Genomic DNA, 57671 nt, shown 5'->3' with positions numbered 1-57671 from the left:
CCTTCACCGGCTGCCCGGCCCGGCGGGTCTCGAAGACCCGGGTGAGCGAGCCGATCGTCCAGTCCGTCAGGCCCGTCCGCTCCACGGACTCGCCGCCCTGGCGCTCGGCGGTGGCCGCGGCGGCCTGCGAGAGGGCCTTGCGGGCCTTCGGCCTCAACTGCTGCCGCAGTGCTTCCAGGTCCTTGTCCTCGGCGAGCTTCCTGCGCCGCTCGTCGACGATCCGGAAGGTGATCTTCAGGTGGTCGGGGACCCGGGCCCAGTCGAAGTCCTCGGGCGTCACCGGCACGCCCACCATGCGCTTGAGTTCGCGGGCCATCGTCACCGGCAATGGCTCCTGGAGGGGGACCGCCTGATCCAGGAACCGCTGTGCGAAGTTCGGCGCCGGCACGTAGTTCCGGCGGATCGGCTTCGGGAGGGAACGGATCAGCTCCGTCACCACCTCCTGCCGCAGGCCCGGGATCTGCCAGTCGAAGCCCTCGTCGGTGACCTGGTTGAGGACATGGAGGGGGATGTGGACCGTCACGCCGTCCGCGTCGGCGCCCGGCTCGAACTGGTACGTGACGCGGAACTTCAGTTGTCCCTGCCGCCAGGAGTCCGGGTAGTCGGCCTTGGTGACCGCCTCGGCCGACTCCCGGATGAGCATCTCCCGCTCGAAGTCCAGGAAGTCGGGCTGCTCATGGCGCTTGTGCTTCCACCAGGAGTCGAAGTGGGCGCCCGAGACGACATGGTCGGGGACCCGCTGGTCGTAGAAGTCGAAGAGTGTGTCGTCGTCGACCACGATGTCCCGGCGCCGGGCCCGGTGCTCCAGCTCCTCGACCTCGCTGAGGAGCTTGCGGTTGTCGGCGAAGAACTTGTGGTGCGTGCGCCAGTCGCCCTCGACGAGCGCGTTGCGGATGAACAGCTCGCGGCTGGCCTCCGGGTCGATCCGGCCGTAGTTGATCTTCCGCTGGGCGACGATCGGTACGCCGTACAGCGTGACCTTCTCGTACGCCATCACGGCCGCCTGGTCCTTCTCCCAGTGCGGCTCGCTGTACGTCCGCTTGAGGAGGTGCTCGGCGAGCGGCTCGACCCACTCGGGCTCGATCCGCGCGTTGACGCGGGCCCACAGGCGGCTCGTCTCCACCAGCTCGGCGGACATCACGAAGCGCGGGGGCTTCTTGAAGAGGGCCGAGCCCGGGAAGATCGCGAACTTGGCGTTCCGGGCGCCCAGATACTCGTTCTTCCCCGTGCTCCTCCCGCCCTCGCCCCCGGCGTCCTTCACGTCCTTCATGCCGATGTGGGAGAGCAGGCCGGCCAGGAGGGAGACATGGATGTGCTGCTCGGGTGCGTCGTCCTCGTTGAGATGGATGTCCATCTGCTTCGCGACCGTGCGCAGCTGGCTGTAGATGTCCTGCCACTCACGGATGCGCAGGAAGTTCAGGTACTCCTGCTTGCACATCCGGCGGAACGACGACGAGCCGCGCTCCTTCTGCTGCTCGCGGACGTACCGCCAGAGGTTGAGGAAGGCGAGGAAGTCGCTGGTCTCGTCCTTGAAGCGGGCGTGCTGCTGGTCCGCTTGGGCCTGCTTGTCGGCGGGGCGTTCGCGCGGGTCCTGGATGGAGAGCGCGGCGGCGATCACCATGACCTCGCGGGCGCAGCCGTTCTTGTCGGCCTCGACGACCATGCGGGCGAGCCGGGGGTCGACGGGCAGCTGGGAGAGCTTGCGGCCCATCGGGGTGAGGCGCTTGCGTGCGTCCTTCTGCGCCGGGTCGAGCGCGCCGAGCTCCTGGAGGAGCTGGACGCCGTCGCGGATGTTGCGGTGGTCCGGCGGGTCGATGAAGGGGAACTTCTCGATGTCGCCGAGGCCGGCCGCGGTCATCTGGAGGATGACGGAGGCGAGGTTGGTACGGAGGATCTCCGCGTCCGTGAACTCGGGGCGGGCCTCGAAGTCGTCCTCGCTGTAGAGCCGGATGCAGACACCGTCGGAGGTACGGCCGCAGCGGCCCTTGCGCTGGTTGGCGCTGGCCTGCGAGATGGCCTCGATCGGGAGGCGCTGGACCTTGGTGCGGTGGCTGTAGCGGCTGATGCGGGCGAAGCCCGGGTCGATGACGTACTTGATGCCCGGGACGGTCAGGGAGGTCTCGGCGACGTTCGTGGCCAGAACGATCCTGCGACCGGTGTGCGGCTGGAAGACGCGGTGCTGCTCGGCGTGCGAGAGCCGGGCGTAGAGCGGGAGGACCTCGGTGAAGCGGTAGTTCTTCTTGATCAGGGCGTCGGCCGTGTCCCGGATCTCGCGCTCGCCGGAGAGGAAGACGAGGATGTCGCCCTTGCCCTCGCCCTGGAGCTCCTCGACGGCGTCGCAGATGGCGGTGATCTGGTCGCGGTCGGCGTCGTCGGAGTCCTCTTCGAGGAGGGGGCGGTAGCGCACCTCCACGGGGTACGTACGGCCGCTGACCTCGACGATCGGGGCGTCGCCGAAGTGGCGGGAGAAGCGCTCGGGGTCGATGGTCGCGGAGGTGATGACGACCTTGAGATCGGGGCGCTTGGGCAGCAGCTGGGCGAGATAGCCCAGCAGGAAGTCGATGTTGAGCGACCGCTCATGGGCCTCGTCGATGATGATCGTGTCGTAGGCGCGCAGTTCGCGGTCGGTCTGGATCTCGGCGAGCAGGATGCCGTCCGTCATCAGCTTGACGAAGGTGGCGTCCGGGTTGACCTGGTCGGTGAACCGCACCTTCCAGCCGACCGCCTCGCCGAGCGGTGTCCGCAGTTCCTCCGCCACGCGCTCGGCGACGGTGCGGGCGGCGATACGACGGGGCTGGGTGTGCCCGATCATGCCGCGTACGCCACGCCCCAGCTCCATACAGATCTTGGGGATCTGGGTCGTCTTGCCGGAGCCGGTCTCGCCCGCGACGATGACGACCTGGTGGTCGCGGATGGCGGCCGCGATGTCGTCCTTCTTCTGGCTGACGGGCAGCTGTTCGGGGTACGAGACGGCCGGCACGCGTGCGGCGCGCTCGGCCATGCGGGACTCGCCCTTGGCGACCTCCGCCTCGATCTCGGCGAGAACGGCGGCACGGGCCTCGGGCTTACGGATCTTGCGCGCGTCTTCGAGTCTGCGCCCGAGCCGGTGCGCGTCGCGCAGGGACAGCTCGGCCAGACGGGGGGCGAGGGCGCCGAAGGCGGGGGCAGGGTGAGTGGACATACGGGACCCAGGATCTCACCTCCGGGAAACGAGGGGCGAACGCTTTTGCGTGCGGCCGTCGCCGTCCGTTCCTGGCGGCATATGCGAAGACCCCCTCCGGTGATCCGGAGGGGGTCTTCGTTCGATGTGGCTGGGGCCGGGGTCGAACCGGCGACCTATCGCTTTTCAGGCGATCGCTCGTACCAACTGAGCTACCCAGCCGCGATGTTTCACGTGAAACACCAGCGGTCCTGACGGGATTTGAACCCGCGGCCTCCACCTTGACAGGGTGGCGAGCACTCCAAACTGCTCCACAGGACCAAGAGGCGTACGACAGTGTCGCACACGTTCTTGCGTGCCCCCAACGGGATTCGAACCCGTGCTACCGCCTTGAAAGGGCGGCGTCCTAGGCCGCTAGACGATGAGGGCTATCGGCCCGCCTGGGCGCTTCGTCAGCGCGTCGGGGACGTGAGAAGCATATGGGATGGCGGGAGGTATCGCCAAAACGGTTTACGGGCCACCGGAGGGCTCGTCCGTCGACGTGGTGCCGGAGGGGGACGGGGACCGCTCGTCCCCGGGTTCGGCACCCGGCTGGTTCTCCTTCGGCAGATGGCGGCTGACCTCGGCCGTCGTCAGGCCCAGCCCGCCGAGTTTGATCTCGTCCCAGGCCTGGAGGCGCCGGGTGTCGCGGTCGAGGTACAGGACCGAGGCCTGGATGGGATCGGGGTACTTGCCCTCCACGGCGCGCAGACCGCTGCCGCCGGTCGATCCCTCGATACGCAGGCGGGTGCCCTGGTCGAGGATCTCCATCTCCGGGTGGTGCAGGTGCCCGGCGAGCACGAGCGGGACCTCGCCGTCCGTCTCCCGGGCGGCGTCCGGGTTGTGGGCGATCGCGATGTCCACGGGGCTGCCCGCCGTCTTCTGCGTGCGCAGGGCGTCCGCCAGCTTCCGCCCGGCCACCTCTTCCGAGGGCAGGCCCGCCTTCTCGGTCGAGCGGTCCGGGGTGAACTGCGGGTCCCCGATCCCCGCGAAGCGCAGCCCGCCGACGGTCACCGCCTTGCCCTCGTCGAGGACGTGCGTGTTGTCGATGCCCTCCAGATAGCGCTGCGTCGCGCGCGAGTCGTGGTTGCCGCGCACCCAGACGTAGGGCGCACCGAGGTCGGCGATCGGGTCGAGGAACGGGTTCTCGGCGGCGCTGCCGTGGTCCATGGTGTCGCCGGAGTCCACGATGACGTTGATCTCGTACTGCTCCACCAGCGAGGCGATGATCTTCCAGCTCGCGGGGTTCAGATGGATGTCGGAGACGTGCAGGACGCGGATGGTCGTGGGGTCCGGCTGGTATGCGGGGAGCGTGGACGTGACGTCGTACAGCTTGGTCACGTTCGTCACCAGGCGGGCCAACTCCTTCTGGTAGATGTCGAATTCGGTGACGATGCTGCGCGCGTTGCCGACGAGGGAGGGCGCGGAGGAGAGCAGGCCCGAGAACCTGGGTTCCAGGACGGAGTTGGGGTTCCAGGTGGCGGCGGCCGTACCGCCGGCGCCGGCCAGCAGGACGAGGGCGAGGCCGCCCGCGGCGAGGGCGCGGCGGGGACGGCGGAACACGGCGAGACCCAGCGTGGTGGCCCCGACGACGACGGCGACGCCCGACCGTACGGCCAGGTCGACGGTGCCGTGCTGCACGTCCGAGGCGATCTCCTCCTGCAGTCCGGAGATGCGCTCGGGGTGGTCGACCAGGGCCTGTGCCCGCTCCGGGTCGAGCTGGTCGACGTTCACGTCCAGGCGTACGGGGGCGTTGTGGCTGCGCAGTTCCAGGGCGCCGAGCGGGGAGACGTTGATCTTCGTGCCGCCGGTGAGGGACGGGCGCAGGGTCATCGTCGTGTTCATGGGACCGACGGGGGCGCGGACGTTGCCGACGATCAGCAGGCCCAGCCAGGCGCCGAGCAGCACGACCGTGACGAGGCCGAGCGCCCGTCCCCAGGGGTGGGGGTGGTGGACCAGTTCGAGGGTCGGGTGCGTGCGGCGGGAGCGGTAGTGCCGGGCCAGGGCGCGTGGGGCCCGTGGCATGGCCCGGGAGACGCGGCGGAGGGCGGTCCGCAGGGCGGTCCTGATGGCGTTGTCGGTCGTGTCGGCGTCGGTGGTGCGGGGGGCCGGGGCGGCGGGGACGCGTGCCATTGGTGCCGTATGCCCGGGGGTGCGGACGGATATGCGGGGGGCGAGTTGCGGGGGTCGTGCAGGACAATGGCCGTGTGCTGGAGATGACGCGCGAGGAGTTCGAGGAACTGGTCGCCGAGGCGTTGGACCGGATTCCGCCGGAGCTGACGCGGCTGATGGACAACGTGGCGGTGTTCGTGGAGGACGAGCCGCCCGCCGACGATCCCGAGCTGCTCGGGCTGTACGAGGGGACTCCGCTCACGGATCGCGGTGAGTGGTACGCCGGGGTGCTGCCGGACCGGATCACGATCTACCGGGGGCCGACGCTGCGGATGTGCGAGTCGCGGGAGGACGTGGTCGCGGAGACCGAGGTGACCGTGGTGCACGAGATCGCGCATCACTTCGGGATCGACGACGCGCGGCTGCACGCGCTCGGGTACGGATAGGCGTTTCGGGGCGGGCGGGCGGGCCGGGGGCGGTGGGTGCGTGCGGGCCGGAGGGGGCTGGGCGCGTGGTTCCCCGTGGCTCTGGAGGGGCGCGCTGCTGGCCCGGGGCTGTGAAGTGCGGCACTTCTGAGCCGCGTCACCGTGAGGGGCTTCCCGCCGCGCGTGTCCTCTTGTGGGCGGCGGGAGTTGGGCAGGGGGACTCCCCATTTCGCCCCCTCGGAGGTGGCCGCCGTGCGCGCCTTGAACGTATCCGTCCGACTGGCCGCCACGGTCCTGGCCGTCGCGGCAGTCGGCGGCTGTATGAGCGTGGGGGACGACGGGCGGAAGCCCGGGCCGTCGCCCTCCGTCGGGCAGCGGGCCGGGGAGAAGCCGGACGGGGGCTCCGTGGTGACGGGCGGAGGGGGCCCGGGGTACGAGTCGGGGCAGGGCAAGCGCCGTGGCTCCGCCTCGCCCGACCCTTCCGCCGCCGGGTCCGCGTCCGCCTCCGCGTCAGCGTCCGGGGCGGCCGAGCCGCCCGGCCGGGCGACGCCGCCCGAGGGGGGCAAGGACGAGGGGAAGGGGGAGCGGCCGGAGAAGCCCGAGCCTCCGAAGGGCGAGCCGACCCCCACGCCGACGGTCGTGCCGCCCGAGCCGGAGCCGACGAAGCCGGTCGAGCCACCGCCGTCGCCGGAGCCTTCGGCCGAGCCGTCGTCGTCCGCGCACGAGCAGGGGGCACAGCTGGTGGAGCGGGAGCCGGCGCCGCAGGCGGGCAACACGGCGTAGGCCTTTGGCGGTTGGGCCGAGGGGGTGTGGTCTCGGGGTGGGCGTCGAGGCGGGGCAGGGTCGTGCGCCTTGGCCCCTGTTGGATCCACCACATCGCATCTGCCGCGCCTTCGGGGTCACGCCCCGGATCTGTCGGAGGCGCCGCCCCCGCACCTTCCGCTGGAACTCCCCGTCACCTCTGACCTGCGGATATCCGCTCAGTTTGCCTTGAGGGGTGGTGGGTGCGTATGGTGGTAGATCGTTTGATCCCATTTGCCCGGCGCCACCGCAGAGCGCGCCGTGTGGCGCGTACTCTCCTTTGCCGTGGCGGACCGCATAGAGGCGGTCGTGTGCGAATCACGGAGTTGACGGGCGCGTGCCGACGAGACTCCGGAAGGTTTCGCATACGCATGTCCATTTCCAGTACTGATCACGTCGTCGTGCCCGAGAACGGCGAGAACGACTCCGCCGAGACGGCGGCCCCCGAGGTCACCTTCGCGGACCTCGGTCTCCCCGAGGGCGTCGTGCGCAAGCTCGCGCAGAACGGCGTGACCACCCCCTTCCCGATCCAGGCCGCGACCATCCCGGACGCCCTGGCCGGCAAGGACATCCTCGGCCGTGGCCGCACCGGCTCCGGCAAGACCCTCTCCTTCGGTCTGCCGACCCTGGCGACGCTCGCCGGCGGCCGCACCGAGAAGCACAAGCCGCGCGCCGTCATCCTCACCCCGACCCGTGAGCTCGCGATGCAGGTCGCGGACGCGCTCCAGCCCTACGGCGACGTCCTCGGCCTGAAGATGAAGGTCGTCTGCGGCGGTACGTCGATGGGCAACCAGATCTACGCCCTGGAGCGCGGCGTCGACGTCCTCGTCGCCACCCCGGGCCGCCTGCGCGACCTCATCAACCGTGGCGCGTGCTCCCTGGAGAACGTGCAGATCGCCGTCCTCGACGAGGCCGACCAGATGTCCGACCTGGGCTTCCTGCCCGAGGTCACCGAGCTGCTCGACCAGATCCCGGGCGGCGGCCAGCGCATGCTGTTCTCGGCCACGATGGAGAACGAGATCTCCACGCTGGTCAAGCGCTACCTGAGCAACCCGGTCACGCACGAGGTCGACAGCGCCCAGGGCAACGTCACGACCATGTCGCACCACATCCTGATCGTGAAGCCCAAGGACAAGGCGCCGGTCACCGCCGCGATCGCCTCCCGCAAGGGCCGCACCATCATCTTCGTCCGCACCCAGCTCGGTGCCGACCGTATCGCCGAGCAGCTGTGCGACTCCGGCGTGAAGGCCGACGCGCTGCACGGCGGTATGACGCAGGGCGCGCGTACCCGGGTGCTGGAGGACTTCAAGAAGGGCTACGTCAACGCGCTCGTCGCGACCGACGTCGCCGCCCGAGGCATCCACGTCGACGGCATCGACCTGGTGCTCAACGTGGACCCCGCCGGTGACCACAAGGACTACCTGCACCGGGCCGGCCGTACGGCGCGTGCCGGGCGTACGGGCACGGTCGTGTCCCTCTCCCTGCCGCACCAGCGCCGCCAGATCTTCCGGCTGATGGAGGACGCGGGCGTCGACGCCGGGCGTCACATCATCCAGGGCGGTACGTCGTTCGACCCCGAGGTGGCCGAGATCACCGGCGCCCGGTCGATGACCGAGGTCCAGGCCGAGTCCGCCGGCAACGCCGCGCAGCAGGCCGAGCGTGAAGTCGCTCAGCTCAGCAAGGAGTTGGAGCGGGCCACGCGCCGCGCCGCGGAGCTGCGCGAGGAGGCCGACCGGCTGACCGCGCGTGCCGCCCGGGAGCGGGGCGAGGACCCGGAGGCGGCTGTCGCCGCAGCCACCTCGGAGGCCGCCGCCGTCGCCGTCGAGGCGGACGGCGCGACGGCCGAGGCCCCGGCCGCGGTCGTGGAGCAGTCGGCCGAGCGTCCCTCGTACGACCAGCCGCGTCAGCGCCGCGAGGAGCGGGGCAACGGGCACGGCGGCTACGACCGTGGTGACCGCAACGAGCGCAACGACCGTGGCGGGTTCCGCCGGGACGACCGCCGCGACGGTGAGCGCGGTGGCTTCGACCGCCGTGACGATCGCCGGGACGGCGACCGTGGCGGGCGTTCGTTCGAGCGTCGTGACAACGACCGTGGTGGGTTCCGTCGGGACAACGACCGTGGTGGCCGTTCCTTCGAGCGCCGCGACGACCGTGGTGGCTTCCGCCGGGACAACGACCGTCGGGACGGCGACCGTGGTGGGCGTTCCTTCGAGCGCCGCGACGACCGTGGTGGCTTCCGCCGGGACAACGAGCGCGGTGGCTTCGAGCGTCGTGACGGTGAGCGCGGTGGGCGTTCGTTCGAGCGTCGTGACAACGACCGTGGTGGGTTCCGTCGGGACAACGACCGCGGTGGCCGTTCCTTCGAGCGTCGCGACGAGCGGGGCGGGCACCGGGGCAGCGACCGTCCCTTCAACCGCGACCGCCAGGGCGACCGTCCGGGCTTCCGCTCCGGTGGCCACGAGCGTCCGCACGGCCGTCGTGACGACCACCGTGGCACCGGCACCGGCACCGGCACCGGTACCGGCTCCTTCGGCCGCCGGGACGACAAGCCGCGCTGGAAGCGCAACGGCTGACGGTAAGTGAGACAGCGAAGGGCCCGTACGACTCCGGTCGTACGGGCCCTTCGGGCTTGGCCCCGCCGGTTTTCGGCCATGGTGTGGCGCATGTCACGTCCCTGGAGCGGGAATTGCTGGGGGCATGACAGATGACGACATAGCCCGTGGGGCAGCCGGGGCTTCGGTCCCGGACTCTGTGTCGGTCTCGGTGTCCGACGAGGAACGGCTCGCCCAACTGGGCTACACGCAGGTCCTCGCCCGCCGTATGTCCGCGTTCTCCAACTACGCGGTCTCCTTCACGATCATCTCGGTCCTGTCCGGCTGCATGACGCTCTACCTCTTCGGCATGAACACCGGCGGGCCCGCGGTGATCACCTGGGGCTGGGTCGCGGTCGGGCTGATGACGCTCTTCGTGGGTCTGGCCATGGCCGAGATCTGCTCGGCCTATCCGACCTCCGCCGGCCTGTACTTCTGGGCGCACCGGCTGGCACCGCCAAGCAGCGCGGCGGCCTGGGCCTGGTTCACGGGCTGGTTCAACGTGCTCGGCCAGGTGGCCGTGACCGCCGGCATCGACTTCGGCGCCGCGTCGTTCCTGGCGGCGTACCTGAACCTGGAGTTCGGCTTCGAGGTGACCCCGGGCCGGACGATCCTCCTCTTCGCCGCGATCCTGCTGCTGCACGGCCTGCTGAACACCTTCGGCGTCCGGATCGTCGGTCTGCTGAACAGCGTCAGCGTGTGGTGGCACGTGGTGGGTGTGGTCGTCATCGTCGGCGCGCTCGTCATCGTCCCGGACAGCCATCAGTCGGCGTCCTTCGTGTTCACCGAGTTCGTCAACGAGACGGGCTGGGGCAGCGGGCTGTACGTGGTGCTGCTGGGGCTGCTGATGGCGCAGTACACCTTCACCGGGTACGACGCCTCCGCCCATATGACCGAGGAGACGCACGACGCGTCGACGGCCGGCCCCAAGGGCATCGTCCAGTCCATCTGGACGTCCTGGGTCGCGGGCTTCGTCCTCCTCCTCGGCTTCACGTTCGCCATCCAGTCCTACGACGGCGCGCGCGAGTCGGCGACCGGGGTGCCGCCCGCGCAGATCCTGCTGGACGCGCTCGGCGCGACCGGAGGCAAACTGCTCCTCCTCGTCATCATCGGCGCGCAGCTCTTCTGCGGCATGGCCTCCGTCACGGCCAACAGCCGCATGATCTACGCCTTCTCGCGCGACGGCGCCCTGCCGTTCTCGCACGTCTGGCACACGGTCAGCCCGCGTACGCGGACCCCCGTGGCGGCGGTCTGGCTGGCGGCGGGCGGCGCGCTCGTCCTCGGCCTGCCGTATTTGATCAATGGCACGGCGTACGCGGCGGTCACCTCCATCGCGGTGATCGGCCTCTACATCGCGTACGTCATCCCGACCCTGCTGCGGCTGCGCAAGGGCGACGCGTTCGAACGCGGTCCCTGGCATCTGGGGCGCTGGTCGCGGGTGATCGGCGTGATCGCGGTGGTCTGGGTCCTCTTCATCACCGTCCTGTTCATGCTCCCGCAGCTCTCCCCGGTCACCTGGGAGAACTTCAACTACGCCCCGGTCGCCGTGCTCGTGGTGCTGGGCTTCGCTGCGATCTGGTGGGCCGTCTCCGCCCGCCACTGGTTCCTCGACCCCGAGCTCGGGCGCGGTGTGACGCGGGAGGCGGGGCGGAAGGGGGCGCCGGGGCCGATCGACCCGTGATCCCGTGATCCCGTGATCCCGTGGCCGGGCCCGGGTTCTCGTCGTGCGTCGCTCCGGGGCCCGGCCCGGCCAACTCGCCCGACTTCCGCCGATCTTGCGCCCGTTCTGTTCTCCGGCGAACCTTTTTACGGCCCTCCGACGCGGCCGGGACACCGATACCCGATCGGACTCCCGGCCACGTCCGGCTATGCTCGGGGAGGCAACATCGCCTGGGCCCTTAGCTCAATTGGCAGAGCAGTGGACTTTTAATCCATTGGTTGTGGGTTCGAGTCCCACAGGGCCTACTGGTGCAGGAGGAGGGAAACCCCTTCTGACCTGCTACGCGGCGTCCGGGCCGACTTCGGTCGGCTCGGACGCTTCCTCGTTTTCAGGGCCTCGCGTGAGCGCTGCGCGGAGCGCCGCGGCGGCTCCCGGCGGAGCGATCGGAGGCCGTCGAGCACATCGGCCGGGCCGCACTCGGCCTCGGCTGTCTCGTCGAACACGTCCGGCCCGGTCGCGGTTCTCATGCCTGGGGCTGCGGTGCGATCTCCTTGATCAGGCCCTCGACCAGGACCTTGATCTCGTCACGGATGGGCCGTACGGCCTCGACGCCCTGGCCCGCCGGGTCCTCCAACTGCCAGTCCAGGTACCGCTTGCCGGGGAAGACCGGGCAGGTGTCGCCGCAGCCCATGGTGATGCAGACGTCGGATTCCTTGACGGCGTCGACGGTGAGCATCTTCGGGACCTCGGCGGAGATGTCGATGCCGACCTCGGCCATGGCCTCGACGGCGGCCGGGTTGACGCCCGCGCCCGGGTTGGAGCCGGCGGAGCGGACCTCGACCCGGTCCCCGGCCAGGCGGGTCAGCCACGCGGCGGCCATCTGGGAGCGGCCGGCGTTGTGGACACAGACGAACAGCACGGAGGGCTTGTCGGACATCGGAGGCTCTCTCTTGTCTCACGACGACATCAGGTGCGAATGATGTCAGCACCCGGTGGTGTCAGTCACCACTGATGTGACAGTATCAGCGCATGATGACGTCAGTCGACACTGATCTGATCCGGGTGCTGGCCGACCCGCTCAGGCTCCGGATCGTGACCCTGCTCGCCAAAGAGACGCTGTGCACCACCCACCTCGTGGAGGAGACCGGCGCCCGGCAGACCAACCTCTCCAACCACCTGAGAGTGCTGCGCGAGGCCGGCGTCGTGGAGACGGAGCCGTGCGGCCGGTTCACCTACTACCGGCTCAAGCCCGACGTCATCGCCTTGCTCGCCGGTCAGTTCGCCGACCTGGCCGAGTCCGCCCGCACCGCCGCCGACAACAAGCGGTCCTGCCCCTGACCCGTCGCCTCCCCCCGCGACCGCACCAAGGAGTCTTGTTGACCGCCACGCACGAATCCGCCGCGGAGTCGGCCATACCGTCCGCCGAGCCGCAGCCCGCGCCGGGTGCCACCCCGCCGCGCAGGCCCCTGGCGGCCCGCGCCGCCGCCGAACTGGTCGGCACCGCGGCCCTGGTGGCGGTGGTGATCGGCTCCGGCATCCAGGCCACCGAGCTGACCCGGGACGTCGGCGTGCAGTTGCTGGCCAACTCCCTGGCCACCGTCTTCGGCCTCGGCGTCCTGATCCTCCTGCTCGGCCCGGTCTCGGGCGCCCACTTCAACCCCGTGGTCACGCTGGCCGAATGGTGGACCGGCAGGCGCGGCGGCGCGGGGGTGACGATCCGCGAGGCGGCCGTCTACGTCCCGGCGCAGATCGTCGGGGCCATCGCGGGCGCGATCCTGGCGGACGCGATGTTCGGCAAGCAGTTGGTGGAGTGGTCCACGCACGACCGGTCCGCCGGGCACCTGCTGCTCGGCGAGGTCGTGGCCACCGCCGGGCTCGTCCTGCTGATCTTCGGGCTGGCCCGCACCGACCAGCTGCGGTTCGCCCCGGTGGCGGTCGCCTCCTACATCGGCGCCGCGTACTGGTTCACCTCCTCGACGTCCTTCGCGAACCCCGCGGTGACCATCGGCCGGACCTTCAGCGACACGTTCGCCGGTATCGCGCCGGGCTCGGTCGCCGGCTTCATCGGCATGCAGCTGATCGGTGGCGTGGTGGGACTGGCGCTGGTGGCGCTCATCTTCGTGCCCGGGCGGGACGCCGCCGAGTGACGCGGACGTCCCCGGTGGTGGTGATCGGCGGCGGCCAGTCCGGGCTCGCCGCCGGATACCACCTGCGCCGCCTGGGCCTGGACTTCGTCGTCCTCGACGCCCGGACCACAGCGGGCGGCACCTGGCAGCACACCTGGGACTCCCTGCACCTGTTCTCCCCGGCCGCCTACTCCTCGTTGCCCGGCCGCCTGATGCCACCGCAGGCCGGCCGGCCCTACCCCGACGCGCAGCACGTCGTCGAGTACCTCGCCGACTACGAGAAGCGGTACGAGTTTCCCGTCGAGCGACCCGTACGCGTACTCGGCGTCCACCGCGACGGCAACTCCGGAGCCCAGATCACCCAGCGCCCGCCCCGCTACCTGGCCGAGGACATCGACGGCCGCGCGCTGTTCGACGCGGCCACCGCCCTCCCCCACTCTCGACTTCGCTGCTCTCCCTGCCGGTGATGCCGTCCCTGTCCGCCGCCCAGCGCCGCGCCGGACGCGAACTCGGCTCGGCTTCCGCGGTCGCGGACTCCCGCCAGACCCTGCTGTGCACCTACCTGTCCGCCGTGCTCCTGGCGGGCCTGGTCCTCAACGCCACCGTCGGCTGGTCCTGGGCCGACCCCGTCGCGGCCCTGGTCATCGCCGTCATCGCGGCCAAGGAAGGCCGCGACGCCTGGCAGGGCAAGGGCTGCTGCGCCACGCCCGTGGCCGCGCCGAAGCCCGTCGCGACCGCGGAGGGAGACACCTGCGGTTGCCGAGCGGGCTGCGACTGCTGCTGACGCGCGTGCCTACGGCAGCAGCTGCAGCAGTAGCAGCAGTAGCAGCAGTCGCAGCGGCGTTCGGCCAGGCCCGGACAGGCGGCGTCGCGACCTGCGTACGGGCCCTCCCGACCCGGCGGGGTGACTTCGGTCTTGGGCCGGATCAGGCTGCGGCCGGGGCTATGGTCAGCAGCTTGCCCATCGCGGCCAGCACGGACGGCTCGACCCGGTAGTAGACCCAGGTGCCGCGCCGCTCGGAGGTGAGGAGCCCGGCCTCCTTGAGCTTCTTCAGGTGGTGGGAGACGGTCGGCTGGGAGACGCCGACGTCGGAGATGTCGCACACGCATGCCTCGCCGCCCTCGTGCGAGGCCACGGCGGAGAAGAGCCGCAGCCGCACCGGGTCGCCGAGCGCCTTGAACATGCGTGCGGCTGTCTCGGCCTCCTCCGCGGTGAACGGGCGCTCGGTGAGCGGCGGGCAGCACGGCGCCACGCCCTCGTCGGCGGCGGAATCCAGGAGCGGCAGCGCCTTCGTGTTCGACATGCATCTATGTTGACATACGTCGAACCAGTGGGGCCGAGGGTCGTAGGGGCGGGAAGTGTGCCGAGACCGGGAAGTGTGCTGAGGCCGGTGCGGGCCAGCTGAAGCCCCTGCCCGCGAAGGGGCGTGCGCGGTGGCCCGCCCGGACTGGCCACCCCCGATCGCCGCGCCATCGATGTGCTCCACGCCGCCGCTTCCCCATTAATTCGATGAACGTCTATGTTGACGCTCATCGATACAGGTGCCATGCTGGGCCGCGTAAGCCATCGACGAATGTCGAAACAAAGGGGAATCTCGTGGCCGTGTCCGCCCACACCGCGCCCACCACCGACCAGCTGCCCGTCGTGGTGGTCGGAGCCGGCCCGATCGGCCTGGCCGCCGCCGCCCACCTCGTCGAGCGCGGCCTCGAACCGCTCGTCCTGGAGGCAGGGCCGTCCGCCGGTACCGCCGTACGGGCCTGGTCGCACGTCCGGCTGTTCTCCCCCTGGGCCGAGGTCATCGACCCGGCCGCCGAGAAGCTCCTCGCCCCGACCGGCTGGATCCGCCCCGACGGCACCGGCTACCCCACCGGCGGCGACTGGGCCCAGCAGTACCTGCAGCCGGTCGCCGACGTCCTCGGCGACCGGGTCCGCTACGGCGCCACGGTCACCGGCGTCGCTCGCGCCGGGCGGGACCGCATCGTCGACTCCGGCCGCGACGAGCAACCCTTCACGGTCCACCTCCAGCTCGCCGACGGCCGCGAGGAACGGATCACCGCCCGCGCCGTCATCGACGCCTCCGGCACCTGGTCCACCCCCGGCCCGATGGGCGCCGACGGCCTGCCCGCCCTCGGGGAGAAGGCGGCCGCCGACCGCATCGCCCACCGTGTCCCCGACCTGGGCGACCCGGCCGTACGCGCCCGGTACGCGGGCAAGCGCACGGCGGTCATCGGCTCCGGCGCCTCCGCCTTCACCGCCCTCGCGTACCTCGCCGACCTCGCCGACCTCGCCGAGGAGGCGGACGGAACGCACGCGGTGTGGGTCCTGCGCCGGGGCATCGGCGACAACACCTACGGCGGCGGCGAGGCCGACCAGCTCCCCGCCCGCGGCGCCCTGGGCCTGCGCGCCAAGGCCGCCGTCGAGGCCGGCCACGCGAGCACGGTCACCGGATTCCGCACTCGGTCCGTGGAACGCGACGCCGACGGCCGACTGGTCCTCGTGGCCGAGGACGGGCGCCGCCTGGACCCGGTCGACGAGGTCATCGTCCTCACCGGCTTCCGCCCCGACCTGTCCTTCCTCTCCGAACTCCGCCTCCGCCTCGACGAACGCCTCCAGGCCCCCACCGCGCTCGCCCCCCTGATCGATCCCAACGTCCACTCCTGCGGCACGGTCTACCCGCACGGCGTGAACGAGCTCTCCCACCCGGAGAAGGACATCTACCTGGTCGGCATGAAGTCCTACGGCCGCGCCCCCACCTTCCTCGCCATGACCGGCTACGAGCAGGTCCGCTCCATCACCGCCTCCCTCGCCGGAGACCAGGAGGCCGCCGAGCGCGTCGAACTCACGCTGCCCGAGACCGGCGTATGCGGCGGCGCGGGCCTGTTCGACGACCCCGACGCCGACCGGAGCAGCCAGAGCAACGAGGGCGGCGGCTGCTGCGCGGCCCCGGCCACCCTCCAGATCGGAGCCGGCGCCCCGGCGGCCGCCTCCGGAGGCTGCTGAACTCACCACCCACCCAAGGAGGTTCGCCATGCCCCGCGTACAGCTCGCCCTGCGCGTCCCCGACCTCAACGCATCCATCGCCTTCTACAGCAAGCTGTTCGGCACCGAGCCCGCCAAACTCCGGGACGGCTACGCCAACTTCGCCATCGCCGAGCCCCCGCTCAAACTCGTCCTCATCGAAGGCACCGCAGGCGAGGCGACCCGCCTGGACCACCTCGGCGTCGAAGTCGAGACGACCGAGGCGGTCCGTGCCGCCACCGCCCGCCTGGGCGAAGCGGGCCTCACCACGGACGTCGAGAACGACACCACCTGCTGCTACGCCCTCCAGGACAAGGTCTGGGTCCACGGCCCTGGCCAGGAACCCTGGGAGGTCTACGTCGTGAAAGCCGACGCCGACTCCTTGGCCAAGCAGCGGGGCAGCGCCTGCTGCGCCACCGGCCCGGCCGAGGCCGACACCGGTACCGGTGCCGGTACCGAGGAACCGGCCGTCGCGGGCGGCTGCTGCTGATCCGCCGATGACCGAGGCGGATTCTGCCCCGGCCTCGCGCCGCCTGGTGTCATGGGGGCGGGGGCCAGAGCGCGCCGAGGATCGTGCGCACCTGTTCGATCAGGTGCTCCGGGTCGAATCTGCCGGGGTCGGTGAGCGCGACCCGGCCGAAGTGCTCGGCGCAGGCGACGAGTGCGTGGGCGAGGAGTCGCGGGTCGAGTGCCGGGCCGGGGCGGGTGGCCAGGGCGAGGGCGAGCCACTCCTCGACCAGGGTCCGGAACCGTTCCCTGTCGGCCTCGATGCGGTCGCGGACGACGGTCGGCATGTTGCCCGGGGGCAGCAGGATCAGCCGCCAGGTGTCCGGGTCCTCGCGGAGCATCGCGGACATCCGGCGTACGGCCTCGGAGGCGAACGCGGCGGGGTCGCGCGGGCCCTCCTCCGTGCGGGGGACCGTCGCGAGCAGCCGGGTGAAGGCGCGTGCCTGCTGTCGGTCGAGCAGTGCCGTCAGCAGGGCGTCGAGGTTCTCGTAGGCGCCGTAGACCACCGACCGGGCGACCGCGGCCCTCTTGGCGATGGCGTCGATGGAGATCCGGTCGTAGCCGTCGCTCACGATCACGGCGAGGGCCGCGTCGAGCAGCTGCTCGCGGCGTTCCGCGAGCGGGACGCGCGGGGCGTAGGGGCGTCGCTTGCGCGGCCTGTCTTCCGAAGAGGTGGACGCTGACACCTTGGCAGTTTACGACACTCGTGTCTTAATTTAAGACAGCACTGTCGTAATGAGTGGGGCGGTGCGGGGCGGCGGGCGGCGTTCGCCGCGGCGCGCGACGACGTGAGGAGCGGCTCCATGATGAAGCTGAGGCGGAGCGAGGTCGAACCGCACGAGGACCACGGCTTCTTCGGCCCGGGCTCGGTGGTGTGGAAGGTCTGGAGCTATCCGACGGCGCCGACGGTGGGCTTCCAGCGGGCCGTGGTCGTGGAGGAACTCGACCCGCCGCTGGTGGCCGCCGTCCACGCGACCCAGGGCATTTACCGCCGCTCGCGCACCCGCTACGACCGGACTCTGCGGTACTTCGCGATGGTGGCCTTCGCCGGTTCACGCGAGGTGTGCCGGGCCGCCGACGTCCTGGTCAAGGTCCATTCCAAGGCGATCGGCGACCTGCCCTACGGCGGTGGCACCTACGACGCCAACGACCCCGCCTCGCAGCTGTGGATCCAGCTCACCGGCTGGCACTCGATCCTCTACGCGTACGAGAGGTACGGGCCCGGCAAGCTCACCGAGCAGGAGGAGCGCGAGTACTGGGAGGCGTGCGCGGTCGCCGCGGAACTGCAGACGTGCTCCCCCGACGACGTCCCCCGCAGCCGGGACGGTGTCCGGGCGTACTTCGAGCGGATGCGCCCGCGGCTGTCCGCCAGCCCGATCGCCCGCCAGGCCATGAACCACCTCCTGAGGAGCGAACTCGTACTGCCGCCGGTGCCGCGCTGGGCGAAGCCGGCGAGCATGGCGGTCGCGAAGGCGCAGCGGATCGCCACGATCGCCACCATGCCGCGTTGGATGCGCGAGCTGGCCGGGATCCGGCAGTCCCGCCTCCTCGACGTGCTCATCGTGCCCGTCATGAGGACGGCGTTCGCGCTCGCCCACCTCAGCCCCAGGGCCGAACTGCGCCTGCTGGCGCTGCTCTCGCCCTCCACGGTTCCGGTGATCGCGCCGATCAAGCTCGGCATCCCTCCCCGTAACCCCGAGGTGCTGACCCCGGCGGAGGCCCGGGCCCGCCACGGCTACGCCAGGCCCGCCGAAGCTCACCTGGACTTCCGGGCCCGCCAGGCGGCCCGTGTCTTCGACGCCGGCAAGGCCCCCAGCGATCAGGGGCTGATCGAGTCCCAGGAGATCCTGGGTCCGCTCGCCTGACCGGTCGCCTGACCGGTCGTCATGGTGGAGGTTGTGGCTCACCTCGGCCGGGCTCGGGAGGCGGCGTGGAGGACGGGCCCGGAGGCCGCGTGGGCACCGGAAGCGGCGTCAGTCTCGCCGTGGTCACGTACGACACCACCACCGCGACGATCACCAACGGCATGACGGTGATCCCCTGGGCCCCGATCAGCAGGGTGGCCAGCAGGACCGAGACCAGCGGGAGTCGCAGCATCGCGGCGCTCATCGCCCCGATGCCCATCGCGAACCCCGCGACCAGGCTCAGCCCCGGCAGATGGGAGCAGAGGATGCCGCCCGCGGCGCCCACGAACATCGCGGGAAAGATCGGGCCTCCCCGGAAGGCGCTGAGCGACGCGCAGTAGGAGAGGCCCTTGCACACCACCAGGAGCGCCAGTGCCCCGACCGAGTACGCGGCGCTGTGGGTGAGGAACGGGTCCAGCGCCGTCTGCCCCGAATAGAGCACGTCGGTCGCCGGTTTGCCGGTGCCCTCCGCGTAGCCGATCGCCAGTCCCGCCACCACCACGCCGATGACGACCGTGGCCGGAACCCGCCGCCGCTCGACGCGCGCCTTGAGCCGGACGGCGAGCCATCGGACGCCCGCGGCCACCAGCGCGGCCGACAGCCCGATGACCAGGGCCCAGCCGAACTCCGCCGCGGTCGGCCGGGTGGCCTCGGGGACGTCGTGCAGGGTGAGCGAGTAGGTGCCCAGGCCGGTCCAGGAGCCCAGCCCGACGAAGATGAGCGCGCCGACGCCGGAGGCCAGCAGGCCGGGCACCAGCACCATCGCCATCATCGGCCCGCCCAGCCCGGAGGCCTCCATCAGGAGGAACGCCCCCAGCAGCGGCGACCCCAGCAGCGAGCTGACGGCCGCGAAACTCCCGGTCGCCCCCAACACCGCGCTCATCTGCTCCGGGGGGTTGCGTCCGACCAGCCGTACGGCAGCGGCGGCGAGCCCGCCGCCCAGTGCCAGGAGGGGCGCCTCGGGCCCGAGGACGGCGGCGAAACAGAGCGTCGCCAGGGCGGCGAGGAAGATGCCGGGCAGTTCGACGGGTGGGGGCGCGCCGCTGGGCTGGAACCCGGCGGTCGGTTCATGCCCGCCGTGCCCCGGCAGGTACCGGACCGTCAGCCCCACCAGCAGTCCCCCGACAGCGAGCAGCGGCAACGGCCACCAGGCCGGCGTTCCGTCGAACCCCAGAGCCTCGGGCAGATCCGAGTAGATCAAGGGCTGGGCCTCGCCGACCAGCGCGAGGAAGCCGAACGCCGCCGCGGACACGGGTACGCCGATCAGCGCGGCCATCGCCAGAAGTGCCAGGTAGGCACGGCTCCGGAGAAGCGTCGTCGGATCCGGCGGCGACCCGGCCCCGGCCGTCTCGACCTCGACCGGCACGCGCTCCACCTCCTCGCAACGCCCACTGCCACCGGGCGCGAGCGGCCCGCTGCCGAGCGTGGCACGCCGCTCGCCGACCGGCATTCCGCCGACAGCCGTCGTCACGCTCAGGTGTGAACAACGCCGACTGTCTGGTGGCTGAACCCGGCCATCCGGCCATCCGGCCATCCGGCCATCCGGCCATCCGGCCATCCGGCCATCCGGCTGGGGCCCTCAGGGGCCGTCAGGGGCCCGCCCGGAGCGAGCGCCCTTCGGGTGATCGCGCGTCAGGCATGCGCCCGCGCCGTGAGATACGGGTCACTGCGGAGGGCCTCGCGGCTGCCGAGGAGGGTGCCGGTGGCCAGACCGACGGCGGGCAGCAGCAGCGCGGCCGCGGCCCAGGCCGGTCCGGGGAGGGCCCCCGCGGCGGTGATGGGCAGGCCGAGCAGATCGCTGAGCGGACCGGCCGACGCCACGGACGCAGCCGTACCGACCAGCACGCCCACCGCCCCGGCCGCCCCACCCGAGAGCAGGGCTTCACCGAGCAGGATCCGCCTCAGCTCGGGCCGTCCGGATCCGAGGATCCGCAGGACGGCGAACTGCCCGACCCGGGCCCGCGTACTGTCCGCCGCCCGAACCGCCCCGATCACGACCGCCCCCACCGCCAGGACCAGCACCCCGGCCCGCATCGCCAAGTCGGCCACTCCGAAGAGCCCCGGCAGGTTGCGGACACGATCGGACACCGGCGACGCGGAGAACCCGTCCCGTTGGAGCGCCTCGGTCGCGGCGGCCACCTGCCGCTGATGCCCGACCAGCACGACGGCGGACTGCGCGCCCTCCCGGGCCCGGAACGTCTCCGGCGTCAGCCCGGCGCGCGCCGAGGCCAGCAGCGCGGCGGTGTCCTCCGACAGATAGGCGACGTCGGGGCCGTCGGCCTGCCACACGGGGTCGTAGAGGGCCGCGACCTTCAGCCTGATGACGGCGGTGGTGCCGGACGCGGCGCCCGTCGCCTTCGTGTACCCGAAGGCGACGGTACGCCCGAGGAGCGGGGCGAAGTCGGTCCCCTGCGCGGCGGCCGGCAGCACCACCTCCTCCCGGCCGAGCCCGGCGGAGACCGCCGGGATCCTCCCCTTCACCAGCGGCAGATCGTCGCCCGGCGTCAGGGTGTGGCCGGCCAGGTCGTACGTCCCGTCCTCCTCCGCGTACAGCACGGAGGGGTAGTCGGCGACAACCCGCCGGACGCCCGGTGCGTGCGCGGCGTCCCGCAGCGCCGAGGTGGTGAGCGGCCGGACCGACGTGTCGCCCTCGAACGACGAGAGCTCGATCTGGGTGAGCCCACCCGACCCCAGGACGTCCCGTTCGACGGCCCCGGCGGCCCCGGCCGCCACTCCTGCGGACGTGGTCAGCAACGCGGCCAGGACCGTGAGCGTCGGCAACGCCCTGCGCAGCGAACGGCCGTCGCGCGTCCACGTGTACAGACTCCACCGGCTCATCCGAGGCCCCCCTCGGGGGCGTTGCGCGACTCGACGGCCGACAACACTCCCTCGTCGAGGACATGGCGCCGGTCGCAGGTCGCGGCGACCGCCGCGTCGTGCGTGACGAGCAGTACGGCCGCACCCCGCTCCGCGCACGAACGCAACGCGTCCATCACCGACTTCGCCGTCCTGGGGTCGAGACCCGAGGTCGGCTCGTCGGCCAGGATGAGCACCGGCTGCTTCACGGCCGCCCGGGCGACGGCGATCCGTTGCCGCTGCCCACCGGAGAGTTCGGTGACCCGCGACTCGGCCAGGTCCCCCATGCCCAGGTCCCCGAGGAGCGCCCGGGCCTGCGTACGGTGCCGGGCGAGCCGGGGGCCGAAGGCGGCGGCCACGTTCTCCCATGCGTTGAGGAACGGCAGCAGCCCGAGATCCTGCAGCACGATGCCGATCGACCTCAGCCGCATGAGGTCCCGGTCGGCAGCGGCCAACGCCCCCGTGTCCGTCCCGGTGATGTGCAGAGAGCCCGCCGTCGGGGACAGGATCAGTCCGAGCAGGGCGAGCAGGGTGCTCTTGCCGGAACCGGACGGCCCCTCGACGGCGGCCGTGGTTCCCGCGCCGAGGGTGAGATCGGCACGGACCAGACCACCGCCGGACGCGTAGCCGAAGGCCAGGCCTTCGGCGACGACGGCGGGTGGGGAGGCGGTGTTCATGGGGCGGAGTCGTCCTTCTGGTGTGGGGGCCGATACGTGGGGTGGGTCAGGCGAGGAGGTAGTACGCGGCCCTGGTGGCCTCCGCCGAGGCGCTGCCGCCCGGAGAGGCGGCGTACAGGTCGGGGAACTCCTTGTCGCGGTGGCGCCGGAGCAGCCCCGGCAGGTCGTCCCACAGGTCCTGCGGAATGCTCTGGTCCGAGGCGAGCGCCGCCTGCACGGCGTCCGAGGCCGTCACCAGGTCGCCCTCCCGCAACGACTTCCGGGTCTGGGCGACGAGATCGGCCCCTTCGGTGAGCCGTGCCGCCGACGCCGTACACCCGGCGTGCGCGAGCACGGCCACGATGCGCAGCGAGCGGGCGGACAGCCGCGCGTCGCCGCCCTCGGCCTCGGCCTCGCCGTCCGGCAACTCGACGGCCGTACGCCCGCATGCGAGCCCGAACTCCGCGCGGGCCGACATGACGCCGTACCAACGGCGCTCGTTCTCCGTGGTCAGCCGGGCGGGCAGCTTCAACCGGGCCGCCTCCGCCGCCCCCTTCTCGGCCTGCGGCCCACAGCTCAGAGCCAGCCGGTGACACGTCATGGCGAGCAACAGCCGATCGGAGGGGTCGAGACTCGCACCGGTGCCCGAACCCATCCGCGTCAACCGCCGTTCGAGCCAGTACGGCGTGTGTTCCTGCTGCGCGGCGGCGGTCAGCGCCCGCGCCGCGTTGTACGTGGCGGTCAGGGTCCCCAACTGGGCCGGTGACTTCGCGACGAGGCCGTCGGGCCGCACGCGCCCGACCGGCTCGGGGAGCGAACCGGCGGGGCTGCCCGCCCCGTCGTCGCCGAGAGTGAGGGCTCGGCGCACCAGCCACCGCGTCTGAGTGTCGGAGTCCGCCAAGTACGGGAGCAGACAGTCGTACGTCTGCCGCGTCAGCCGGTGCCTCAGCAGCGTCAGGGCGGCCCGCTGGATGGGGTCGAGGCCGGTGCAACCGGCCGCCAGTCGCGTGTCAGCGCCTCGAAGGGCGCGCGCCGCCCGCGCCCGTACGCCGACTCCGCGCAACGCCTCCACCGCGTACAGCGCCGGTACGGCCCGCTCGGCGCCAGCGGCGTCCGCCGCTAGGGCGTTCGTCGTGGCCCGGGACACGTCGGCGTCCTGCCCCAGGCACGTCAGGGTCTGCAGGAAGGCGGCCCGTGTGGCGAGGGAGGTGAGGGCGTCGTCCTCCTCGTCCGGCGCACGCAGGTACCCGCGCGCCTCCTGTACGGCCCGCTTCCGGAGCCCGGCCCGCTCCAGAACGGTTGCCGCGCCCCGGCTCTCGCCCGGTTCCGCCCCCGACAGGGAGAGGCACACGTAGTGGGCGCGCCAGGCCGGGGTGTCGAGGGAGTCGGTACGAGCGAGTTCGGCGAGCGGGGCGGCCCGCAATTCCGGCACCCCGCCCTGACCCTGCTGCTGCTCCTGCCCCTTGGCTCCTCGGTGGCGCACGGCGAGGCCGGCCTCCAGCCGTCCGTACGCGGTCGGGTACAGGGCGGGGTCGTGCCCTACATCGGCACGCGTGGCCCGTACGAGGTCGTTGGCACCGCGCAGGGCGTCGAGTTGCCCGGCCAGCTCACCACCGGGCGGCGCGGGCCGCTCCACGGGTCCGCCGCCGAGCACCGAGGCGCCGAGAGCGGCGGCGGCGACCACCGTCCCCAGAGTCAGGAGGCCCCGCCGGCGAGGATCCACACGTTCCACCGCTCGGTTCCGCCGGTTCAGTCGTTGGCGCAGGCCGAGGCGAAGGCCTTGACGCCGGAGTTGAAGGCACCGCCGTCGGAGCAGGTGGTGATGCTCGTGTTGAGCGATCCTCCCGGGTCGGCGATACCGCTGACGTCGGCGATCCAGGTGTTCTTGTTCGTCCAGCTGACCTGCCGGGTGTTCTCACTCACCGGCGTGCCGCTGGGGCTCAGCGCCAGGGTCGCCTGCCAGCCGTTGGCCTTCACCGTCGCCGTGTTGCTGATCTTGCTGACCCGGTACCTGCTCCCGCCCCTCATGGTCTTCGTCGACGTCTTGAAGGAGCACTTGTCGGCGTAGGCGTTGCACTGCCACGCACTGACCTCGACCCTGGCCCCCGTGCCGGGCAGCGGTGTCGACCCCGCGTCCGAGATGGCCACGGTCGGCACAGCCGGCCCCACCACCAGAACCCCGACGAGCCCCGCCGTCAGCAGCACCCTCTTCATCCGCCGCCCCTCCCCGCGTTCATGGCGCACACATGCAGACATGTCGCCCCAACCAGGCGACGAACTGTATATGTTGCGCAAATCCCAAGGAGTGACCGAAAAGCGACGCATCAATGTCCGGCTCGTCCCAGAAGAAACCATCAAGCGGAAGAGTTCTCGCTCCGGACGGGCCCCTGGCGGCCTCATTCGGACGTATGAATGGCCAAATTTAGCCACCAGGCAGTCGGTGTTGTTCACACCTGAGCGTGACGACGGCCGCCAGCGGAAGCGGGAACCTTCGTGTGTCCGTGGTGCGTCCGTGCGCTCAGTGAGGTGCGGATTTCGTATGTGCCGGACATCATGGACGGCGAGGCGTCCGGGGGTGGATCGCCCTCAGAAGGGGGCAGGGGGCCATGGCGCAGGCGTTGGAGAGCGGTGACCCTCGGCAGGTGGGGCCGTACCGGATCGTGGGCCGCCTCGGTGCGGGGGGAATGGGGCGGGTCTACCTCGGGCTCTCACCGGGCGGGCGTGCCGTCGCCGTCAAGACCATCCGGCCCGAACTGACCTACGACCCCCAGTTCCGCCAGCGGTTCGCCCGGGAGGCGGAGGCCGCTCGGGCCGTCAGCGGCGCGTTCACCGCCGCGGTCGTGGACGCGGATCCGTACGGCGATCCGCCGTGGCTCGCCACCGTCCATGTCGCCGGCATCTCGCTCGACGACACCATCGCGCGCCACGGGCCGCTCCCCGAGGCCTCGGTGTTCGCGTTGGGCGCCGGCCTGAGCGAGGCGCTCCAGGCCATCCACACCGCGGGGCTCGTCCACCGGGATCTGAAGCCCTCCAACGTGCTGCTGGCCCCCGACGGCCCCAAGGTGATCGACTTCGGGATCGCGATCAGCGCCGGATCGAGTTCACTGACCCGCAGTGGCGCCGTCATCGGCACCCCCGCGTTCATGTCGCCCGAGCAGTTGACGGGCGACCGGGCCGGTCCGGCCGCCGATGTGTTCGCCCTCGGCGGCGTCCTCGTCTTCGCCGCCACCGGCGAGGGTGCCTTCGGGTCCGGTCCGTCGATCGGCGTCGGCTATCGGGTCGTGCATGACGAGCCGAACCTGTCCGCCCTCCCCGCAGGGCTGCGCACGCTTCTCGGCCGCTGTCTCGACAAGGCCCCGGCCCGTCGGCCCACCGTCGCCGAACTGCTCGCCGAGTTCGCCGGGCACATCCTCCCGGAGCCCGAGACGGCGTACGGCACGGACACCGTGACCCTCGCTCTGCACGACGGCGCCTGGCTGCCCGCGTCCGTGGCCTCGTCGGTGCGACGGGCCGGGGAGAGGGAGGACGAGGGCGCGCGTGGGGAGGGTGAGGGCGCGCGTGGGACGGGCATGACACCGGTGCCGGGCCCGACGAAGGTGCAGGAGGCGGCCGGCCGGCCGGGGGCGGCGGACACTCCGGCAACGCCGGTGGAGCTGGGGGCGCCGGGGGCGGCAGAAGCGAGCCCTCGCCTTCCCATAGACCCTCGCCTTCCTGCGGGCCCTCGCCTTCCTGCGGACCCCCGCCTTCCGGTGGACGCCCGCCCCGCTGACCTCCACCTCCCCGTCGACCCCCGCCACCCCGCTGCCGACGCCCCCAACCCCGTAGCGCCGGACGGCCCGCCCACCCCGCCGGACGAGCAGTCCCCACCGCGATCGGCGTCATCGGAAGCCCCCCGGTCGGCGGCCGGCTCGGCGGACCGTGGTGCCGGGGCCCCGACCCGCCGCCGGGTGCTGGCCGTGCTCGCGGGAGCGAGTGGCGTCGCCGCCGTGGGCGTAGGCACGTATCTGCTGGGGCGTGGTGACCAGGACCCCGACGACGGGTCCGGCAACAGCACCCTCAAGGACCCGGAGGGTGTACCGACTCCGGGGCGGTCGAGGTGGAAGCGCGGCACCGGAGGCCCGGTGGCGCCCGCGCTCCTCGCCACGGGCGGGCTGGTGTACGCCGGTAGCAGGGACGGGAGCATGTACGCCCTGGACGCCGAGACCGGCAAGCCGCGTTGGCAGTTCGGCACGGGCAACGGCGTCTACACCTGCCCCGCCGTGGCCGGTGGACTGGCCTACTTCGGCAGCGCGGACTACCACCTCTACGCGGTCGAGGTGAAGACCGGTGAGCAGCGCTGGCAGTTCAGCGCCGGCGGGGAGGTCAACTCCTCGCCCGTGGTCGCCGGGGGAGTGGTCTACGCGGGCAGTGACGACGCGCGGCTGTACGCCGTGGACGCCCGTTCCGGCGAGAGGCAGTGGGCGTACGCCGCCGAGGGCCGGATCCGTTCCTCCCCGGTCGTCGCCTGGAACAAGGTCTACGTGGGCAGCGAGGACTCCCGGCTCCACGCCGTCGACGCGGCGACCGGCGAACGCCGTTGGGCCTTCGAGACCGACGGCGACGTCAAATCCTCACCAGCCGTCGCCGACCGCGTCGTCTACGTGGGCAGCTATGACGGCAACCTGTACGCCGTGAACTGCGACACCGGTGAACTCCTCTGGACCTTCGCCACCCGGGGCGGGATCGGCTCCTCGCCGGCCGTGTCCGGAGGCGTGGTCTACGTCGGCAGCGACGACGGCAACCTGTACGCCGTCGACGCCCGCACCGGGAAGCAGAGGTGGAAGTTCACGATCGGCGCCATCGTCTATTCCTCCCCGGCCGTCCTCGGCGACGCCGTGTACGTCGGCAGCAAGAACGGCAACCTCTACGCCGTACGGACGGACACCGGCAAACCCCTGTGGACGTACCGCACCGGCGCGGACATCCGCTCCTCGCCCACGGCGACCGACGGCACGGTCTACGTCGGCAACGACAGCGGCACGGTCTTCGCGGTCGCGCGCTGAACGGGGGAGTGGAGGGCGGAGGAGTGAAGCCGGGGAGTGGAGGACGGGCGTGATCGAGGCGGAGTTGAAGGCCCGGGTTCGGGCGCCGGAGGCGGTCGCGCGGGCGCTCGACGAGCGGGGTGAGGGCAGGTCCGAGACGTATCAGGACACGTACTACGACCTGCCGGACGGCAGTCTGCGGGCGCGGGACGAGGAGCTGCGGCTGCGGTTCCTGGTCGACCACGGCACGGGCGACCGGCGCACGCTGCTGACCTTCAAGGCTGCCGCGGTGGACGAGGCGTCCGGGTCGAAGCCGGAGTACGAGACGCGGGTCGGCGACTCGCAGGTCGCGCACGCCATCCTGGAGCACCTCGGCTACGTACCGGCGATCGTGTTCGAGAAGCGCTGCCGCAGCCACGCGTTCGAGGCGTACGGCCGGCGGATGCTCGCGACGCTCGTACGGGTGCCCGAGTTGGACGGCACGTTCCTGGAGATCGAGACCCTGGTCCAGGAGGAGGCCGAGGTCGCCGCGGCCCTCGACGACATCCGCGCGGTGCTGGACGAGCTGGGCGTCGGCCCCGGGGATCTCACCCGCGAGCTCTACACCGAAGCGGTGGCGGCGGCCCGCCGTGTCCAGGGCCCCGGCGGATGAGCACGCACACCGGGCGCGCGGGAGCGGGGCGGACAAAAACCAGGGGCCGGAATCCTTGTCGGATTCCGGCCCCTGGCCTTCAGTAGCGGGGACAGGATTTGAACCTGCGACCTCTGGGTTATGAGCCCAGCGAGCTACCGAGCTGCTCCACCCCGCGTCGTTGAAACCAGTGTACGCCATCCGCAGGACACCAAGCACACGATTAACCGGCGACCACCATTCACCGACCACCACGGCGACGGCACGGGCGCAGCCAGGAGCGCGACGGCCCCTCGTTCACCCCACCCGCGCGGGAGCCTTCCCGGCTCACTCCAACCGTCGCGGCAACCCCCGCCTCACCCCACCAAATGGCTGTTCGGGGCCTTCGCGCGGTCCTCGTACTCCGGGAGCACCACCACCTCGGCGCCCTCCGCCGACAGCAGCGCGTTGCCCGCGGCCGCGTTCTCGACGAACGTGTCCGGTTCGCGCCAGGCCGTGACGATGCGGCGGACGCCCGCGTCGAGGACGAGCCGGGCGCAGGGCGCGGGCCGGGAGGCGCGGCGGGCGCACGGTTCGAGGCTGCTGTAGACCGTGGCGGAGGCGAGGCGCGGATCGGCGGGGTCGAGCTTGGCGAGGGCGGCCTCCTCGGCGTGGACCACGGGGTCGTCACCCTCGCGGGAGTGGCCGCGGGCCAGTTCCGTACCGTCCGCCGCGACCACGACCGCCCCCACGCTGAACGCGGTCCGCGAGGGCGGGCACGCGGCGGCCAGGGTGCAGGCGAGGTCGAGCCAGTGCCGGTCGGCGGGTGAGGCGGCCGGGCCGGTGCCGGGGACGGTGGGGGCGTAGCGGATGAGGACGACGTCGCCGACCGGCCGGGTCTCCAGCAGCCGCAGCCGGCTCTTCGGCCCTCCGGGATAGGAGCCCGTCCCGAACAGGCGCGGCGCGTCCGCCTCGCCCACGAAGAGCGGTGCGACGGCCAGCTGCACCTCGTCCGCGAGGTCCTGCTGGAGGAGCTGGGTGTGGACCCGGCCGCCGCCCTCCACCATGAGGCGGCGGACACCGCGTACGTCCCCGAGGTGGTCGAGGACGGCCCGCCACTCCAGCTCGGGGCCGACGGAGACCACGGCCACGCCGTTCGCTCCCGTCGGCAGGCCAAGCCCCCGCAGCCGCTCCGCGCCCTTGTCGGTCGTGTACACGACCTTCTCGCCGCCGGTGTGCCAGAACTGGGCCGCGGGGTCGAGTTCGCCGGACGCGCTGACCGTGACCTTCAGCGGGTACTCCGGGAGCCCGGCGGCGACCCGGGCCGCGCGCCGCTCGGGGGAGTTGACCAGCAGCCGGGGGTTGTCGGTGCGCAGGGTGCCGGCGCCGATCAGGATGGCGTCGCTGGCCGCGCGCACCTCGTCGACCCGGTCGAAGTCGGCCGGGCCGGAGAGCAGCAGCCGCTCGGGCCCCGTGTCGTCCAGGAAGCCGTCGAGGGAGACGGCGGCGGACAGCAGGACGTAGGGCTGGGGCATGGACGCGCTCCCTTGGTTCAAGTTTTAAACACTAACTACACTGTACGTATGACGACCCGCTGGCTCACCCCCGACGAACAGCGTGCCTGGCGTGCCTACGTGGCCGCGAGTTCCCTCCTGGAGGACGCGCTCGATCGGCAGCTCCAGCAGGAGGCCGGTCTGCCGCACCTCTACTACTCCGTGCTCTCCGCCCTCTCCGAGGCGCCCGAGCGCCGGATGAGGATGACCGAGCTCGCCGAGCGTCTGAAGATCACACGCAGCCGGCTGACGTACGTCGTGACCAGGCTGGAGAAGGACGGCGTGGTTCGGCGCGAGGAGTGCCAGTGGGACAAGCGCGGCAGTGTCGCCGTGCTGACCGACGAGGGCATGGCCCTGCTGGAGCGCACGGCGCCCGGGCATGTCGAGACGGTTCGCCGGGCCGTCTTCGACCATCTCAGTCCCGAGCAGATCGGCCAGTTCGAGGAGATCTGCGCGGCCATCGCGACGGCGATCCAGGGCGGGGGCCCCCGGACGCCCCCCGGCTCGGACGACCTCCCGTGGCGCCGCCGCGCGTGTTCGTCGACCCAGCAGGACGAGCGGGACCGCGCGTGACGGGAATGTGACGTATCCCCAATCCGGTTGCTTGAAATTTGAAGCACGGGTTAGAGTCGCTGCGAGCGCTGTGCTTCAAAACTGAAGCACAGCGACACCTCGCACCAGGACCGGAGAACCCGCATGCCCGACTTTCCCGCTGCCACCCCGCGTGCCCGCGTCCGGGTACCGCTGCGTTTCCAGGACGGCTACGGCGTCGACGCCGAGATGGTCACCTTCCACGACCTCGTCGACGGCCGGGAGCACCTGGCGGTCGTCCTCGGCGACCCCGCCCCCGGCACGGCCCCGCTGGTGCGACTGCACTCCGAGTGCCTGACCGGCGACGTGTTCGGCTCGGCCCGCTGCGACTGCGGCCCGCAGCTGCGCGAGGCGGTGGAGCGGATCGCCGACCGGGGTGGCGTCCTCCTCTACCTCCGCCAGGAGGGCCGGGGCATCGGCCTCTACAACAAGCTCGACGCGTACGCCCTCCAGGACCAGGGCCTCGACACCTACGAGGCGAACGCGGCGCTCGGCCTGCCGGAGGACGCCCGGGACTACACGGCGGCGGCCCAGATGCTGGGCGCCCTCGGCATCGACGAGCTCGACCTGCTCTCCAACAACCCCGACAAGGCCCAGCAGCTGCGCGACCTCGGTGTGCGCGTCCGCGACCGCGTCCCCACGGGCGTCTTCACCACCGCCCACAACGTCCGCTACCTCCGCGCCAAGGTCCTCCAGACCCAGCACACCCTCCCCCTGCACGAGCTGACGGGGGCGACGGGACTGACGGGTCTCTCGGCGGGCTGAACCCCCACCTGAACCCCGCCTGAACCCCCAGCCGCACCTCCTCCGTCATTCGGTTCCCTAGCCCACTCGGCCCCGCCGACTAGCCCCGCCGCCCACCCCCGGAAACCCTGTATCCGTGGGGCAGCGAGAGGGCGCGGAGGTCATGCGGGAGCCGGGTGGGCGGCGGTTCTCGTACGCCCGTACGCTCGCCCGCCTCCTTCCCGTGCTGCTGATCGCCGTCGGCCTCTTCTACGACCACTTCACCCCGCGCGAGTTCACCGCGGTCCCCTTCTTCACCGCCGCGCCCTTGGTGACGGCCCCGCTCTTCACCCTGTTCGGCACGGTGGTCGTCGGCGTCGGGTCGGTGGCCGGCATCACCGCCGTACGCCTCCACTACGACGACGCGGGCCAGGTGGACGCGCTCACCGAGATCGCCACGGTGGCCACCGTCGCCGTGCTGGCCGTCCTCATCAACCGCCTCGTCCGCCGCAGCGACGCCCGGCTCGCCACCGCGCGGGAGATCGCCGAGGCGGCGCAGCGGGCCGTGCTGCCCGTGCCGCAGGAGCGGATCGGCGGGCTGGAGATCGCCGCGCGGTACGAGGCCGCGCAGGCCGGGGCGTCGATCGGCGGCGATCTGTACGCGGTGCAGGACTCGCCCCACGGCGTACGGCTGATCGTGGGCGACGTGCGCGGCAAGGGGCTCGGGGCGGTGTCGGCGGTGGCGGTGCTGATCGGGGCGTTCCGGGAGGCGGCCGAACAGGAGGCGACACTCGAAGCGGTGGCGCAGCGGCTGGAACGGGCGCTGGCCAGGGAGGGAACGCGGCGGGAGGCCGCGCGCCGGGACGCGGCGGTGGAGTACGAGGGGTTCGTGACGGCCGTGCTCGCGGAGTTCCCGCACGGCGCGGGCCGCGCCCGGATCGTCAACCGGGGCCACCCCTCGCCCCTGCTGCTGCACGCCGACGGCACGCTGTGCACCCTGGACGCCCAGCGGCCCGCGCTGCCGCTCGGCATGGACGACCTGGGCACCTGGCCCGACCGCGCGGAGGAGACCGGGTTCCCGGCCGGAGCCACGCTGCTCTTCTACACCGACGGCCTCTCCGAGGCGCGGGACGCGCACGGCGTCTTCTACGACCCGGCCGCGCGCCTCTCCGGCCGTACCTTCACCGCCCCGCGCGCCCTGCTGACGACCCTCGCGGAGGAGGTGCGCCGGCACACGGGCGACCGCACCACGGACGACATGGCACTCCTGGCCGTCCGCCGCCCCTGAGACGCCGGTGTCATCGCGGGCAGACGGCCGATGTCACCGAGCGTGTTCGTCCCACCGTCCTCTGTATAGGAACTGACGTCGCATCAGCCCGACTGTTACTCACCAGTCAAGGTCAACTCGCCCGTTTTCACCCCCTCATGACCCGTAAAGTCCAGCGCGAAAGCCGGAACGATCATTCGGAACAGCTTGGAATGGAGTACTCGCGTCTATTAACGTTCGATAACGCAGCGCGGTCGTCCCAGCCGTCACAAGAGACGGCTCCGTGCTCACGCGTCGAATCCCGCAAGGGAACCGGGGAACCACCACCCTGGGGTGAATCGCACGGAAACCGCCGTGGCAGTACGCACGACCGGTTTACGCGCGTAGGAGACCTTCCTGCTCCGAACCCGTCAGCTAACCCGGTAGGCGAGAAGGAAGGAAGGAGTACGCCTACGTGGCGTCGAACCGGTCCGCGACCGAAGCCCCGTTCGTGCCGACCCAACGCGACGGCGAGAGCCAGACGTTCGGCTACGGCAGCTACAACAGCGACGACGAGGGCCCCTGGCAGGAGTGGAACCCCAGCGAGGACACCCTGCGCCCCGTTCGCGGTCGGCACCGCGTCGCCAAGAAGAGCGGCGTACTCGCCCGTAACGGACTTGCCCGTAGCTCCACGGTGCTCGGCGTCGGTGTCATAGCCGCCGTCAGCGGTGCCGGGATGGCCAGCGCGCAGTCCGGCAAGGCCCCGGTCTCCATATCCATGCCCGACATGCCGAACGTCGGCTCGGTCTTCGAGGACGAGGCCGACGAGCCGGAGCCCGAGGCCTCCAGGACCCCGCTCAGCAGCGCCGGTCTGACCGCCGCCGAGACCGAACAGGGCACCGCGGACGCCGGCGAGGCGCTGCGCGCCCGCATCATGGCGCAGGCCGAGTCCCAGCAGGACGCCTTCGACAAGGCCGCCGCCGAGGCCGCGCAGACCGCCGCCGCGGACAAGGCCGCCGAGCAGGCCGCCCAGGAGAAGAAGGAAGCCGAGGCCAAGGAGGCCGCCGCCAAGAAGAAGGCGGAGGAGGAGGCCGCGGAGAAGAAGGAAGCCGAACGCCTCGCCGCCCTGGCCAAGCAGTTCGCCCTCCCCACCTCCTCGTACACCCTCACCTCCACCTTCGGTCAGGCCGGCCCGTACTGGTCCTCCGGCTACCACACCGGCCTCGACTTCGCGGCCCCCACCGGCACCCTCATCAAGGCCGTCCACAGCGGCACCATCACGCAGGCCGGCTACGAGGGCTCCTACGGCTACAAGACCGTCCTCACCCTCGATGACGGCACCGAGATCTGGTACGCCCACCAGTCCTCCATCGGCGTCAGCGTCGGCCAGAAGGTCGCCACCGGCGATGTCATCGGCCGCGTCGGCGCCACCGGCAACGTCACGGGCGCCCACCTCCACATGGAGGTCCACCCCGGCGGCTCCAGCAGCGGCATCGACCCGGCGGCCTGGCTCCGCAGCAAGGGCCTGACCCCGTAGCCCGCCGCCACCCGCACTGCACCGCGACGCCGCGTGAGCCCCCGGGCCCACGCGGCGTTCGTCCTGCCTCGGTGTCGATGGGGAATGCGGGCCTCCGGTCCGCTGGTTGACGTCGGACATGACTTCTCTTCGCAGGCTCGGCACGTCCGACATCGAGGTCTTCCCGCTCGCCCTCGGCGGCAACGTCTTCGGCTGGACGGCGGACGAGGCACAGTCCTACGCCGTCCTCGACGCCTACACGGCGGCCGGCGGCAACTTCATCGACACGGCGGACTCGTACTCGTCCTGGGTCGAGGGCAACGAGGGCGGCGAGTCCGAGCGGATCATCGGCAAGTGGGTCAGGTCCCGGGGCAACCGCGACGACGTGGTCATCGCGACCAAGGTGAGCCAGCACCCCGAGTACCAGGGCCTGACGGCGGCCAACATCAAGGCCGCCGCCGACGCGTCCCTGGCCCGCCTCGGTACGGACCACATCGACCTCTACTACACCCACTTCGACAAGCCCGAGGTCCCCGTCGAGGAGATCGTCACCGCCCTCGACGACCTGGTGAAGGCCGGCAAGGTCCGCGCGACAGCCGCCTCCAACATCACCCCGGAACGCCTGCGGGCCTCCCTGGACTTCGCGGCCGCCGAGGGCCTGGCGCGCTACGTGGCGCTCCAGCCCCACTACAACCTGGTCTCCCGGGACACCTACGAGGGCCCGCTCCAGGCCGTCGCCGCCGACTCCGGCCTCTCCGCCGTCCCGTACTTCGCCCTCGCCAAGGGCTTCCTCACGGGCAAGTACCGCCCCGGCACGACGGTCGACAGCCCCCGGGCCGAGGGAGCCGGCGCCTACCTCGACACCCCGGCCGGCCCCCGTGTCCTCGCCGCCCTCGACGACATCGCCGAGTCCCGCGGCGCCGCCCACGCCACCGTCGCCCTCGCCTGGCTGGCAGCCCAGCCGACCGTCGCGGCCCCGATCGCCTCAGCCCGCTCCCTGGACCAACTCCCCGCGCTCCTTGCCGTAGCCGACCTCACCCTCACCCCCGAGGAACTGACCCACCTGACCGAGGCCTCGTCGTAGGCCGTACGAACCCGCACCGGGCGCGGAGCGAGTGAATGCGAAGGGGCCCCACGGACGCTCGCTCGCCCGCCCGCCCCCGCCGACACGCGAAGCGCTAGTACCGATAGGGGTTGTACGCGGGATACGACGCCACCCCATAGCTCACGGGCTGCAAGTAGGCCGCCCCGAACGCCCCAGACCCGTACCCGGACCCGCCCCCGTAGCCGTACTTCGCCCCGACCTCCCGCCCCGCATACGCCATGGCCGGCCGAGCCAACTCCCGCCTACGCCACAGCTCGAACAGCAACTCCCGCTCCCGCAGCGCGAAGTCACTCCCCGCCCGCCCCCGCAACCCCCGATACCGATGGAAGGCCAGCTTCGTCGCGTACACCTCGTACTCCGCGATCGAACGGGCCCCCGCCTTCCCGAAGTGGTGCGCCGCGTACTCCCGCGCCACCCGCCGACCCCGCATCGACCCCAGGACATACGGCTCGACCGGCGTGAGCCACCCCGCCGCCGCGTACGCCGGCAACCCCTCCCGCACGGTCCGCAACTCCCGCTGCCGAGCCCAGATCACCCACCACGTCAGCAATCCGAACGCCGGCACCATGAACGCCGCGTACACCGCGAAGAACCCGTACTCCCCGAACGTCGCCGACCCGTTCCAGACCGAGTGCATCCCCATGGCGAGCAGTAACCCACCCACGGGCACCAGCACCCGCCGCCCGCGCTGCCACTCCGCGGAGAACGCCGCCACCCCGAACCCGATCCCCGTCAACACGGTGAACAGGGGATGCGCGAACGGCGACATGATCACCCGGACGAAGAACGTGGCCGCGGTGACCGACGCGAGGCCGCTCCCCCCGCTGAGCTGGTCCGTCCCGAAGGCGGTCCCCAGGTACAGGATGTTCTCGGTGAAGGCGAAGCCCGTCGCGGTGAAGCCCGCGATCACCACCCCGTCCACGACCCCGGTGAAGTCCCGTCTCCTGAACAGGAACACGAGTAGGACGGCGGCGGCCTTGGCGGTCTCCTCGACCACGGGAGCTATGACGGTGGCACCCAGGGTGTCGGCGTGCGAGGGATCGGCCGTGGCCGTCGCTATCCACCGCGTCGCGAAGCTGTTCGCCACGATGGCTATCAGCGCCGCCGCACACGCCCCCCAGGCGAACGCGAACACCTGGTTCCGCCAGGGCCCGGGCTCCACCCGGTCCAGCCACCGGAACGCCGCCATGAGCAGCGGCACGGGCAGCACCGCGAGCCCCAGCCCGACGAGAAAGCCCTCCGTGCCGGTCTGTTCCCGGACGAGCGCGAGGATGACGAGCCCGGAGACCGCGAGCAGCCCTATCAGCGCCCCGTATCTGACGCCCTTCCGCTGCCACCAGCGCGTGGGCCTGAACACATACCCACCGGTGGGGCCGCTGGGGTGCGTCGGGTAGGGGGAACTGGTGGCCATTGCATTGACCCTAACGAGGGACGGGCGCCGCCCGCGACGGCGCGTGGTACGCCCCGCCGGGCGGTGAAGGCAAGTCGTCAGGCGCCTGTGGGGGGCAGTTCGGACTGCGGCTTCTGCTTCTGCTCCTGCTTCCGCTTCGGGTTCCGCTCCTGCTCACGCTGCTGTACGCGGCGGAAGAGCAGATCGTTCACCACATGACCCTTGTCCAGTCCCTGCCCCTCGAAACGGGTCAGCGGCCGGAAGACGGGACGTGGCGAGAACCCGCCGTCGGCCCGGGTGTTCTCGAAGTCGGGGTGCGCGGTGAGCACGTCCAGCATCTGCTCTGCGTACGGCTCCCAGTCCGTCGCGCAGTGCACGATGGCCCCCGGCCTGAGCCGGGACGCGACGAGGCTGAGGAATTCCGGTTGGATGAGCCGCCGCTTGTGGTGCCGCTTCTTGGGCCAGGGGTCGGGGAAGTAGACGCGCAGCCCGTCCAGGGAGTCGGGCGGGAGCATCTCCCGCAGCAGGATGATCGCGTCGCCGTTGGCGACCCGGACGTTGGACAGACCGCTCTGGTCCGCGAGGTTCAGCAGGTTGCCCTGGCCCGGGGTGTGCACATCCACGGCGAGGACATTGGTCTCGGGGTCGGCGGCGGCCATCTGCGCGGTCGCCTCGCCCATCCCGAAGCCGATCTCCAGCACGACGGGCCGGTCGTTCCCGAACAGCTCGACGAGGTCCAGCGCCCGCCCGTCGATGTCGAGCCCCCACTTGGGCCACAGCCGCTGCAGCGCGTCCGCCTGCCCGGCCGTCACCCGGCTCCGCCGCGGCTGGAAACTCCGGATCCGCCGCTCGAAGTGCGACCCGGCGGGATCCGCCTTGGGCCCATCGGGAAACCGAGGCTCCCCCTTGGGCCGGGTAGGCCGCAGGGAGGCACCGGGGGTGCGGGGTTCGGGAGATTCGACGGAGTCAGCCACAGTGCCCCAATTTTACGACCCTCGACCGAAGCGCCTCCCACGCCCGTGCACCCCGAACGCACTCACGTCCCGGCCAACGCCGTCAGCGCTCGCCTCCCCACCTCACGCCCGATCGGCAGCGAAGCCGTAGCCGCAGGTGAAGGCGCGTTCAGTACGTGAACCGCCCGCGCTCCCTCCCTGATCAGGAAGTCGTCCACCAGCGTCCCGTCCCGGAGTACGGCCTGGGCCCGCACCCCGGCCGCGGCCGGTACGAGATCCCCCTCCGAGACTCCGGGCAACAGCCGCCGCACCGCCCCGGTGAACGCCTTCTTGGACACGGACCGCCGAAGCTCTCCGGCCCCGTACCGCCAGTGCCGCCGCGCTATCCGCCAGGACCCGGGCCACGCCAGCGTCGCCCCCAGCTCCCGGGGTCGTACCGTCCCCCACCCGTACCCCTCGCGGGCCAGCGCGGGTACGGCGTTGGGCCCGATGTGGACGCCCCCGTCGATCCCCCGGGTCAGATGCACCCCGAGAAACGGGAACGCCGGGTCGGGCACCGGATACACGAGTCCACGGACCAGCTCGGGCCGCGCCAGCTCGTAGTACTCCCCCCGGAACGGCACGATCCGCATCCCGGGCTCGTCCCCGGTCATCCGGGCCACCTCGTCGCAGTGCAGCCCGGCGCAGTTCACCAGCACCCGCCCCCGTACGACGTCACCGCCCCGCACCCGCACGGCGACCCCCAGCGACGCCCGCCGGTCGATCCGCTCGACCTCGGCGCCGTACCGGATCTCGGCGCCGGACGCGCGGGCGAGCTGCCGGGCGACGCCCACGAAGTCGCAGATCCCGGTGGTGCCGACATGTATGGCCGCGAGCCCGCGCACCTCCGGCTCGTACTCGGCGATCTGGGTGGCGCCCAGCTCCCGCACCGGAATCCCGTTCTCCCGGCCGCGCTGCACCAGCGCGTGCAGCCGGGGCAGCTCCGACCGCTCCGTGGCGACGATCAGTTTCCCGGTGACGGCGTGGTCGATGCCGTACTCGGCGCAGAACTTCACCATCTCGGCGGCGCCCTTGACCGCGTACCGCGCCTTCAGTGATCCCGGCCGGTAGTAGATCCCGCTGTGGATGACGCCGCTGTTCCGCCCGGTCTGGTGCCGGGCCGGTCCCGGCTCCTTCTCCAGCACGGTGACGCGTGTGCCCGGCGCCGCCCGCGTGATCGCGTACGCCGTCGACAGCCCGACGATCCCGCCGCCGATCACGAGCACATCACAGTCGTAAGCGCCCTGCCTCCGCACGCGCCCCACCTCCCGACTCCGATAGTGCACTGCACCACTGACAATGCCCTCAAACCCGGAAGCCGCCCACATGGCGCTGGTCACGTTCTCTGACACCGGCCGCCCAAAGCCGCGCCCTGTCAGGGGCGCGGGGAACTGCGCGCTCAACCCCCACGCACCCGCACCCGCCGAAGACACACAAACCCGGCAGATGATCAGGCGCCCAAAACCCTACGCCGGTGTCATCAACAACGGCCGCGCCCTCTCCCGCAGCTCGATGACCCGCGGCTCGTCCCCGTACGGCTCCAGCCGATGCAGCAGATCCTTCACATACTCGGTGGTGCGCGCCGACGAGATGCGCCCCGCGACCTCCACCGCCCGCACCCCCTGCTCGCACGCCGCGTCGAGATTGCCGGACTCCAGCTCGGCGACCGCCGACACGACGAGCCGCAGCCCGTGCGACCGCACGAACTCCTCCGTCGGCCGCGACAGCGCCTGCTCGGTGAAGCGGCGCACCTGACGCGGCGCCTTGAGGTCGCGGTAGCACTCGGCCGCGTCGGCGGCGAACCGGTCGTAGCCGTAGAACCCGAGCCAGCTCGGGTCGTGGTCGCCGTCCCGGGCCCGCTCCAGCCACCCCTCGGCGGCCTTGAGGGCCGACGCGGCGGCCGCCGCGTCGCCCGCGCGGGCGTGCGCCCGCGCCTCGACGAGCCGGAAGAAGCTCATCGTGCGCGCGGTGGCGAGCCCCCGGTTGCGCTCCAGCGCGGCCTGCGCGAGGTCGACGCCCTCGTCCCCGAAGCCCCGGTAGGTCGCCTGCAGCGACATCGTCGCCAGGACGTACCCGCCCAGCGGCACGTCGGCCGCGGCCCGCGCCAGGCGCAGCGCCTGGATGTAGTACCGCTGCGCCGCCTCCTGTTGACCCGTGTCAAAGGCCATCCAGCCTGCGAGGCGGGTGAGTTCGGCGGAGGCTCCGAAGAGGGCGCGGCCGACCTCGTCGGAGTACGAGCCGAGCAGCAGCGGCGCCGCCTCGACCCGCAGGCACTCCGGCACCATCGACGAACGCCAGTCGCCGCCTCCGTACTTGGAGTCCCAGCGCCTGGCGTCCTCGGCGGCCTCCCGCAGCTTCTGCACATCGCTGTGGCCGACCTTCAGCGGCGACCCGGAGCCCTCGACGGAGCCCGCTTCGCGCGCCACCGAACTGTCGGCCGGGGTTATGAGCCAGCGTGACGCGGGTGTCGCGTACGCGCTCACCGCGAACGACCCGGCGAGGGACTGCCAGATGCCACCGGTGCCCGCGCGCCGGCCGGCGAGGTCGAGGCGGTAGAGCTCCGTCGCCGAGCGCACCGCCTGTCCGACGTCACGGGGGAAGGCGAGGCCCACTTCGGGGGCGGGATCCGCGTCCGCCAGGCCGATCTCGTGGAGCGGCACCGGGCGGCCGAGCTTCTGCCCGATCGCGGCCGCGATGAGATGCGGCGCGGCACCCTGGGGGACCATGCCCTTGGAGACCCACCGCGCCACCGAGGTCTTGTCGTAGCGAAGTGTCAGCCCGCGTTGGGCGCCAAGATCGTTGACGCGACGCGCGAGTCCTGCGTTGCTGATTCCCGCGAGGGCGAGAACGGCGCCGAGTTTTTCGTTCGGCCCGCGTTGCTCCCTGGACATTGCGCCACCCCTCGAACAGACGGCTGCCGCGGCGGCATAGGCACGCGGCATTCGTAAACCCAGCGTAGTTCGCCGCATCCCAAGCGTTAAGGGGCACAAATCCGGATGGCGGGATTGTGGTCCGTACGAAAGTGCGGACGAAGTACGGAGTGTTGTCACGTGCTCCCGCTGTGTGGCCGTGCGCCCGTCCGTGCGCTCTTCTCCGGCCACCGGGGGAGCGGTTCCATGGTCGTGCGTGGGTCGGCCCGCTGTACTGGATCCAGTGGGCTGGGGGACACCGCCGCCTACATCCCCGCGGGCGGCGGACCGGTCCGGGGGGCGAACTCCGCCTCCCGGACTGTGCGTTGACGCTGCGTCGCCATCGGGGGCGGAGGCGAGAGCGGGTGAACTCCGCCCTTCGGGGCCGATTTGGCCGAAAATCGACGGTGGGCGTCGAGGGTGAATACCGCCCCGACCACGTCTCTTGAGGGCGCGTTAGGTGTTTTGGGGGAGCGTACCGGGGGCGCATTCACGTCGTAGACCCGGGGTCCCCCTTTGTCGACCGCCCCTTCTCCGGGGCGACTTGAGGGTGTGACGGGGGAGCGCTCAAGGCTCCCCAGGGGCGCACTTACCGGTGCACAAGCCGAGCCGCACGCCCTCCGGCAGGCCTCCTTCGTGGCAGCATGGGTGCCGTTCGTACGGTGCACCGGTTGTCCACAGCCTGTGGAGGCGTCGATGCGGTGGTTGGTGGGATGGAGCAGTACCGCCGCTGGCGCGCCCGTCTACGGCTCCGCCGGCGCCACCGGACCCGACGGCGAGACGGTGCACCCGGTCGGTTCGCACCTGCTCTGGGGCGACCCCGATCCGCTGTGGGCCGTCGGCGACTGGCGCCCCGACGAGGTGCGGGTCGTGCAGGCCGACGCCCAGACGCGGATCGCCGTCCTCGGTATCTGCGGCGCCTCCGACGAGCAGTTGCGCGTCGGCCTGTTCGCCGCCCGCGGCGGCGCGCTGCGCCATCTCACCGCCTGGCCGGGCAGCTACACCGCCGTCGTCCAGGTCGGCCGCCGGGTGACCGTCTGCGGCGACCTCGCGGGCGCGCGCCCGGTCTTCCACACCCCCTGGGCGGGCGGCACGGCGTACGCGACCGCCGCCCTGCCCCTGGCCGACCTCGTCGAGGCCAACCTCGACTTCGGGCATCTGGCCGCCCTGCTGGCCGCCCCCGATGTGCCGGACGCCCTCCAGGACTCCACTCCGTACGACGGCGTGCGCCGCATTCCTCCGGGGCACGCACTGATCCTGCGCGCCGGGGCGCGGGAGATCGCCGGCTACGAGCCGGTCGCCTCCCTCGCCGTCGCCGCCCCCTCCGCCGACCCGGCCAGCGCGGTGGACGCCGTCCGCGACGCCCTCGTGGAGTCCGTACGGGTCCGCCTCTCGGCCCCCCGGCACGTGCCCGACGTCGATCCAGGCCCGGTGCCCGGCATGGGCCCCGCCGAGCGCCGCGCCGCCCGCGGCATGCCCGTGCCCGGCATAGGAGCCGATGTCTCCGGCGGCCCCGCCTCCGGCACCCTGGCCCTGCTCGCCGCCGGACTGCCCGGCGCCCCCGGCACGGTCCTCGGCCACGGCACGGGCGCCGGCGAGCGCCTCCTCGCCGTCACCTTCAACGACCTGGCCACCTCCGGCCGCGAGACCGAACTGGAACGGGCGGGCACCCTCGCCGCCAACCCCCGCCTCCACCACGTCGTCGTGACCGGCGGCGAGGAGGTCCTCCCGTACGCCGACCTCGACGTCCCCCTCACCGACGAGCCGGGCCCCTCCCTGGTGACGGCCGCGCGCCACCGCGCCCGCCTGGCCTCCGGCAGCGCCGACCACTTCACGGGCTACGGCGCCCGCCAGGTCCTGGACGCCCACCCCGCCCGGCTCGCGGACCTCCTCATGGACCGCAAACGCCGCCACCTGGTCCGCCCGGTCGCCGCCCTCGCCAAGGCCGACGGCTCGGTGCTGGTCCCCGCGCGGGTCTACGGCGCCGCGCGGAAGCTGGCCCGCACCCCGTACCGCTCCGGCGTCGACGTCCTCGCCACCCGTCTGATGCAGCGCCGCTTCGAGGAGCCCGGAGGCGCGGTGGGCGCCTCCCTGGCGGCACTCACCTGGGCCAGACCGGGCCCAGCCGCCCGCTGGCTGACCGGCGAGGCCCTGGCAGAAGTATCGATTCGCCTGGGGGCGACGACCGGCCGTTCCACCGTCGGCCCCGGCCAGCGCCCCGGCGACTTCCGCGCCCGCGCGGCCCTGGCCCGCCACGCGGCCGACCTCAGGGTCCTCGAACAGGCGGCGGAGATCCGCTCCCAACGCCTGCACATGCCCTTCCTCGACAACCAGGTCGTCCGCGCCTGCCGCGCCCTCCCCGAGGCCCTGCGTGTCCGGCCGGGCGCCCGCGCCGCCATACTCCGTACGGTCCTGGAGGGCGCCGGCGTCACCGACCTCCCGCCCGGCTGGGGCGCCCCGTCCCACGCGACGTCCACCGCGGCCGCCCGCACCGGCCTCCGCGCGGCCGCCGACACCCTGATCACCCTCTTCGACACCCCCCTGCTCGCCCAGGCGGGCCTGGTGGAGGCCCGAGTGGTCCGCAAGGCCCTGCGTGCGGCGGCCGAGGGCGAACCCCTCCCGCTCGACGGCCTCGCCGACCTCGTCGCCCTCGAACTCTGGCTCCGCCGCCTCCTCTCCCGCCGAGGCACCTGCTGGACCGGCACCCCGGCCAGACAGCGCGCGGTCCCGGCCGGCATCACCCCCCAGCGGGGCGCCCTGGGCACGGGGGCGACGGCTCGCCGGGCCTGACAGTCGAGGTAGCAGGGGGAGCGGAATCTCGGCATCCGGATGCGTACAACCAACGGGATCCGTCAATGGTCTCCCTCTGGATCGGACAGACGTCCGACCCCCCAGCACCTCACGTGCACGCACGCGCCCCCCGACGCCCGGCGCACCCGAGGTGCCGTAGCTCTCGTGCCTGGAGAACCATGCGTACACGTACGGCCGCCGCCGCCACCCTCGCCACCTCGGCGCTGCTCTCGCTGCTCGTCCCCGCAGCCGCCCACGCGGACACCGCGAAGGGCGACACGGTCTTCACCTCGGTGAACTTCAACCAGAAGACCTTCAACGTGGGCGTCAGCACGGCCCAGACGGTCAGCGTCGCCGCCACGGCCAAGGACGGGTCGGGCATCAACGGCATCAACGGGGCCAAGCTCGTCAGCTCCGACGACCGGATCATCCACGCCCGCAGCGCCGACTGCACCAGACCCTCGTCCACCACCATGAGATGCGTGTTCAAGTTCACCCTGGACGCCGACCGCACCGACTACTACGACCTCAGGAACAGCTCGGCGGGCACCTGGCGCTTCACCGCCGAGGCAGCCGCCAAGGACCAGGACTTCTACGACCTGGAGACGAGCGTCAAGATCCAGGTGAAGCGCCTGGCCAAGCTCGCCACCACCCAGGCCGGCCCCGAGCCCGTCGCCAAGGGCGGCAGACTCACCGTCACCGGCGCCCTGACCCGGGCCGACTGGAACACCAACGCGTACGTCCCGCACGCCGGCCGCTCCGTGGCCCTGCAGTTCAAGCGGTCCGGCACCTCCACGTACTCCACCGTCAAGACGGTCACCACCGACGCGGGCGGCAAGCTCCGCACGACCGTCACCGCCAACGCCTCGGGCACCTGGCGCTGGAAGGCCACCGCGACCTCCACGACGAGCGGAGCGACGGCGTACGGCGACACGGTGACGGCGAAGTAGGCAGGGGAACAGCCCCCGGCGGGTGCGGGAGCCCTCACTCACACTTGAACGACGACTCCGCCCAGTCCGCCAGCACCGCCAGGTCGTGGGGACCCTGCGGCTCGACGACCAGGCGTACCGTCCGCCGCCCGCTGAGGTTCACCTGGACCGGCACCGCCGGATCCCCACCCCGCACCAGCCCGGACTTCCACAGCCGGACCCCGTCGCCGTAGACGGAGAAGTAGACCCGGCCCAGGCCGTGCGTCAGGTCGTCGACGCCGACGAGCGCGTTGTACGAGGCGCACCGGCGGTTGAGGTCGATGGTCACGGAGGAGCGGCCGTGCACGGTCACCCCGTTCGCGTACCGCTTCCCGGCGACCGACATCCCGTACCGCTGCCAGACCCAGCTGCTCTCGCCGAGCCGCATCTCGGGCTCGGTGCCGTCGCCGAGGAGGCCGTACCGCAGCTCGTTCCACTGGTAGACGGCCGGGGGAGGCGGCGGGGGCGGGGGAGTGGGCGCCGGGGGCGGTGTGGGGGACGGCGGCTTCGGCGGGGCGGGAGTCGGCGTGGGGGTGGGCGTGGGCGTGGGGGTCGGCTCCGCGGACGGAGCCGGAGTCGCGGCCCGCGACGGGGCAGGCGACGAGGTCGGGGTCGGTGTCGGCAGGGGCCCGGACGCCGGCACCACCCTCGCGGGCGCGCCCGGCGCGGGCTTCTCCTCCGGCGGCGTCGGGGGATCCGGCTCCGGCGCGGCCTCGGCGGGCTGCGAGGCGGGCGGCTTGGCGGGCGGCTGTGTGGGTTTCACGTCGTCGTTCGCCAGCGCGAGCGCCACGGCCGCGGCGACCATCCCGGCCACACTCACCGCGATCCCGGCCTTCGCCGGCCCGCCGAGCCCCTCCGCGGCGGCCCCGCCGCCCGCTGCTCCGCCACCGGAACCCCCGCTCGCCGCGGCCGCGGCGCCCGCGACCCCGGCCGCACCCGCTCCCGTGCCACCGGCGACGAGCGCGGCCACCTTCGCGTACCCGGCCGCACCGAACCACCCGATGACCGCGACGGGGACGACGGCGGGGATCCCGCTCGCGACTTCCTTGATCTGCCCGGCGGCCAGCCGGCACGCCGCGCACTCCTCCAGATGGGCGCGCAGCCCCCGCTCGGCCCGGGTCCGCAGGCTGCCGCGCGCGTACGCGCCGAGCCGGTCGGCGTAGCGCCCGCACTCCGCCGAGTTCCCGGGGAGCGCGGCGCTCACATGGGCCTGCAGATACGCCTGTTTGAGCCCCTCCCGCGCCCGGCTGGCCAGCACCCGGGTTCCGTTGGCGTCCAGCCCGAAGAGGCCGGCGACCTCGCTCGGCGACTCGTCCTCGACCTCCGTGTGCCAGAGCACGGCCTGCCACCGCTCCGGCAGCGAACGGAACGCCCGCATCGCCATCGACTGCTCGGCCTCGTGCATCGCCCGCACGTCGGCCCCCAGGTCCAGCGTGTCGCTGTCCGACACCTCGGCCCCGCGCGAGGCCTGGGCCGCGAACACCGCGAAGTCGTCGACCAGTTGCTCCCGCTTGGCGGAGCTCGTCCAGGTCGCGGCGACCCGCCGGACCGAGGTCAGCAGATAGGCCCGTACGGCGTGCTCCGGGCCGGAACCCCCGCGGACCGCCTGCAACATCCGGGCGAAGACCTCGGCCATCAGGTCGTCGGCGGTGTGGGCGTCCCGGCAGCAGGTCCGGGCGTACCGGCGCACGGCCTGCGCGTGCCGCCGGTACAGCTCCTCGTACGCCGAGTCGTCCCCCGACCGCATCCACGCGATCAGATCGGCGTCGGAGGGTGCCCGCGGCGGCAGCACACCGGAGTCGGAACGGTCCCGCTGCGCCGGAACGCCGCGCCCCCCTTGCCTCGGCACCTGAGGCTCCGCCTCCGCCCCCTCCGCCGACTTCGACTCGTCCCGCCCGTCAACACCCATCGCGGAAGCCCCCGCCGCCAGCCGACCCAGTCCCGATTACCAGGGCAGCGTGCCATATTGGCTTTTGTTCAGTCCTTAGCACTACGGGCATACCACTCGTCCGAGGGCACCTCCCAGACCTCGGTACGCGGCTTCACTCATATGAGGAACGCGAATATGCCCGTGCCCCGTCAGGGGCGCGGGGAACTGCGCGAGAACCCCCACCGAACCCGCACCCGACAACGCACCCGACAACGCACCCCCGGGGCCGAAGGGGCAGCGCCCCTGGGGACGGGAACGGGTAAGGGCGGCGGGGGCGAAAGAATCCACCCCGCGCCGCCCCTGAGGCGAAACCCCACCTACCCTCAGGCAGGCCGAGACCGCAGCCCCTCCAACAAAATGTCCAGCAACCGCGCCGACGCGGCAGCCTGCTGCGCCGCGTCCGGCAACGAAGGCGCACCCGTGGCGATCACGAGCAACACATCCGCCACGGTCACGTCCTCGCGCAGCTCACCCGCGGCCCGAGCCCGCTCCACCAACTGCCCCACGACCTCGAGCAGGGCCGAGGCCCCGGCATCGTCCGCCGGCCCACCGAGGTCACCGGCGGAGCCACCCGCACCCGAGTCGGCCGACACCAGCCGAAGCTCGGCCGTCGGCTGCATCCGCTGCTGCGGCACCCGCGTCTCGTCGACGACGATCCCGTCGACTCCGTCGGGCCCGTCCTCGGCGACGCCGACCCGCAGCACCTGCGGCGGCAGCAGCCGCCCGGCACCGGAGGCCACCGACGTCCGCAGGAACCGCGACAGCGCCTGCCACGGGTCCTCCTCCTGCCCGAGCGCCACCCTGGCCTGTTCGGTGAGCCGAGACGTCTCCTCCTCGGCTATCCGGCGGACCAGGACATCCTTGCTCGGGAAGCGCCGGTACACCGTGCCGACACCGACCCGCGCGCGGCGGGCCACGTCCTCCATCGGCGCGCCGTACCCCAGCTCGCCGAAGACCTCGCGCGCCGCACGCAGCACGTGCTCGAGGTTGCGCTGTGCGTCCACGCGGAGCGGAGTCGACCGCACTCCGTCACCGCGTCCGTTGCCGCCCGCCGAGCCGATCGCACCGCCGGGTGCGATGGTGGACGCGGACGACCAATGGGACTCCTGAATATGCATACGTGTTCCCCCGGTAATGACGTCTCCCCCCGGAGACTCTCCCCGTCATCGGAAGCCGGAGCGGCGGAACAAGCGTCCAAGGTCCTCGGCGGTCACCGATCACCTTCGTCGGAGACCCGACCCGGCCCCGAGCCGACCGAACCTCTTGAACGCATCCCCCTACACCCCGTCGACACACGAACATAGTTGAGAGGGAGTCAATTCAGAAGGGGCACGTTCCGCACGGAGCGCCCCTCGATCGGAGTACGGGCGGTTTACGTCCGGTTTGCGCCCCCTCCCGCCACCGGTCTCACACCTTCTGACCTGCGCACCTGCCGCACGCGCCGGTAAATCGGCCAACCCCGCGCCCCCACGGCGACCGGTCACACAAATTGCCGGGCCTGTGGACAAACCAACGAGCAAGGTGCGTCATGGGAGGGTGAAGGAACCGATGCGCATCCTTATCGTCGGCGGCGGATACGTCGGGCTGTACACAGCGCTGCGCCTGCAGCGACAGCTGAAACCGGAACTCGGACGTGGCGACGTCGAGATCGTCGTCGTGTCCCCCGACCCCTATATGACGTATCAACCCTTCCTTCCGGAGGCGGCCGCGGGCTCCATCTCGCCCCGCCATGTCGTCGTACCGCTGCGCCGGGTCCTCGACAAGTGCAAGGTCGTCATCGGCGAGGCCACCGCGATCAACCACGCCAAACGCGTCGCGACCCTCACCACCCTCGCCACCGAGGAGGAGGGCTCGGCCGCGGAGCAGCTGACGTACGACGAACTGGTCCTGGCCCCCGGATCGATCTCGCGCACCCTGCCCGTCCCCGGACTCGCGGACCACGGCATCGGCTTCAAGACCGTCGAAGAGGCCATCGGCCTGCGCAACCACGTCATCGAACAGATGGACATCGCCTCCTCCACCCGCGACCCCGCGATCCGCGACGCCGCCCTGACCTTCGTCTTCGTGGGCGGCGGCTACGCCGGCGTGGAGGCGCTCGGCGAGCTGGAGGACATGGCCCGCTACACCGCGCGGTACTACCACAACGTGAAGCCCGAGGACATGAAGTGGATCCTCGTGGAGGCCTCCGACCGCATCCTGCCCGAGGTCGGCGAGGAGATGGGCCGCTACACGGTCACCGAGCTGCGCCGCCGCAACATCGACGTACGCCTCCACACCCGCCTCGAATCGTGCGCCGACCGCGTCGCCGTCCTCAGCGACGGGGCCCGCTTCCCGACCCGTACGGTCGTCTGGACGGCCGGGGTGAAACCGCACCCCGTCCTCGCCGCCACCGACCTGCCCCTGAACGAGCGCGGGCGGCTGAAGTGCACCGCCGAGCTGTCCGTGGAGGGCGTCGCGCACGCCTGGGCCGCCGGTGACGCGGCCGCCGTCCCCGACGTCACCGCCGAAGCCGGCAAGGAGACCGCGCCCAACGCCCAGCACGCCGTCCGCCAGGCCCGCGCCCTCGGCGACAACATCGCCCACTCCCTGCGCGGCGAGCCCCTGGAGACGTACTCCCACAAGTACGTCGGCTCGGTCGCCTCCCTGGGCCTGCACAAGGGCGTCGCCCACGTGTACGGGCGGAAGCTGAAGGGCTACCCGGCCTGGTTCATGCACCGCGTCTACCACCTGAGCAGGGTGCCCACCTTCAACCGCAAGGCCCGCGTCCTCGCCGAATGGACCCTCTCCGGGCTCTTCAAGCGGGAGATCGTCTCGCTCGGTTCACTCGAACATCCCCGTGCGGAGTTCGAACTCGCGGCCGGTGGAAAGCCTCCTGAGAACCCGAAGGGGTCGTCCTGACCGGATCCAGGAACTCCACCGTTCAGGCCGACGTCTGACGGATGTCGGTCCGGTCGGCCAGACTGGTCCGTGACGTGATCCATCATCCCGGGCGGGGCCACCCCCTCGCCCACACGCACCCACGACCAGGCGTCCCCCATCGCCGCACCCGGGGCAACCCCCCGGGCCACCGGCCGGATCCGGAGCCGGCCACAGACGACCACACGAGGCACGAGGCAAGGATTCGGTGAACTTCACGCGCTGGAGCGCCCGGCTCCCCGGTACGCAGCGCCGCGCCGCAGCGCGGACCGAACACACGGTCACCCCGGACCGGCGGGGGGACGGCTCCGTGCCCGCGGCCCGTGCCGAACGGCAGACCGACGACCCCCCTGACGACACCCCGACCGTACCCGCCGTCGACGACCTCCCGACCCGCGAGATCCTCGACCGCATCCCGGCCCTCGTCGCCCTCGTCCACGGCCCCGACCACCGCACGGCCTACGTCAACGACGCCTATGTCGCGGCCTTCGGCGTACGCCCCCTCGGCGAACCCGCCCGCGCGTCCCTGCCCGAGCTGGACGCCCTCGGCCTCCTCCCGCTCCTCGACCAGGTCCTGCGCAGCTCCAGACCCCGCACGGTCAAGTCCCGCAAGGCCCCCAGCGGCCGCAGCTACACGATCACCTGCACCCCCGTCGACGTACCGGGCGGCGCCGGGCGGAGCGAGGGCGGCGTACTGATCTTCGCCGCCGACGTCACCGACCACGCCGAGGCCGGCGAGCGCCTGCGCGCCAGCGAACGCCGCCAGCGCGAGACCGCCGTCACCCTGCAGCGCTCCCTCCTCCCGCAGGAACTGGAACAGCCCGACGACCTGCGCATCGCCGCCGTCTACCACCCGGGCGGCACCGAGACCGCCGTCGGCGGCGACTGGTACGACGTCATCACCCTCGGCGGCGGCCGCACCGCCCTCGTCATCGGCGACGTCATGGGCCGGGGCGTCCGCGCCGCCGCCGTCATGGGCCAGCTCCGTACGGCCGTCCGCGCCTACGCTCGCCTCGACCTGCCTCCGCACGAGGTGCTCCAACTCCTCGACGGCCTCGCGACGGAGATCGACCCCAACCAGATCGCGACCTGCGCCTACGCCGTCCACGACCCCAACGAGGGCCGCCTGGTCTACGCCTCCGCCGGCCACCTCCCCATCCTCGTCCGCGACGAGAGCGGCACGGTCCTGCGTGCCGACGAACCGACCGGCCCGCCGCTAGGCACCGGCGGCTGGACCCACGCCTCCGGCTCCATCCCCCTCGGCCCCGGTTCCACGGCCGTCTTCTACACGGACGGCCTCGTGGAGCGCCGCAACGAGGACCTGGACGAGGGCATCGCCGCCCTGGAGCGCGCCCTGTCCGGCGCCACCGGCACCCCGCAGGTCGTCTGCGACCGGTTGGTCCGCTCCACCGGCGTCACCGCCGACCACGACGACGACGTCGCCGTCCTCGTCCTCCAGCACCCCGCCCGCACCGGCCCCGACAGCGAACTCTTCCGCAACGCGGCCCTCGAACTCCTCGGCGGCGTCGAAGCGGCTCCTCGCGCCCGCGCGTTCGCCTCCGGCGTCCTGACCAGCTGGCGCTTCCCACCGGAACTCCACGACCTGGGCGTCCTGGCCGCCAGCGAACTCGTCGCCAACTCCCTGCAGCACGGCACCCCGCCCATGCGGCTGCGCCTGCGCCGCACCGACCGCCGCCTCATCGTCGAGGTCACCGACGGCGACGACCACCTCCCCCGGCGCCGCCGCGCCGACCCCGTCGACGAGTCCGGCCGAGGCATCGCCATCGTCGCCACCATCGCCTCCAACTGGGGCAGCCGCCGCGCACCGGGCGGCGGCAAGGCGGTGTGGTGCGAGTTCGCCCTGCCGGGGACCGGCTGATTCGCCCTGCCGGGGACCGGCTCAGCGGCCTGGGGCACATTCCGGCCGCCGGCCCTCACACCGACTCCGGCACCGGGAGGTCCGCCCGGCGGGCGGTGTCGACCCCCGCGTGCCAGGCGACACGGGCCGCGTGGAGGCGGGTCTCGACGCCCAGCTTGGTGTAGATGCGACGGAGGTGGTCCTTGACCGTGTCGGGGCTCAGGCTGAGACGGTCGGCGATCTCCCGGTTGGGGAGCCCGTCGCCGACGAGCGCGAGGATCTCCCGTTCGCGCGGCGTGAGGGCGGACACCAGCGCCTCGGCCGAGGCGTCCTCCCGGCCGGGCGGGACAGGTCCGGCGTAGGCGCTCTTCAGGGGCTCCGTCAGGCAGGGGTCCAGCGCGAGACCGCCGTGGGCGACGGCGGTGACCGCCCAGGGCAGGTGCAGGGCGGCGGTGGCACGGCGCAGGATGCCCGTCGCGCCGTGCCGGAGCAGTTGGCGCGTGCCGTGGCCGGTGAGCCGCTCGCAGAGGACGACACCGGCGGGTCCGCCGAGCCGGAGAAGCGTGTGCAAAGCCTCGCTCTCCGCCGCGTGACTGATCACCACGACGTCGGGCCGGGACCAGCGAACGATGTCGGCCAGATGCCCGGAGCGCCCTCGGCGACAAGAGTGAACTGCTGTACTTCCTCCAATACCGTACGAACCGCGATGCGTGCGGAGAGCATGGGAGCCACCAACGCGACACGAACCATCTGTTCCCCCGTCAGGTCAGCTGGTTGGAAACAAAAGACGCGCTGTGGTCAAGAGCGCGTTCTTAAAACCTCAACAACCGTGTGCAGCTTCACACTTGGGGTGGGGCCGGTCAAGCGCTCAGTCCTCGTACGAGGAGGCCGCCCCGGTGTCAACTCCCCGGCCGGGTGGGAGGCGATCAGGACTCCCCCGACCGTGGGGTACAGCGGTGACGGATGGTGCCCCCAGGGTTGTGCAGCGAACGGACCGCACACGATGGGGGAACGACAACGATGAGAATCAAGACAGCGATAGCGGCGACGATGTTCGTGGGGGCGACCCTGTTCACCACCGGGGGCGTGGCCCACGCGTCGCTGAGCGAGTGCAACACGAACAACATGTGCATGTGGGGCAACAACGACTTCCACTGGCTGATCGGCGAACGCGCCCACGGCTCCACCACGTGGACGAACCTGGGCGGGGACCGCAACGACGAGATGGACTCGTGGGCCAACCGCTCGGCCACCCACACCGGCTGTATGACCGAGCACTCCAACGGCTCGGGCGACAAGCAGGACATGCACAGGAACGACACCGACAACAACGTCGCCCCCTGGAACAGCGACGAGATCACGTCATGGCGTACGAGGAACGGGTGCTGAGTTGACGACAGCCGCTGGCGCACCGCTCGTCCGGACGAGCGGAGTGTACAAGGCCTACCACTCCACGGCCGAGACAGTCTGGGCCGCGAGAGACGTGGACTTCACCGCCCGGGCGGGGGAGTTCGTGTGCATCTACGGCGCCAGCGGCTCCGGCAAGTCGACGCTGCTCAACCTGCTCGCCGGCCTGGACCTCGCCGACTCCGGCGAGATCCGGGTCGGCGGTGTGGACGTGAGCACGGCCGACGAGGCCCGGCGCGCGGAGCTCCGGCTGCGCACCGTCGGGGTGGTCTTCCAGGAGCACAACCTGATCGAGGAGTTCAGCGCGGTGGAGAACGTCGCGCTGCCGCTGGAGGCATGCGGCCTCCCGGTCGCCGAAGCCCGTGAGCAGGCGTTGGTCCAGCTGGCCCGCGTCGGTCTGGCGGGTCTGGAGGACCGCCTGCCGTGGCAGATGTCCGGCGGACAGCGCCAGCGGGTCGGCGTCGCGCGGGCCCTCACCGGACAGCGTTCCGTGCTGCTCGCGGACGAGCCGACCGGTGCCCTGGACTCGACGACCACACGCGAACTGTTCGAGCTCTTCCGGGAACTGTGCGACGACGGCGTACTCGCCGTGATCTGCTCGCACGACCCACGCTGCCGCGACTTCGCCGACACGGTCTACGAGGTCGTCGACGGCCGCCTGGAAACGCGCTCGTGACCAGTACGGAGACGACACGGGGGCCCGGCGCCGCATGACCCACGACAGCACGGCCGACGACAGCACGACGGTCGACGCCACGACCGTCGACGCCACGACCGTCGACGCCACGACCGTCGGCGACCCGGCCGACGACAGCCCGGACGGCGCCCGCGAGACCGGCGGCCGGTCGGCTCAGGACCGTACGACGCCCGCCCGTACCGTGCCGCCCGGCACCACGGCGTACGGGCGCATGGCGTTCGCCGACCAGGCCCGGCTGACCGCGCGGCTCGCCCGGCGGCTGGCCCGCTCCCGCGCGCTGGCCCGGTCCGTGGCGATCGTGTTCGTCGCCGGACTGCTGGTGATGGGCATGTTCGTCACCCTGCGGACCCTGTCCCTGTCCGGCGAACAGGTCGCGCAGAACGAACTGGGCCACTTCGGCGCCAAGGTGGGCTACGGCAGCGGGGTCTCCCTCCCGCCGGGCGACGACACCTTCCTCGCCGACCTCCGCTCCCGCATACGTGACGCCGACGCCACGGACGCCGAGATCGTGCTCAGCGCGACCGACGTCCAGCTGAACACCACACCGGCCCGCAACGTGACGGCACTGGAGAGCGACTGGGTCGCACGGCCCTACCCCGAGCGGTACGAGCTGCTGTCCGGCGCGTGGCCGAGCCGCCCCGGCGAGGTGGCCGTCACCGAGCCGGACGACGTACGCACCCCGGTGGGCACGACCCTCACCGTGCTCGGCGATGTACGGCTCAAGGTCGTCGCCACCGTCGACGACCGGGCCGCCGACACCACCAACCTGCTGCTGGGACCGGGCACCTGGGCCGGACTGGACCCCGCCCTCAGCGAGGGATTCCCCGTACTGACCGCCCAGATGGACGTGATGTGGGCGGGGGACAGACAGCAGGAGGTCGTCGACGCCTTCACGGCCGCGGCCCGCACCTGGGCCGAGGGCGGCGACAGCCCCGAGGCCGCCGCGCTCCGCGAGGACGGGCAGAACGCCGTGGCCGCCACCCTGGTCACCAGGGACCAACTGGTGGCCCGCCCGCAGAAGACGTGGATCGAGAAGACCCCCGCCGGCTACACCGTCCCGTCGATCCTGGTGCCCGCGGCCGCCGCCCTGCTGGTGTTCGGCCTCAACGGCCGCCGCTTCCGCCGCACCACCGCCTCCCTGACCTCCGTGGGCGTCTCCCGTACGACGGCGGCGCTGGCCCCCGCGCTGGCCGCACTGGCCTGGTCACTGGCCGCGGCCGCCTGCGGAGCCCTCGCCGGGGTCGCCGTGGGCGTCGGTGCCCGGCTGCTCATCTCCCAGCTGCGCGACAGCCCGGCGGGCCCGCTCGACGACCTCGCCTCACCCGCGCTGCGCCTCCTCGCCGTGGTCCTCGTGACCGGACTGATCGCCGGCGCCGTACTCGCCCGCACCCGGCGCGCCGAACCCGCCCGCCCACACACCGACGACGACGCCGACCCGGCCGCCGACCGTCCGGGCGCCCGGCGCGCCCGTGACGCTCGGCACCTGCTGGCCGTCGCCGCCTGGTGCGCCACGGTCGTCTACGCCACCTGGGTCGACTCGCCCCCGCAGGCCATGATCCTGACCGGCATCCTGATCGCCGCCGTGCTCCTCGTCATCCCCGAGGTGTTCTCCGGGGTGCTCAGACTTCTGCCGGAAGGCGGGCCCCGACGCCGGTTGGTCCGACGGCAGCTCGCCGCCGACCGGTCCCGGGCCTGCGCCGCCCTGGCCGTCCTCACCGTGCTGTTCGGCGCGTCCCTGGGCTACGTCACCCTCCTGGACACCCTGATCCGCACCGCCGAGAAGCAGTCCTACCCCGCGGTGCTGCCCGGCCAGGTCCTGCTGGCCGGGCACGAGAGCGACACCTTCCCGCCCGGCGAGGCCCTGCTCCGCACCGTCGACGCCTCCGGCACCCTCGACGGGCTGCGCCGCACGGAGCCGCGCTATCTGATGGACGACGACCCCGACAATCCCCGTATGGCGAGCCGGGAAGGCGACGACGGCAGCCTGCTCGCCGCCGACACCCCCGCCGACGTCGAACGCCTGATCGGCCGCCGGCTCGACTCGTCCCAGACCACCGTCCTGCGGGACGGCGGCCTGCTCGTCTGGGCACACAACCCCGACGCCCCCACCGGCCCGAACGCACACACCTCTCTCGTCGTCCGCCAGGGCGACAAGGTCCTCGGCAGCACCGCCGAGCTGCCCGAGGCCTCCGTCGAAGTCAGCCCGGCCGAGTGGCGCACCGGCTCCGACGGCATCATGCTCCGCTCCACCGCGAACGCCCTCGACCTGCCGATCCAGGCCCATGGACCGATCATGGTCACCGGCGTCCCCGACACCGAGGCCCGGGCCCTGCAACAGGCCGTCGTCGACGCGGGCATGGACGCCGGAGCCGTCCTGATCCACGTGGAACCCGACGACCCGGTGCCCCCGGCCGCGCTCCTGGCCACCGCCGTGGGGCTGGTGTTCCTGGCCCTCGCCGCCGTCCTGGCCGCGACCCGCAGCCAGACCCGCATCCTGCGCCGCTATCTCGCCCGACTGATCGCGGTGGGCATCCCCCCGCGCTGGGCCCGCCAGGTGCTGCTCTGCCAGCACGGCATCCTCATCGCGGTGAGCACCCTGCTCGGCCTGCTCATCGCCGTGATCCCCACCGTGGTCCTCGCCTCCCAGATCTCCGGATTCGTCCTCAGCGTCCCCTGGTGGCAACTGGGCGTACTCGCCGCGGCGACCTATGCCGCCGCACTGCTCGCCGCCGTCCTCTCCGCCCACAAACTCCGCGTGACCGAAGCCAGAGCCACCTGAGGGGGCGCGCTCCGGCCTCTTCGGGGGCCGGGCGCTCCGACCCCTTGGGGGGCAGGAGCGTCAGGCCCGGGCCGCCACCGGATCCGCGACGGCGGCCCCGCTCCCGGCGACCACACGGCTGCTCGCCAGCGCGGGCTGATCCTGCACGGCCGTGAGCTGCCGCCCGAGCCGCAGCGCCAGCACGCTGATGCCCAACGAGCACAGCAGGAACGCCACGATGTACGGCGCGTGCAGCGAGGCGCCCATCGGTCCACCCACCGCGGGCCCGACCGCGAGGGCGAGCTGCTTCACCAGCGCGAAGGCCGAGTTGTACTGGCCCGCCAGCCCGGTCGGAGCGAGATCCGCGACCAACGGGGCGACGGTCGGCGACAGCATCGCCTCCCCCAGCCCGAACAGCGCGTACGTCGAGACGAACGCGGCCGCGGCCATCTCCCGGCTTCCGTGCCCGAGCCCCGCGAAGCCCGCGACAGCCCAGGCCACGGCCCAGATCAGACCCACGGCCGCGATCACGCGCGACCGCCTGCGCCGCGTCACGAACCGCAGCACGACGAACTGCGCGACCACGATCACCGCGGTGTTGGCCGCCAGCGCCGTCCCCAGCGCCGAGGTCGATATCCCGGCCGCCTCCACCCCGTACGCACTGAGCCCCGACTCGAACTGCCCGTAGCAGGCGAAGAACAGCACGAAGCCCAGCACACACAACTGCACCATGGCCCGGTTGCCGAGCAGCTGCTTCCAGCTCCCCTTGGCCGACGCTCCGGAGGGCCCGCCCTCGACCTTCGGCGCGCGCGGCATCCGTACGGTCGCCATCACACCCACGAGCAGCAGGAACATCGCCGCCTGTATGGAGAACAGCAGGACGAAGGAGCCCGCACGCGTGGCATCGACGAGATGCCCGCCTATCAGCCCGCCGACCCCGAGGCCGAGGTTCTGCAGGAAGAACTGCGTGGCGAAGGCCCGCGACCTGTTCTCCGCACCGGAACAGTCGACGATCATCGTCGCGAGCGCCGGCTGCATCACGGCCTGTCCCGCCCCGAGCACCGCCGCCGACACCAGCACGGCCGTCGCACTGGCGGCCAGCCCGAGGCTCAGCGACCCGACGGCGGCGGTGACCAGGGCGGTGAGCAGCACCGGAAGCGGCCCGCGCCGGACTATGGCCCGCCCCGCGAACGGCAGCACCACGAGCGCGGCCACGGCGAAGACCGCCAGCACGAGCCCCGCCGTCATCGCACCGAGATCCCGCACCTGCGCCACATAGACGTACAGATACGGGACGGTGAAGCCGAGTCCGAACGCGCCGAGCGCGTTGCCCACGTGAATCCGGCGCATCGCTGCGCCCATCCCCCTGGTCACGTTCACCTGCCTAGGTAAGGGAAGTCCCCTGCCAGCCCCGACAAGGCGTTAACAGTGAAGACTTCGAAGCTAAAACTTAGAACCTAAACAGTACACCCCGAAGGACTTCGATGCCAAGCGACGGCGTGCCATACTGCGGCCCATGGGCGACACCCCAGGCACCAACGGCACCGCCGAGCCGACACTCGAAGAGCAGATCGCCGCCTACCAGCGCGAGTTCCAGGACCTCGACCCCCAGGTCGAGAAGATCGTCTCCGCCCTCTCCCGCCTCCACCGCCGTATGAACGTCGCCTATGGCCGCCAGACCTCGGAGCTCGGCATCAGCAACGCCGAGTGGGAGGTCCTGAAGGCTCTCGTCCTCTCCGGCGCCCCGTACCGGATGGGCCCGAGCGAGCTGGCCAAGCGGCTCGGTCTGACGCCGGCCGCCATGACCCACCGCATCGACCGCATGGTCGCGGAGGGCCTGGTGACGAGGGAGCGCGACGAGAACAACCGGGTACGGGTCATCGTCGAGCTCACCCCCGACGGTCGCGAGAAGTGGCTGGCGGCCATGCGCCTCGCCTCGGTCTTCGAGGAGGACCTCCTCCAGGACCTCTCTCCACTGGAGCGCACCGTCCTGGGCGAGGTGCTGACCCGACTCCTGCGCCGCGTCGAGCACGCCCAGCCGGACGCCGGCGGCCGTCTCACCGACCTCGACTGAGGCCGTACGCTTGGGGGGCGGCCGAGGTTTGGTCGCGGGTCACCTGGGGGAGGCTTGACAGTCCACCCCGCGATCCGTAGAGTTCTTCGGGTTGCCACGGAGCCGTAACGGTTCTGCGACAGCACCTCCGCCGCTCATGCGGCACTCAAACCAATCAGCACGATCTCCCAACCGGGGTGAATTCGGTGTGCCCGAATTCAATTCGATTTGGGTTCGGTATGAGTTCGACAGGCCCGATTGGGAACTGCCGGACAGATCCGCTAAGGTTTGGGACGTCGGAACGGCCCAACAGCCGCGAAGACAACTCCCACTGACTGGGAATCAGGCCCGAAAGGATCTGATAGAGTCGGAACCGCCGGAAAGGGAAACGCGGAAGCGGAAACCTGGAAAGCACCGAGGAAATCGGAACCGGAAACGGTCTGATAGAGTCGGAAACGCAAGATAGCAAGACCGAAGGGAAACTGCCCGGAGGAAAGCCCGAGAGGGTGAGTACAAAGGAAGCGTCCGTTCCTTGAGAACTCAACAGCGTGCCAAAAATCAACGCCAGATATGTTGATACCCCGTTTCCGGCCGGTCCTTCGGTTGGGGCGAGGTTCCTTTGAAATAAACACAGCGAGGACGCTGTGAACCATCGGCTTATTCCGCCGGTGGTTCCGCTCTCGTGATGTGTGCACCCGATTACGGGTAAACATTCACGGAGAGTTTGATCCTGGCTCAGGACGAACGCTGGCGGCGTGCTTAACACATGCAAGTCGAACGAT

General features: G+C 71.9%; 43 protein-coding genes, 5 tRNA genes, 1 rRNA gene, 2 pseudogenes and 1 riboswitch (1 of these 52 running past the window's edge). Of the genes and pseudogenes, 28 read left to right on the top strand and 23 right to left on the bottom strand.

Features of this window, described 5'->3' with window-relative positions; translation table 11 throughout:
• The 5 genes from hrpA to PUR53_RS28370 all read right to left on the bottom strand — a co-directional run.
• On the bottom strand, positions 1-3181 hold the 5' portion of the coding sequence (hrpA, locus tag PUR53_RS28390; RefSeq protein WP_329910091.1) for an ATP-dependent RNA helicase HrpA. The gene continues 797 nt to the left of window position 1, outside the view; only the first 3181 of its 3978 coding nucleotides appear in the window; the start codon lies at positions 3179-3181; its stop codon lies beyond the left edge, outside the window.
• 127 nt (positions 3182-3308) lie between these two features.
• A tRNA-Phe gene (locus PUR53_RS28385) sits at positions 3309-3382 on the bottom strand.
• A 24-nt stretch (positions 3383-3406) separates the two neighbouring features.
• Positions 3407-3481 (bottom strand) — tRNA-Asp (locus tag PUR53_RS28380).
• A gap of 35 nt (positions 3482-3516) precedes the next feature.
• A tRNA-Glu gene (locus PUR53_RS28375) sits at positions 3517-3589 on the bottom strand.
• An 81-nt stretch (positions 3590-3670) separates the two neighbouring features.
• A complete protein-coding gene (locus PUR53_RS28370) occupies positions 3671-5332 on the bottom strand; it encodes a metallophosphoesterase family protein (protein WP_443080369.1) in 1662 nt (553 codons plus the stop codon).
• Positions 5333-5406: 74 nt separating this feature from the next.
• On the opposite strand from PUR53_RS28370, the gene PUR53_RS28365 reads away from it, so the two are divergent.
• The 5 genes from PUR53_RS28365 to PUR53_RS28345 all read left to right on the top strand — a co-directional run bounded on the left by PUR53_RS28365 (position 5407) and on the right by PUR53_RS28345 (position 11093).
• Complete coding sequence (locus PUR53_RS28365) at positions 5407-5757, top strand: metallopeptidase family protein (RefSeq protein ID WP_009327618.1); 351 nt, start codon at positions 5407-5409, stop codon at positions 5755-5757.
• Positions 5758-5988: 231 nt separating this feature from the next.
• Positions 5989-6519 carry a hypothetical protein gene (locus tag PUR53_RS28360; protein WP_329901978.1) on the top strand — a complete coding sequence of 177 codons (531 nt, stop codon included), beginning with the start codon at positions 5989-5991 and terminating at the stop codon, positions 6517-6519.
• A gap of 389 nt (positions 6520-6908) precedes the next feature.
• Positions 6909-9110: a DEAD/DEAH box helicase gene (locus tag PUR53_RS28355; protein ID WP_329910090.1), complete on the top strand. Its 2202-nt coding sequence runs from the start codon at positions 6909-6911 to the stop codon at positions 9108-9110.
• A 124-nt stretch (positions 9111-9234) separates the two neighbouring features.
• The gene (locus PUR53_RS28350) at positions 9235-10809 is read left to right on the top strand and encodes an amino acid permease (protein WP_329901980.1); all 1575 of its coding nucleotides are present in this window, start codon (positions 9235-9237) and stop codon (positions 10807-10809) included.
• A 211-nt stretch (positions 10810-11020) separates the two neighbouring features.
• A tRNA-Lys gene (locus tag PUR53_RS28345) sits at positions 11021-11093 on the top strand.
• A 218-nt stretch (positions 11094-11311) separates the two neighbouring features.
• Here PUR53_RS28345 and PUR53_RS28340 read toward each other — a convergent pair.
• Complete coding sequence (locus PUR53_RS28340; RefSeq protein ID WP_329901981.1) at positions 11312-11725, bottom strand: arsenate reductase ArsC; 414 nt, start codon at positions 11723-11725, stop codon at positions 11312-11314.
• 92 nt (positions 11726-11817) lie between these two features.
• Here PUR53_RS28340 and PUR53_RS28335 point away from each other — a divergent pair, with 92 nt between their 5' ends.
• From PUR53_RS28335 to PUR53_RS28320, 4 genes and pseudogenes are all read left to right on the top strand, one after another.
• Entirely contained in the window at positions 11818-12126 is a 309-nt protein-coding gene (locus PUR53_RS28335) for an ArsR/SmtB family transcription factor (RefSeq protein ID WP_329901982.1), read from the top strand.
• Between the two features lie 38 nt (positions 12127-12164).
• A complete protein-coding gene (locus tag PUR53_RS28330) occupies positions 12165-12935 on the top strand; it encodes an aquaporin (protein WP_329901983.1) in 771 nt (256 codons plus the stop codon).
• A pseudogene (locus PUR53_RS28325) lies at positions 12932-13342 on the top strand (FAD-dependent oxidoreductase); the annotation flags it as partial. The gene PUR53_RS28330 and the pseudogene PUR53_RS28325, both read left to right, overlap by 4 nt.
• A gap of 20 nt (positions 13343-13362) precedes the next feature.
• A pseudogene (locus tag PUR53_RS28320) lies at positions 13363-13698 on the top strand (cation transporter); the annotation flags it as partial.
• 142 nt (positions 13699-13840) lie between these two features.
• Here the strand turns inward: PUR53_RS28320 and PUR53_RS28315 are convergent.
• Positions 13841-14218 carry an ArsR/SmtB family transcription factor gene (locus PUR53_RS28315; protein WP_329901984.1) on the bottom strand — a complete coding sequence of 126 codons (378 nt, stop codon included), beginning with the start codon at positions 14216-14218 and terminating at the stop codon, positions 13841-13843.
• A 293-nt stretch (positions 14219-14511) separates the two neighbouring features.
• Here PUR53_RS28315 and PUR53_RS28310 point away from each other — a divergent pair, with 293 nt between their 5' ends.
• On the top strand, positions 14512-15915 hold the full coding sequence (locus PUR53_RS28310) for an FAD-dependent oxidoreductase (protein ID WP_329910089.1): 1404 nt from the start codon (positions 14512-14514) through the stop codon (positions 15913-15915).
• Between the two features lie 28 nt (positions 15916-15943).
• On the top strand, positions 15944-16423 hold the full coding sequence (locus tag PUR53_RS28305) for an ArsI/CadI family heavy metal resistance metalloenzyme (protein WP_329901987.1): 480 nt from the start codon (positions 15944-15946) through the stop codon (positions 16421-16423).
• A gap of 49 nt (positions 16424-16472) precedes the next feature.
• Here the strand turns inward: PUR53_RS28305 and PUR53_RS28300 are convergent, their stop codons facing one another.
• Positions 16473-17126: a TetR/AcrR family transcriptional regulator gene (locus PUR53_RS28300; protein ID WP_329901988.1), complete on the bottom strand. Its 654-nt coding sequence runs from the start codon at positions 17124-17126 to the stop codon at positions 16473-16475.
• A 117-nt stretch (positions 17127-17243) separates the two neighbouring features.
• On the opposite strand from PUR53_RS28300, the gene PUR53_RS28295 reads away from it, so the two are divergent.
• Positions 17244-18305, top strand: coding sequence for an oxygenase MpaB family protein (locus PUR53_RS28295; protein WP_329910088.1), 1062 nt, complete (start codon positions 17244-17246; stop codon positions 18303-18305).
• Positions 18306-18324: 19 nt separating this feature from the next.
• Here the strand turns inward: PUR53_RS28295 and PUR53_RS28290 are convergent, their stop codons facing one another.
• From PUR53_RS28290 to PUR53_RS28270, 5 genes are all read right to left on the bottom strand, one after another.
• Entirely contained in the window at positions 18325-19815 is a 1491-nt protein-coding gene (locus PUR53_RS28290; RefSeq protein ID WP_329910087.1) for a chloride channel protein, read from the bottom strand.
• Positions 19816-19976: 161 nt separating this feature from the next.
• Positions 19977-21182, bottom strand: coding sequence for an FtsX-like permease family protein (locus PUR53_RS28285; RefSeq protein ID WP_329901991.1), 1206 nt, complete (start codon positions 21180-21182; stop codon positions 19977-19979).
• Entirely contained in the window at positions 21179-21877 is a 699-nt protein-coding gene (locus tag PUR53_RS28280; protein ID WP_329910086.1) for an ABC transporter ATP-binding protein, read from the bottom strand. Before PUR53_RS28280 ends, PUR53_RS28285 begins: the two co-directional genes overlap by 4 nt.
• 46 nt (positions 21878-21923) lie before the next feature.
• Positions 21924-23579 (bottom strand): hypothetical protein, encoded by a 1656-nt coding sequence (locus tag PUR53_RS28275; RefSeq protein WP_329910085.1) that lies wholly within the window; start codon positions 23577-23579, stop codon positions 21924-21926.
• Between the two features lie 26 nt (positions 23580-23605).
• Complete coding sequence (locus tag PUR53_RS28270; RefSeq protein WP_329901994.1) at positions 23606-24070, bottom strand: hypothetical protein; 465 nt, start codon at positions 24068-24070, stop codon at positions 23606-23608.
• 392 nt (positions 24071-24462) lie between these two features.
• On the opposite strand from PUR53_RS28270, the gene PUR53_RS28265 reads away from it, so the two are divergent.
• Both PUR53_RS28265 and cyaB read left to right on the top strand, forming a co-directional pair.
• The gene (locus PUR53_RS28265; RefSeq protein ID WP_329910084.1) at positions 24463-26898 is read left to right on the top strand and encodes a beta-alanine-activating enzyme beta-propeller domain-containing protein; all 2436 of its coding nucleotides are present in this window, start codon (positions 24463-24465) and stop codon (positions 26896-26898) included.
• A gap of 49 nt (positions 26899-26947) precedes the next feature.
• On the top strand, positions 26948-27529 hold the full coding sequence (cyaB, locus tag PUR53_RS28260) for a class IV adenylate cyclase (protein WP_329901996.1): 582 nt from the start codon (positions 26948-26950) through the stop codon (positions 27527-27529).
• An 83-nt stretch (positions 27530-27612) separates the two neighbouring features.
• Here the strand turns inward: cyaB and PUR53_RS28255 are convergent.
• Positions 27613-27686 (bottom strand) — tRNA-Met (locus tag PUR53_RS28255).
• 178 nt (positions 27687-27864) lie between these two features.
• Positions 27865-29022 carry a dihydrofolate reductase family protein gene (locus PUR53_RS28250; RefSeq protein WP_329910083.1) on the bottom strand — a complete coding sequence of 386 codons (1158 nt, stop codon included), beginning with the start codon at positions 29020-29022 and terminating at the stop codon, positions 27865-27867.
• A gap of 48 nt (positions 29023-29070) precedes the next feature.
• Here PUR53_RS28250 and PUR53_RS28245 point away from each other — a divergent pair, with 48 nt between their 5' ends.
• From PUR53_RS28245 to PUR53_RS28225, 5 genes are all read left to right on the top strand, one after another.
• On the top strand, positions 29071-29613 hold the full coding sequence (locus PUR53_RS28245; protein WP_329901998.1) for a MarR family winged helix-turn-helix transcriptional regulator: 543 nt from the start codon (positions 29071-29073) through the stop codon (positions 29611-29613).
• Between the two features lie 123 nt (positions 29614-29736).
• On the top strand, positions 29737-30396 hold the full coding sequence (locus PUR53_RS28240) for a GTP cyclohydrolase II (protein ID WP_329901999.1): 660 nt from the start codon (positions 29737-29739) through the stop codon (positions 30394-30396).
• Between the two features lie 142 nt (positions 30397-30538).
• The gene (locus PUR53_RS28235) at positions 30539-31642 is read left to right on the top strand and encodes a PP2C family protein-serine/threonine phosphatase (protein ID WP_329902032.1); all 1104 of its coding nucleotides are present in this window, start codon (positions 30539-30541) and stop codon (positions 31640-31642) included.
• Between the two features lie 261 nt (positions 31643-31903).
• Positions 31904-32065: riboswitch (cyclic di-AMP (ydaO/yuaA leader) on the top strand.
• A gap of 10 nt (positions 32066-32075) precedes the next feature.
• On the top strand, positions 32076-33137 hold the full coding sequence (locus tag PUR53_RS28230) for a M23 family metallopeptidase (protein ID WP_329902000.1): 1062 nt from the start codon (positions 32076-32078) through the stop codon (positions 33135-33137).
• Between the two features lie 118 nt (positions 33138-33255).
• Positions 33256-34200: an aldo/keto reductase gene (locus PUR53_RS28225; RefSeq protein WP_329902001.1), complete on the top strand. Its 945-nt coding sequence runs from the start codon at positions 33256-33258 to the stop codon at positions 34198-34200.
• Between the two features lie 94 nt (positions 34201-34294).
• Here PUR53_RS28225 and PUR53_RS28220 read toward each other — a convergent pair whose 3' ends face one another.
• The 4 genes from PUR53_RS28220 to PUR53_RS28205 form a co-directional block, all read right to left on the bottom strand.
• The gene (locus tag PUR53_RS28220) at positions 34295-35632 is read right to left on the bottom strand and encodes a PrsW family intramembrane metalloprotease (RefSeq protein ID WP_329902002.1); all 1338 of its coding nucleotides are present in this window, start codon (positions 35630-35632) and stop codon (positions 34295-34297) included.
• 77 nt (positions 35633-35709) lie between these two features.
• Entirely contained in the window at positions 35710-36585 is an 876-nt protein-coding gene (gene trmB / locus PUR53_RS28215) for a tRNA (guanosine(46)-N7)-methyltransferase TrmB (RefSeq protein ID WP_329910082.1), read from the bottom strand.
• A gap of 62 nt (positions 36586-36647) precedes the next feature.
• Complete coding sequence (gene lhgO / locus PUR53_RS28210) at positions 36648-37859, bottom strand: L-2-hydroxyglutarate oxidase (protein WP_329910081.1); 1212 nt, start codon at positions 37857-37859, stop codon at positions 36648-36650.
• 210 nt (positions 37860-38069) lie between these two features.
• Positions 38070-39494 carry an MFS transporter gene (locus PUR53_RS28205; RefSeq protein WP_329910080.1) on the bottom strand — a complete coding sequence of 475 codons (1425 nt, stop codon included), beginning with the start codon at positions 39492-39494 and terminating at the stop codon, positions 38070-38072.
• Positions 39495-40208: 714 nt separating this feature from the next.
• On the opposite strand from PUR53_RS28205, the gene PUR53_RS28200 reads away from it, so the two are divergent.
• Both PUR53_RS28200 and PUR53_RS28195 read left to right on the top strand, forming a co-directional pair.
• On the top strand, positions 40209-42302 hold the full coding sequence (locus PUR53_RS28200; protein ID WP_329902006.1) for an asparagine synthase-related protein: 2094 nt from the start codon (positions 40209-40211) through the stop codon (positions 42300-42302).
• A gap of 179 nt (positions 42303-42481) precedes the next feature.
• Entirely contained in the window at positions 42482-43252 is a 771-nt protein-coding gene (locus tag PUR53_RS28195; protein ID WP_329902007.1) for a calcium-binding protein, read from the top strand.
• Between the two features lie 34 nt (positions 43253-43286).
• On the opposite strand, the gene PUR53_RS28190 is transcribed toward PUR53_RS28195, so the two are convergent.
• Complete coding sequence (locus PUR53_RS28190) at positions 43287-45179, bottom strand: sigma-70 family RNA polymerase sigma factor (protein WP_329910079.1); 1893 nt, start codon at positions 45177-45179, stop codon at positions 43287-43289.
• Positions 45180-45523: 344 nt separating this feature from the next.
• Entirely contained in the window at positions 45524-46318 is a 795-nt protein-coding gene (locus PUR53_RS28185) for a TetR/AcrR family transcriptional regulator (protein ID WP_329902009.1), read from the bottom strand.
• A gap of 430 nt (positions 46319-46748) precedes the next feature.
• On the opposite strand from PUR53_RS28185, the gene PUR53_RS28180 reads away from it, so the two are divergent.
• A complete protein-coding gene (locus tag PUR53_RS28180; RefSeq protein WP_329902010.1) occupies positions 46749-48098 on the top strand; it encodes an NAD(P)/FAD-dependent oxidoreductase in 1350 nt (449 codons plus the stop codon).
• Positions 48099-48324: 226 nt separating this feature from the next.
• Positions 48325-49995, top strand: coding sequence for an ATP-binding SpoIIE family protein phosphatase (locus tag PUR53_RS28175; RefSeq protein ID WP_329910078.1), 1671 nt, complete (start codon positions 48325-48327; stop codon positions 49993-49995).
• A 55-nt stretch (positions 49996-50050) separates the two neighbouring features.
• Here the strand turns inward: PUR53_RS28175 and PUR53_RS28170 are convergent, their stop codons facing one another.
• Positions 50051-50545: a response regulator transcription factor gene (locus tag PUR53_RS28170; RefSeq protein WP_329910077.1), complete on the bottom strand. Its 495-nt coding sequence runs from the start codon at positions 50543-50545 to the stop codon at positions 50051-50053.
• Between the two features lie 449 nt (positions 50546-50994).
• Between PUR53_RS28170 and PUR53_RS28165 the strand changes: the two genes are divergently transcribed.
• Genes PUR53_RS28165 through PUR53_RS28155 form a run of 3 tightly spaced genes read left to right on the top strand, consistent with a single transcriptional unit; the run spans position 50995 to position 54857 of the window.
• Positions 50995-51363 (top strand): peptidase inhibitor family I36 protein, encoded by a 369-nt coding sequence (locus PUR53_RS28165; protein ID WP_329910076.1) that lies wholly within the window; start codon positions 50995-50997, stop codon positions 51361-51363.
• Between the two features lies 1 nt (position 51364).
• Positions 51365-52057: an ABC transporter ATP-binding protein gene (locus PUR53_RS28160; RefSeq protein WP_329910075.1), complete on the top strand. Its 693-nt coding sequence runs from the start codon at positions 51365-51367 to the stop codon at positions 52055-52057.
• 34 nt (positions 52058-52091) lie between these two features.
• Positions 52092-54857, top strand: coding sequence for a hypothetical protein (locus PUR53_RS28155; RefSeq protein ID WP_329910074.1), 2766 nt, complete (start codon positions 52092-52094; stop codon positions 54855-54857).
• Positions 54858-54917: 60 nt separating this feature from the next.
• On the opposite strand, the gene PUR53_RS28150 is transcribed toward PUR53_RS28155, so the two are convergent.
• Positions 54918-56198, bottom strand: a complete 1281-nt coding sequence (locus PUR53_RS28150) for an MFS transporter (protein WP_329910270.1) — start codon at positions 56196-56198, stop codon at positions 54918-54920.
• Positions 56199-56352: 154 nt separating this feature from the next.
• Between PUR53_RS28150 and PUR53_RS28145 the strand changes: the two genes are divergently transcribed.
• Together PUR53_RS28145 and PUR53_RS28140 are read left to right on the top strand one after the other, a co-directional pair.
• A complete protein-coding gene (locus PUR53_RS28145; protein WP_239755648.1) occupies positions 56353-56910 on the top strand; it encodes a MarR family winged helix-turn-helix transcriptional regulator in 558 nt (185 codons plus the stop codon).
• A gap of 691 nt (positions 56911-57601) precedes the next feature.
• Positions 57602-57671, top strand: a 16S ribosomal RNA gene (locus PUR53_RS28140); the annotation flags it as partial.

Origin of the sequence: Streptomyces sp. SP18BB07, from assembly GCF_036322545.1 — a bacterium.
Classification (GTDB): Bacteria; Actinomycetota; Actinomycetes; order Streptomycetales; family Streptomycetaceae; genus Streptomyces; species Streptomyces deccanensis.
This window is presented reverse-complemented; position numbering and strand designations above follow the sequence as displayed.

Coding starts and splice junctions, on each gene's coding strand:
- PUR53_RS28370 (WP_443080369.1), bottom strand. CDS start 5,332: ATGGCACGCGTCCCCGCCGCCCCGGCCCCCCGCACCACCGACGCCGAC.
- PUR53_RS28355 (WP_329910090.1), top strand. CDS start 6,909: ATGTCCATTTCCAGTACTGATCACGTCGTCGTGCCCGAGAACGGCGAG.
- PUR53_RS28350 (WP_329901980.1), top strand. CDS start 9,235: ATGACAGATGACGACATAGCCCGTGGGGCAGCCGGGGCTTCGGTCCCG.
- PUR53_RS28340 (WP_329901981.1), bottom strand. CDS start 11,725: ATGTCCGACAAGCCCTCCGTGCTGTTCGTCTGTGTCCACAACGCCGGC.
- PUR53_RS28335 (WP_329901982.1), top strand. CDS start 11,818: ATGATGACGTCAGTCGACACTGATCTGATCCGGGTGCTGGCCGACCCG.
- PUR53_RS28315 (WP_329901984.1), bottom strand. CDS start 14,218: ATGTCGAACACGAAGGCGCTGCCGCTCCTGGATTCCGCCGCCGACGAG.
- PUR53_RS28305 (WP_329901987.1), top strand. CDS start 15,944: ATGCCCCGCGTACAGCTCGCCCTGCGCGTCCCCGACCTCAACGCATCC.
- PUR53_RS28295 (WP_329910088.1), top strand. CDS start 17,244: ATGATGAAGCTGAGGCGGAGCGAGGTCGAACCGCACGAGGACCACGGC.
- PUR53_RS28285 (WP_329901991.1), bottom strand. CDS start 21,182: ATGAGCCGGTGGAGTCTGTACACGTGGACGCGCGACGGCCGTTCGCTG.
- PUR53_RS28280 (WP_329910086.1), bottom strand. CDS start 21,877: ATGAACACCGCCTCCCCACCCGCCGTCGTCGCCGAAGGCCTGGCCTTC.
- PUR53_RS28270 (WP_329901994.1), bottom strand. CDS start 24,070: ATGAAGAGGGTGCTGCTGACGGCGGGGCTCGTCGGGGTTCTGGTGGTG.
- PUR53_RS28265 (WP_329910084.1), top strand. CDS start 24,463: ATGGCGCAGGCGTTGGAGAGCGGTGACCCTCGGCAGGTGGGGCCGTAC.
- PUR53_RS28250 (WP_329910083.1), bottom strand. CDS start 29,022: ATGCCCCAGCCCTACGTCCTGCTGTCCGCCGCCGTCTCCCTCGACGGC.
- PUR53_RS28245 (WP_329901998.1), top strand. CDS start 29,071: ATGACGACCCGCTGGCTCACCCCCGACGAACAGCGTGCCTGGCGTGCC.
- PUR53_RS28240 (WP_329901999.1), top strand. CDS start 29,737: ATGCCCGACTTTCCCGCTGCCACCCCGCGTGCCCGCGTCCGGGTACCG.
- PUR53_RS28235 (WP_329902032.1), top strand. CDS start 30,539: ATGCGGGAGCCGGGTGGGCGGCGGTTCTCGTACGCCCGTACGCTCGCC.
- PUR53_RS28225 (WP_329902001.1), top strand. CDS start 33,256: ATGACTTCTCTTCGCAGGCTCGGCACGTCCGACATCGAGGTCTTCCCG.
- PUR53_RS28220 (WP_329902002.1), bottom strand. CDS start 35,632: ATGGCCACCAGTTCCCCCTACCCGACGCACCCCAGCGGCCCCACCGGT.
- PUR53_RS28205 (WP_329910080.1), bottom strand. CDS start 39,494: ATGTCCAGGGAGCAACGCGGGCCGAACGAAAAACTCGGCGCCGTTCTC.
- PUR53_RS28200 (WP_329902006.1), top strand. CDS start 40,209: ATGCGGTGGTTGGTGGGATGGAGCAGTACCGCCGCTGGCGCGCCCGTC.
- PUR53_RS28195 (WP_329902007.1), top strand. CDS start 42,482: ATGCGTACACGTACGGCCGCCGCCGCCACCCTCGCCACCTCGGCGCTG.
- PUR53_RS28190 (WP_329910079.1), bottom strand. CDS start 45,179: ATGGGTGTTGACGGGCGGGACGAGTCGAAGTCGGCGGAGGGGGCGGAG.
- PUR53_RS28185 (WP_329902009.1), bottom strand. CDS start 46,318: ATGCATATTCAGGAGTCCCATTGGTCGTCCGCGTCCACCATCGCACCC.
- PUR53_RS28180 (WP_329902010.1), top strand. CDS start 46,749: ATGCGCATCCTTATCGTCGGCGGCGGATACGTCGGGCTGTACACAGCG.
- PUR53_RS28165 (WP_329910076.1), top strand. CDS start 50,995: ATGAGAATCAAGACAGCGATAGCGGCGACGATGTTCGTGGGGGCGACC.
- PUR53_RS28155 (WP_329910074.1), top strand. CDS start 52,092: ATGACCCACGACAGCACGGCCGACGACAGCACGACGGTCGACGCCACG.
- PUR53_RS28150 (WP_329910270.1), bottom strand. CDS start 56,198: ATGGGCGCAGCGATGCGCCGGATTCACGTGGGCAACGCGCTCGGCGCG.
- PUR53_RS28145 (WP_239755648.1), top strand. CDS start 56,353: ATGGGCGACACCCCAGGCACCAACGGCACCGCCGAGCCGACACTCGAA.